This window comes from Paenibacillus xylanilyticus, from assembly GCF_047246825.1.
Taxonomy (GTDB): Bacteria; Bacillota; Bacilli; order Paenibacillales; family Paenibacillaceae; genus Paenibacillus; species Paenibacillus xylanilyticus_B.
The window spans coordinates 403,097-460,767 of sequence record NZ_JBFOLB010000002.1 but is presented as its reverse complement, the minus strand read 5'-3'; the positions used below and the strand labels follow the sequence as shown (position 1 = coordinate 460,767).

The following is a 57,671-nucleotide window of genomic DNA, read 5'->3' as shown; positions in this document are numbered from 1 at the left end:
AGGAACCAAGGGGGCAGTGGAGCAAATTACCCGTCAGCTTGCAAAAGAGTTTGGGTCCAAACAAATTACGATTAATGCCGTAGCGCCAGGTCCAGTGAATACGGAACTGTTTGCCGTCGGCAAGACCGAACAGCAGCTGGAAGGGTTGCGTAAAATGAATGCATTTGGTCGCTTGGGCGAGCCGGAGGATATCGCAAGCGTCATTTCTTTCCTCGTCAGCCCTGAATCCCAATGGGTCACTGGACAGACAATGCGTGTAAACGGCGGTTTTATCTAAACTTTTACATCGGAATAGTTCACGGCTTTGACACCAAACCGGGCGAATCCCCATATGATGCACTACATCAGTAAGCACTTGCGGAAATGGGGAATCCGGGATGGCAAAGGCAAAAGGCAAAAAGGCACCAGCGTTAAAAAGTGACAAACTCCGTGTATCCATGAAATTGGTCACCTCGGATGTATGTGAGCGATGTAAGACGCCCTGTGTACAAGGCATGGATTATGCCGCACGCATGCGGACGCCAGGGGCAGTGGGTAAAGGGGTTCCATGCATCCTGACTCGACACACCACATCCTAACCATGTAACGCTGAAATATCCCAGGATAAGTTCGTGTAAGCACGGATTTACAATAACCAAGTTATAGAGGCGATCTCGAATGAGAAATGCCTCTTTTTTGATCGTTCCAAGGGGTGGTAAATTTTCTGGATAAAAAATGAAAAATGATGAAAAACAGCGCAACTTTGTAGTGAAACCTGCAGTATAAATGTACAACAGCTTGCAGCAGGGGAGGGAATATTGACGGAATGAAATGGAAAAGAATATTGCTGTGTGTCACGGTATTCTCCTTGCTCGGCGGGTCTTTATTGTTTGCGGATTCCGTAAACGAGAAGATTCGGGTTCTCATTAACGGCAAGGAAGCAGCTGATGGAGGTTATCTAATTGATGGAACGACCTACGTACCTGTGAGAGAAGCAGGAGGGATCGCCAAATGGGATAACAGCAACAAGCGAGTAACGGTGATTAAGCCGAATGTACATATTTTTCTGTTTAAGGGAGACACGGTATTTGGCAATGTGAACGTTGGCAAATTGAAATTCAATGTGTTTTCTCAAGTGGACAGCTTAACAACGGATGTAGCTGCAGTGAAGGTGACGATTACCAATCCGAGTGGACAGGTGAAGGATATCCAGTCTCAGGAGCTCAAAACCCAGAAGGATAATTTCTGGTTCCGAACGTACGATTTTACGTATGATTTTAGCCGTGCGGGCAAATACCAGGTCGGCTTTTATATTAAAGAAAATGCAAACAGCAATTACGTGCTGGTGGCTGAGAAAATCATTACCGCGCTAAACGATTGAAGCGAAAAATAACGTTGCTGAGTAAATTGACCTAGCTCTGCGAACATGTTACGATATGCAAGGTTACACAATTTCTATTTACAAAGCGAGGTATATCAATGAGCGATCACACACATGAACACGGCGATGCCTGCGGCTGCGGTCACGACCATGACCACGACCACGAGCATGAAGAAGTTCTTCTGACTCTGACAGACGAGAACGGAAATGACGTGGAGATGGTTTTGGTGGAGACGTTTGACGTGGAAAACCATGTTTATGCGCTCCTACTGGAACGTAACAATCCTGAAGCTGACGGCATCATCCTGCGTATGGAAGAAGAAAACGAGGAAATGGTGCTCTACAATATTGAAGACGAAGCCGAGTGGAACCGTGTTGAAGCGGCATACAACGAGCTCGTTGCAGGACAAGAGTAATTTAACTTATGGAATAGAACAACGAGGCTCCTTGATTTCAAGGGGCCTTTTGTTTGTTTTATTACGTGTATTCGTATGTATTCCAGTGCATGTTGCTTGCACTCCAAAAACAAAAGAACCAAGCCAGAGCTTGGTCCTTCGATATCATCACGTGGCGTTAGAAAATCGCATCTGCTTCCACAATGACTTTGACATTTGTCACGCTGCGGTCTTCAGGACCTTTGACCGGCAATCCAACCTCGACATGATCGATGATGTAGTCGATGTTCTCTTGAGTAATAACCTCACCTGGCAGCAGGATCGGAATTCCCGGCGGATACACGTAAATAAATTCAGAGATAATGCGTCCTGCCGATTCTTTGAAAGGAATGACTTCCGTATCCCCATAGAACGCATCACGAGGTGTGAGCATCAATTGTGGCACGTCTGGAACCTTAACCACCAATTCATGTGCAGGGTTCACCTGATAATACGTACGGGACAGATCCTGTAGTGCGTTCAGCAGGATATCCACAGATTCATCCGTATCGCCAGGAGTGATGAGGCACAGAATATTGTACATATCACTAAGCTCGACCTCGATATTGTAATGTTCCCGCAACCAGTTCTCCGTTTCATACCCTGTGATACCCAGGTGGCGAACATGAATGGTTACTTTGGTTGGATCATAATTGAAGGTTGCCTCAGTACCGAGCAGCTCTTTGCCGAAGCAATATAGTCCGTCAATATCATTAATGGTGCGTCTGGCAAACTGGGCCAGATCAATTGCCTTTTGCGCCATTTCGTGACCATGCAGTGCCAGATTGCGTCTTGACGTGTCAAGTGAAGCAAGCAAGATATACGAAGTGGACGTTGAAGTCAGCATACTGAGAATAGTCTGTACACGCTGTGGATTCACGAATCCATTTTTGGTGTTCAGGTTCAGCACGGAACTCTGTGTCATGGAACCGCCCAGCTTGTGCACACTGGTTGCAGCCATGTCTGCTCCGGCAGCCATTGCAGACAGCGGCAGATCCTCATGGAAATGAATGAGCACGCCATGTGCTTCATCCACCAGTACAGGGACCTGGTAGCTGTGTGCCAGTTCGACAATCTCTTTCAGGTCTGTACATACACCGAAGTACGTTGGATTAATGACCAGCAATGCCTTGGCGTCAGGATGGCGCTCAAGCGCACGTCGTACAGCACCTGTAGTCACGCCATGGTCGATACCGAGATTGGCATCCTGTGCAGGAGAGACAAATACAGGCTTCGCACCTGAGAAAATAATGGCAGACATGACCGATTTATGCACGTTCCGGGGCACAATAATCTTGTCACCCGGTTCGCATACCGACAAAATCATGGTCATGATCGCACTGCTTGTGCCTTGCACACTAAAATAGGTATAATCGGCTCCGAAAGCATCGGCTGCCAGAATCTGCGCTTCCTCAATGACACCGGTAGGCTGATGAAGGTCATCCAGCGGAGCGATGTTGATCAAATCTATGGAGAGGGCATTATCGCCGATAAATTCACGAAATTCGGTATCCGTTCCCAACCCTTTTTTATGTCCCGGGATATGAAATTGCACCGGATTGAGTGCCGCGTGATTTTTTAAAGCGGTAAACAGCGGCGTACGGCGGTGATCCATCAGTGCTGTCACAACCTTTCCTGATAAAATGTCAAACAAAGATGAGTATAGCAAATTAAGAACCGAATGCAAGCGGTCGGCTTGACAAATTTTCAAATTGCTAAGATTTGGTCGTGTTCCTGACGGTTACAGTATGGATAGGAAATGGGCCAGTGAACACCGAAAGGGGAAAAAGAATGCATACAGATACAAAACCAGCCAAAATTTTGCGATCACCGTTTTTTATCGCGATGTGGCTGACACTTTTTTTGGTTGAAGTGATTAAAGGAGCTCTGCTGGTCGCCATTCTGCCAGTGTATATGGATAATATTTTGGGCTTGTCTGCAGGAGTAATTGGTGTGGCCTTTGCCCTGCAATACCTGGGTGATAATCTGTTCCGGGCTCCATCGGGCTGGGCAGCCGAACGTATCGGGTTTCGTGCAACGATGGTGACGGCCCTGATCTGTACATTGATCGCTGTAATCATGATTATATTTTTCAAAAGTGCTTTTGGACTTGCCATGGCCTGTCTGATTCTGGGTGTGGGGACTTCCCCACTCTGGCCTTGTGCCATGACCGGGGTGACTGCCCTATCAGGACCTCAGAACAAAAACGGAACAGCCATGGGGGCGCTGGAAATGGCCGCTCTGGGTGGAACAGGACTTGGACCGGTGGGCATGAACTGGCTGCTTGAGCGCACGGATCACGATTATCGTACTGTATTTCTGGTGCTTCTTGGCTGTGCAGTTCTCGTTATTTTGGTCGCCATGATTCTTCCGGGCCGCGTCGTGGTGGAAGGTCAGCATGCCGCAGCAGAAACGACGGGAACAGCGGTTAAGGTTCCGCCGAAGCCGACCCTGCTTACACCATTGATCAGGCTCAAAAAGAGCGTTCAGGGCACTCTGCAGCGGGTACGCAGCACGCTTAATGTGAATCCACTCGTATATCCAGCCCTGTTCATGCAATCTTTTGTGATTGGCCTGCTCAGTCCGGTCATTACGTTGTATACCCGAACAGACCTGCATATTTCACCCAACCTCTATAGCTTGCTGCTCATTGCAGGTGGCGGGATAACGGTCATTGCATTGCTTCCCGTGGGTAAATTGGTGGATCGGTTCGGAACATCCCTATTTCTGCATATGGGCTTTTTGCTGGCCTCTGCAAGTCTGTTCGCATTTGCATTAATAACATCCATCCCGGTTGTTTTCGGCATCGTCATGCTGGTTGGGGTGAGTTATGCGATGATTTTGCCGGCATGGAACACCTTCGTGGCCACTCTCATCCCGAAGGGAGAACGCGGAGCGATCTGGGGATTTTTCCTCACCCTCCAGGGATCCGGCATGGTCGTAGGGCCAATCGTTTCAGGATTGCTGTGGGATCATATCAGCCACCCCGCACCATTTATCGGAAGTGCCATAGTCATGGCAGGGCTTGCGATTGTGCATTTTGTGTTATCACGAAGACCGTATCGCACAGCACCGGCCAAATGAAATAAAAGGAGTTCCTGTACCGGTATAATCGGTATTGGAACTCCTTTTGTTATAAACGCTACAACATTTCGAGAGTCATTTCTATCTGAAATGTTGTTGATGGTCAGAATTTTTACCAATTAAGCAAAAGACATCTTGTACAGTGGGAGTAACGTTGTGAACGTCGAGCGCACCGTCTCCACAAACTTGTCCCCGTCAGCAACAAGCGGATCATCACGATCGATGCGCAGACCGCACATCACTTCGGCTTTTTTCACCGTCTTCAGCTTCGTAATGATTTTATCAAAATCCTCATTCTGCATGTCCTTCTGCAGTGTACCGTGGGGCGCCATATGATCCATGGACCAGTAATACGTACCAGGCAGGCTGCTGCGGACTTCGTTCAACTGGCGTTCGAGGCCTTCTGCGAACGTTGTCTTATTCGGACTTTCGTAGATGATGGCAAAAATGACAAACACATGTGTATCGAACATGCCCACTTCGAAGTGAGGCAGTGCTTTGTATCCCCGTTTGGAAGATGCCCAGGCTACCCACGTATCTTTTGGCGGATTGACGGTACGGCGCGCGTGTTTGGCCACATGAACAAACATCTCTTCTCCACTTAACTCAGTAAGAAAAGGTGTAAGCTCTGTACCGAGCTCTTCCAGCTTGGGCCGGACCCGTTCAATCAGCATTTCCATACGCGGTTCCAACCCGGGAACCTGAAATACATCAAAATCGTTACTGTTAAAACCCGAGAAAGTCATCTGTATTCCTCCATTTCGCGTCCATTATATCATGAAATTCGGGGGCTTGCCCCTGTGCATCCGCGGAAACATCAATTCCCCCGCTTCATTCGATGAAAAATAGTCAAATAACCAAGTACCCTTACATAAAATGAAGTATAAAATAGGGTAAGCCGATACGGAAGAAGCAATGGAAGAAGAGGACCGGAACACATCCGGTACAAATGGAGGGGAGTGCCGTGAATAAGAGTTATGAAGTTGAATATTGCAATCTGGAGCTGCGGTTCAACCGTCGGCATATCCAAAATTTGATCAAAGACCTTATTCGTGAAGGGTATTCACTATATTGGAGCGAGGATGAATCCTTTTTTATTCTGTCTGTCCGCACCGGGCGCAAACTGGTAAAGCTCCGTTTTCAACAGACACGCAGTGGGAACTACAAAATGACAGGCGATTACATTATTAAGGACGCCAAGCTGGCGGAATGGCTGGAGAAGCTGATTGGGGATACACGTGGGCATGCGGTTGTCAAACGTTTCAAGGATCAGCAGATGACGGTGGAGAACATATTGTTTGGTGAGGTTATACGTCTCGTGGAAGTATCCGGATTCAAACAGCGTGTCATTTTTCAAAAGGAACCCGCGCCGACGGCGGAGGAGATGGAAGAGATGTTTCTATCACGAGAAGGAGAAGAGCGGCTCATGCTTCTGCGGATGGAAATTGATGATGAACTGGAGCGTTTGCACGCTGCCATTCAGATGGAAAACGCGGAGAAAGCCGACATCTGCCGGGAAGCTTTAAAGCGTCTGTCCGGACATATGTTGATGCTCGAAGGTTGAGCACGAAGGCCGCATTTATGAAAATACGATGAACACCTCAGACATTTGAGGTGTTTTCTCGTTGCGTAACAGGGGTACGGGGTTCACTTCCATGCGTAAAACCGTTAAAATGGGGGTATTGTTGAGAGTCAATTTCAATAAAATTATTGGAGCAAAGGATGGAGGACCCAGATGGCAAAACAACAGATCGGTGTCATTGGACTTGCAGTAATGGGCAAAAATTTGGCCCTTAACATTGAAAGCAGAGGCTTCACGGTGTCGGTATTCAACCGTTCCCCGGAGAAAACCAATGATCTTCTGAAAGAAGCTGAAGGCAAAAACCTCACAGGCACGTTCTCCATTGAAGAGTTCGTGGCATCCCTGGAATCCCCACGCAAAATCCTGATCATGGTACAAGCCGGTAAAGCTACCGATGCGACCATTGAGCAATTGCTGCCTCATTTGGATGAGGGTGACATCATTATTGACGGAGGTAACGCATACTTCCCTGATACCCAACGCCGCAGCAAAGAGCTGGAAGACAAAGGCATTCGCTTCATTGGTACAGGTGTATCCGGCGGTGAAGAAGGCGCGCTGAAAGGCCCTTCCATTATGCCAGGCGGACAGGAAAGTGCGTATAAACTGGTTGAACCGATTCTGACAGCCATCTCTGCCAAAGTTGGTGACGACCCTTGTTGTACATATATCGGACCGGACGGTGCCGGACACTATGTGAAAATGGTCCACAACGGCATTGAATACGGAGATATGCAGTTGATTGGTGAAGCTTACCACCTGCTCAAATCCGTACTGAATGTGTCCGTTGAGGAATTGCACGAAATCTTTACCGAGTGGAACCAGGGCGAACTGGACAGCTATCTGATCGAAATTACGGCAGATATTTTCTCCAAATACGATCCGGAAACCGGCAAACCAATGGTTGACGTTATTCTGGATGCTGCCGGACAAAAAGGAACAGGCAAATGGACAAGCCAAAGCGCCCTGGATCTCGGCGTACCGTTGTCCATGATTACGGAATCCGTATTCTCCCGTTTCCTGTCTGCGATGAAAGACGAGCGCGTAGCTGCGAGCAAAATCCTGAATGGTCCGAAGGCAGAAGCGTTCTCCGGAGACAAAAAGGCATTTATCGAGAGCGTACGCAAAGCGTTGTTCGCAAGTAAAATCGTATCCTATGCACAAGGCTTTGCCCAAATGCGTGCAGCTTCCGATGAATATGGCTGGGATCTGAAATACGGCAACATCGCCATGATCTTCCGCGGCGGTTGCATTATCCGCTCACAGTTCCTGCAAAACATCAAAGAAGCATATGACAAAGATGCAGAACTCAAAAACCTGCTTCTCGATCCGTACTTCCAAAACATCGTTGAATCCTACCAGGATGCTTGGCGTGAAGTCGTAGCAGCTGCAGTACAACAAGGTATTCCGGTGCCTGGCTTCTCCAGCGCGTTGTCCTACTACGACAGCTACCGCACAGAACGCTTGCCTGCAAACCTGCTGCAAGCTCAACGCGACTACTTCGGCGCTCACACCTTCAAACGTGTGGACAAAGAAGGCAGCTTCCACCACAACTGGATGGAATAATGTACTTATTACAAGATTAATTAGGTTGGAGTGCTCCTGAAGCTGATTCGGGGCACTTTCTTGAAGAATGGCCTGGGGTTCCGGCATGCCGGATGACTCCAGGCCATTTTTTCATTTCAGGTCAGATCTGGCAGCAGACCCCAATCTCCCTCAGGCGCTATGGCCTTCCCCCGTCAGCAGGGCTGTGTTATGATAGGACAAAAGTGCTCATGAAATGCTTGAAATAAAGGAGTGTACACCCTTGAGCAAGTCTAACAATATTATCCTCATAGGGATGATGGGAACCGGCAAATCAACGGTCGCCGACATGCTTGCACGCGAGCTGGGTTACCGACTGATCGATGTGGATGCCGCGGTGGAGAAAGAGGAAGGCTGTACGATTCCGGAATTGTTCACAGATAAGGGAGAGTCGTATTTCCGCGATGCCGAGAGCCGCATGTTATGTTCAGTATTAGAAAAAAAGGCACAGGTCATCGCGACCGGAGGCGGCGTGGTACTTCGCTCTGATAATTGTGACGTGATGTCCAAGAACGGCTGGGTTGTCGCTCTGACCGCTGATCCCGCAGTGATCGTACAGCGCGTGAGCGGCTGCGATAATCGTCCCCTTCTGGCCGGCAATGCGGAGGAACGCATCCAGACCATTATGGAGGAACGGAAGGACGCATACCGGTTTGCACATTACACAGTGGATACAACCGAGTTATCCGCAACTGAAGTGACTCGTTTAATTTTAGCGCATTACCGCGTCTAAGCTTGTATCCACTGCATTTTGGTGTTTAAACATCATGGATGGAATCATCCCAGAGCAGCTTGGTGAAGTGAACAGCGAAGGGGTTTGACGTAGGGATATAACAAAACGGGCCAAATGGCCCGTTTGAGACTGAATGTGGAGGAGAGGGGTCCAGACAGACCTATCTAAACTGCTGGTTGCAGTCCAATGATGTCTCTGCGTTTTGGTTCCTTACTCCAGATGGATTTAGTCTTCCTGCTGCCATTGCAGCATGCCGCCAACCATGTTAGTGCAGCCATCATAACCGAGCTGCTGCAAATACTCAGCGGCACGCTCACTGCGGTAACCGCTGCGGCAGATCAGTATGATCTCACCGGACTTCTCGATTTCCGACAATCTGTCCGGTATCTGTCCGAGCGGGATGTGCTTGGCTCCTTCAATCATGCCTTGCGCGACTTCTTCGTCCTCACGGACGTCTATCATCTGAAGCTTCTCTCCCGCCTGTAAACGGCGGCGAAGCTCGGATGTTTCAATTTCTGCAATTTGAGTCATATTCAGGTCCTCTTTTCTGTATGGACTTAACGCCTATAATGATACCCAAGCAGTGTGGGGGATGTCAATTTGGTGAATGGGCTTCGTGCCATATTTAATCGTTTTACCTAGCAGCTTAATCTGACCAATGAAGGAGAATTTCACCCATGGACGTAATCGTTAAACCAACCCCTACCCTGAACGGGGAAATTGGAGCCCTTTCTTCCAAAAACTATACTACCCGTTACCTGCTCGCCGCAGCACTGGCAGAAGGTACAAGCACCATCCATTTCCCGGCTCACAGCGAAGACAGCGATGCGATGCGCAGATGTATCCGTGATCTTGGAGCTGTCCTCGAAGAAGATGATAGCAAAATCGTCATTCAAGGGTTTGGCAGCCATCCGCGTAATGTGCGCGAGTTGAATGTAGGCAATGCAGGTGCAGTGCTCCGGTTCCTGATGGGAGTAACTGCGTTATGTCCTGAAGTTACCTTTGTGAATACTTATCCGGATTCCTTGGGCAAACGTCCACATGACGACCTGATTGATGCTCTTGGACAGCTCGGTGTTGAAGTGCAGCATGAGCAAGGACGTCTGCCGATTACGATCAAGGGCGGAAATGCCAAGGGCGGACATATCCGTGTGTCCGGTTCGGTCAGTTCCCAGTATCTGAGCGCATTGCTTTTTGTCACTCCTCTTCTCGCGGAAGACAGCACGATTGAAGTGCTGAATGACCTCAAGTCCAAAGTGGTTATTGGTCAGACGCTCGAAGTGCTTGAACAGGCAGGGATCGTCATTCATGCGAGCGATGACTACATGTCTTTCCGCGTTCCTGGTGGGCAGGCTTATCGACCGCAAACGTATACCGTTCAGGGAGACTATCCTGGTTCGGCTGCGGTACTGGCTGCTGCAGCTGTTACACAATCGGATGTGAAGATTCTGCGTTTGATGGAGCAGAGCAAACAGGGAGAACGCGCCATTGTTGACGTTCTGCGCATGATGGAAGTTCCGCTGACACACGAAAACGATGTGGTACATGTACAGGGTAACGGTCGGTTGAAAGCCATCGAATTTGACGGAGATGCGGCAACGGACGCGGTTTTGGCGATGGTAGCCGCAGCTGTATTTGCGGAAGGCACCTCACGGTTCTATAATGTAGAGAACCTGCGTTACAAGGAATGTGACCGAATTACGGATTATTTGAACGAGCTGCGGAAGGCTGGAGCTAACGTAGAAGAGCGCCAGGCCGAGATTATCGTTCACGGTCGCCCGGAAGGCGTGGAAGGCGGCGTTGAGATTAATGCTCACTTCGATCATCGCGTCATCATGGCGTTGACGGTAGTTGGCCTTCGTTCCAAGGAGTCGCTTCGTATTCGGGATGCACACCATGTAGCCAAGTCGTATCCGCAATATTTCGATCACTTGCAGGCGCTTGGCGCCTCGGTTCAATGGGTAAAAGAGTAAAATAACACGTTAAGCAGAAAAGGATGGTGCTTGGACATGGAATTTAACAACCCTACTCGTGAAGAAATTGGGCAAATTTTACGCAAGGCAGGCAACATCGCAGTCGTCGGCTTATCGGACAAATCGGATCGTACTTCCTATATGGTAGCGGAAGCCATGCAGAGCCGAGGCTATCGGATCATTCCGGTTAACCCGCAAGCACAGGGAGAAATCCTTGGAGAGAAAGTATATGCAACTCTGGGGGATATCCCCGAGCCGGTAGATATTGTTAACGTATTCCGTCGGAGTGAATATACCCCGGAAGTTGCGCGTGAAGCGGCAGCTATCAAAGCAAATGTATTGTGGCTCCAGCTTGGTATTCACAATGATGAGGCGGTACAGATTGCGGCTGAGAATGGAATGACTGCGGTAACGAATCGCTGCATCAAGGTGGAGGATTCCATCGTTCTGCGCGGTGCTGGACGCGGTTAAGCAGTTATAAGATATAGACATGATCCCGTTAACTTCAGGTTAACGGGATTTTTTTGTTGTAGAGGTGGCAGGAATGGCAGACACTCTTTAAGTTTGGTTGCATCCTTGTCGTCAGGCAGCATGCTGCTGTGGTCTTTGGGTTGTACGGTTGATGAGTCAAAATCAAATTTTCTTCAGCTTACTGTTTTGCTTTGACAAAACGTTTCGTAAAGCTTACCATCTAGGATAGAAAGGAGAGGTCGCCATGAATTGGCTCGGATCCTTGCAGCAGCTCGGACGAGCGGTAATGCTGCCTACAATGGTCCTGCCCGCAGCCGCAATCTTGCTGAGTGTTGGCAGTTTGCCCTGGGACGCCTGGGGATTGAAAGTTGTTGGTGAAGTGTCTACCGTGGCCGGACACGGTATTTTTTATTTTTTGCCGTATTTGTTTGCTGTCGGTGTAGCATTGGGACTCTCCAACCAGGCCGGACAAGCGGGACTTGCCGCATTAGCCGGTATCGTTATATATGATCAGGTGACCCGTCAATTCGGGGATGGAACCATTCAGCCTGCTTCTTTAATTGGAATTATTCTCGGCGCTCTGGCCGGGGTGACACATAATCGGTTCAAGAGCATCAAGCTGCCTGAAATATTGCAATTTTTTGGCGGCTCCAGGTTTGTTTTGCTTATCGTCGGGCTTTGCTCGGCGCTGTTCTCCTGTTTCATGTTGTGGGTCGCTCCCATATTACAGCATGGATTGAACGCCATCGCCGCTTGGGAATACAGTCTCGGCGGTTTTGGTTTGTTCATTTATGGGGTTCTGTACAGAGTGCTGGTCGCCTTTGGTCTCCATCACTTGCTCAACAATGTGTTCTGGTTTCAACTGGGGACGTTTGAAACGCCGGACGGGAACATTGTGCAGGGGGATTTGCCGCGCTTTTTTGCAGGTGATCCAACAGCAGGTTATTTTATGGCAGGCTTATTTCCGATCATGATGTTTGCCATACCGGCGATTGCCTTCGCCATTATTCAGGAGGCAAGGGAAGATCTGAAACCGAAGATCAAAAAGACGTTCCTTACGTCCGCGCTGGTTTGTTTTCTGACGGGCGTTTCCGAGCAGATTGAGTTTGCCTTTTTGTTTGCGGCACCCTATCTGTTCATTGTACATGCCGTCATGTCGGGACTTGCAATGTGGATAGGTTACTGGCTCGATATCCGGCACGGCTTTTCGTACTCCGCGGGCATTATCGATTACATACTCAACTTCCATCTATCAGAGAATGCTTGGAAGCTCATTCCGATTGGCATACTATACGGGCTGGTCTATTATTTCCTGTTCCGCTGGGCCATCCGTACGTTTAAGATCCCAACGCCAGGACGTGAAGAAGGCTCCATGCTGGAGGACTGGGTAGGCAATATTCCATATCAGGCTCCGCTGATTCTGGAAGCATTGGGTGGTAAGGAAAACATCGTGCAGGTAGAGGCCTGCATTACACGGCTCCGTCTGACGGTGCACAATGACCGTCTCATCGATACGGGCGCTATGAAGAATATGGGGTCCGCCGGGCTGATCAAGCTTGGTGGAGGTAACGTCCAGGTTGTATTTGGCACGTATTCGGAACTGATCCGGGAAGAGATCGCCAAACTGCTTGAGAGAGATCTGCCGCAGGTGCTGTTCTGTGCACCGGTACAAGGCAAAATGCTGCCGATCGAAGAGGTGCCTGACCAGATTTTTGCTGCGAAGCTTGTCGGGGATGGGGTAGCCTTTGTTCCGGAAAAAGGAGAGCTGGTATCGCCTGTATACGGGACGATCATGCACCTGTATCCAACGATGCACGCTTTGGGCATTTCAACCCGGGAAGGACTTGAGGTGCTGCTGCATATCGGGATCGATACCTCGCAGCTGAAAGGCCATTTCGAAGCCTTCGTTCAGGAAGGGGACACCGTGGAGCCAGGACAGCTGTTAATCAAGTTTGATCTGGCCGTACTGCGGGCGGAGGCAGCATCGCTGACTACACCAATGGTGATTACGAACCCGGATCGTGTCAAATCATGGAGCTTTGCTCCATTTAAGCAAGTCAAGAAAGGTCAGGCATCCGTCATGTCCGTGGTGCTCTATGACAGGAACGTTGGAGGGGTAGAATGAAGATACAAGGCATCAACGGCGCTGCAGGCATAGCCATCGGCAAAGCATTTGTCCTGCCCAGTTGGGAATGGGATCTGCCGGATCAGAAGATGGATTCGGTGGATCTTGCCCAGGAGTTCGAACGGCTGTATGAGGGAATACGGACATCGAAGGATGAGATCGAATTTATCAAGAATGAGTTCAAGGAAGTCGTAGGACCGGAAGAGTCCAGCATCTTTGATGCGCATCTGGCGATTCTGGAAGATCCCGTGTTCATGAACGAAATTCGCGGCATTATTGAACGGCAATACAAAGCGGCAGAAGTGGCAGTAAAAGAAGCCATAGACCATTTTGTGACTATGTTTGATTTGCTGGATGATGAATATATGAAAGAACGGGCTATCGACATCAAGGATGTGGGTAACCGACTGTTGAAGCATCTGCTGGGAGCCCCGGAGATTACGCTCCCTTCGGATACGCAGCCTTATATCCTTGTAGCCAAGGAATTGTCCCCATCACAGCTGGCACATCTAAATCCCACTCATGTGCTGGGTATCGTGACCCTGATCGGTGGCAAAACGTCACACTCGGCGATCATGGCCCGTGCACTTGGCATCCCCCTCGTTTCCGGTCTGGAAGCGAGTGTTGGCATGCCAGTGGAGACGGGAGATATGCTGGTGGTGGATGGCGACAACGGATTGGTATTCACGGAACCGGATCGCAAGACGATTGAACGATACACGATGATTCGCAGCAAACAGCTGAAGAAAAAGGAACAGCTTCAGGTGCTCGCTACAGTGGATGCCATCACCAAGGATGGCGCTGTCTTGCAGTTGGCTTCCAATATTAGCTCTGTCAAGGAGCTGGATCTGGCTCTAAAACACGGGGCAAAAGGGGTAGGTCTGTTCCGTACAGAATTTTTGTACATGGATCGTGCCACCTTCCCTGGTGAGCAGGAGCAGTACGAGGTGTATCGCCTTGTGGCAGAGAAAACGGCAGGTCAATCCGTAGTTATTCGTACATTGGATATTGGCGGTGACAAACAGCTGGATTATTTTGAACTGCCTGAAGAGGATAATCCATTTTTGGGCTATCGGGCGATTCGCATTAGTCTGGACCGCAGGGATCTGTTCAAGACCCAGCTCACAGCGATTCTTCGGGCCAGTGCGGCGGGGAATGTCAAGATCATGTACCCAATGATCTCTTCCGTGGAAGAACTCAGACAGGCCAATGAGATTCTGCGTGAAGCCATGTCCGATCTGGATGAGCGCCAATTAGCTTATGATCCACATATTCAGGTAGGAATTATGATCGAAGTGCCGGCAGCCGTTATGATTGCCGACCTGCTTGCCGAGGAAGCGGACTTCTTCAGCATTGGTACCAATGATCTTGTGCAGTACGTGCTGGCTGTAGACCGGATGAATGAACAGATTGCTCATATGTATCATCCCTATCATCCGGCTGTCCTGCGTATGCTGCGTGCAACGGTGGACGCGGCTCATACGGCGGGAATTGAGGTCAGCGTGTGCGGGGAGATGGCAGGGGACGAACGTTCCGTTCCACTCTGGCTGGAGCTGGGCATTCGTAATCTGAGCATGTCGCCGCAATCTTTGCTGCGTGTGAAGCACAGAGTACTGAATACATCAGCGGCGGCGGCGAAAGAGGCGGCACGGGATTGCTTTGCCCTGAGAACAAGCGCGGATATTGAGCAGCGATTGCAGGTTTATAATGACTCCACAGGAAACCCGGATGAGCAGAGCGGGTCCAATGCTTCCTGAATCAAATGATTGTATGAAAATACCTCTACATTAATATATTTACTTTTACTCTATCTATTTCAATGGAGGTAAACAAATAAAGCCTTTCGCGATGAGCGAAGGGCTTTATTTGTTTTAAAGGTTTTATTTTTGTGCAAGAGCATCACAGAATGCTTTGCCATAGGGAGGAAGGTCCGGTGGACGACGAGCCGAAATAATATGTCCATCGACAACAACCGCTTCATCTTTCCAGATCGCTCCGGCATTCTCCATGTCATCTCGAATACCAGGTGTGGAAGTTACAGTGACACCATCCAGAATTTTGGCAGATATCAGTACCCAGCCCGCGTGACAGATCTGTCCGATCGGCTTGCGGTCCGCATGCATTTCCTTAACCAGTTCAAGGACTTTGGGATAACGGCGGAGCTTGTCAGGTGCCCACCCCCCTGGCACAAGAATACCATCATACTGTGAACTGTCCAGTTCATCGAAGCTGTATTCCGCCTCAGCGGGAACACCGTATTTTCCGATGTAGGTTTTACCTTTTTTCTCTCCGGCCAGATGTACCTCAGCGCCTTCTTCACGAACTCGATGTACCGGGTACCATAGCTCCAGATCTTCAAATTCTTCATCGACCAGGGCGATGACTTTTTTTCCTGTTAATCTCACAACCATCTCTCCTTTTGCGGTGATTAGGATGTCACAGCTTTTATTGTAACAGATTCTACGCAGCACTTCATGATTGTGCATGTTCTCCGTGCGGAAATCGGTTACATATGAATGTATGCCTATATTCGACAGCCTGCATTTGGGGAGAGTGGTAATTTGTACAACCTCTGGTTTGTGGCAGGATTTAAGCGGAAAAAGGTCGAATGGTAACGTATACGAGTATAGAACGAATGAGGTGATGACTGTGCGCAAATTGTGCAAATGCGGACATGTGATGGAATTGGAATTAAGAACTGTGGTTTATGCCAAGAAAGTGGAAATTCGTAATGTGCCTGTTTTCGCATGTGCGGATTGTGTTTCCTACGAAGTACTTCAGCCGGTCAAGCCGGATTTGAAAGCATGCATTAGTAAGCTGGGTGAACAACCAGTGAAACAGGATCTATCTTTTGGCAAGCAAAATGAACTTGCAGATCTCCTTCATGAACAATTGCTGGCTTGGCCAGATGCAACAGATCGTGAGATGGAACATCATATGCAGCAAGCTGTGAACGAACGCATTAATTTGCTGCTTGATATAATGGGATACGCTCAGAAGTCTGGCGACGAAGAATGGATGGAAACAACGGAACGCAGACTGAGCCAATTATCCGGTTTTGTCTGGCATGCACATTTCTCGAATGCTGTCTAATTTTGACGTGTAAAATGCTTGTTTTCATGAAAATTGGCTTTTTCGTGCGCTTTTTGTTAAGATATCGTAGAGTGAAAACGCTCAACATAGCGGTATTCCTGATAAAGGGGGATGTATATCAAATGGCTGACATGACTAAAATGACAAGTATTGAACAGCTAAACTCCGCAGTGGAGGCTACCGAAGACCAACCCTTGCTTCTGTTTAAGCATAGTACACGCTGCCCGATCAGCTCTAATGCTTATCAGGAGATGAATGATTATTTGCAAAATAATCCTAATGAAAATGTAAAGTATGGCATCATTTATGTTGTGGAAGATCGCCCTGTGTCCAATGAAGCAGCGGACAAGCTGGGAGTTAAGCACGAATCTCCGCAAGCGATTCTAGTCAAAAAAGGAATTCCTGTATGGCATACTTCCCATTCGGATATTACTTCGTCCACACTCACGAATGCTTTAAGTGAGTCCTAAAGCCTATTTTAATTGATTAATGCAAAAATTTGTCGTAATATAAATCTTAATGAAAATGGTATGAAAATTTACTGGTAATGGAGAGAAGTACTGTGACGGTAACCATTTATGATGTGGCACGTGAAGCTGGTGTGTCCATGGCAACGGTATCGCGGGTTGTTAATAATAACCCCAATGTCAAGCCACAAACGCGCAAAAAAGTATATGAAGCCATCGAGCGGTTGGGATATCGTCCGAATGCGGTAGCCAGAGGTTTGGCGAGCAAGAAGACGACAACGGTTGGGGTTGTTATTCCGGATATTTCAAACTCGACTTTCGCAGAGATTGCCCGCGGAATCGAGGATATTGCGAATATGTATCACTACAACATTATTTTGTGTAACGCGGACAAGAAGAAGGAAAAAGAGATTCGTGTCATTAATACCCTGTTGGAGAAACAGGTAGATGGCCTGCTCTTCATGGGTGGAACGGTGACGGATGAACATATTCAGGCATTCCAGTCAGCGGCTGTACCGATCGTACTCTGCGCAACAAGTGATGAGAAGGGAACATATCCTTCCGTTGACATCGATCATGAAGCAGCGGCATTTGATGCGGTGAATACCCTGATTCGTCATGGTCACAAGGAAATTGCCATGATCAGTGGTACACTGCAGGATCCTGCGAACGGTTATGCACGTTTCCAAGGTTACAAAAAAGCGCTTGAAGCCGCAGGAATGGAATACCAGGAGGATCTGGTGCGGATCGGTAACTATCGCTACGAGTCCGGTGTGGAAGCGATGAAATATTTCCTTGGACTGAAGAAAAGACCATCTGCAATCTTCGCGGCTACGGACGAAATGGCCATTGGTGCCATCCACTCCATTCAGGATGAAGGCTTGAAGGTTCCTGACGATTTCTCCATCATTAGTGTGGATAACATTCGTATGGCTTCCATGGTTCGTCCACAGCTGACAACGGTGGCACAGCCGATGTATGACCTTGGCGCAGTAGCCATGCGTTTGCTGACCAAGTTGATGAAGAAGGAAAATGTGGAGAACCCACGGGTTATTTTGCCGCATGAAACCATTCTTCGTCTGTCTGTAAGCCATGCAGGCTAAGTAAAACAATAGGAAAGGGAGAAGAGATTCTCTCTACATAGTGGATATACGGAAGCTCCGGAGACGGAGCTTTTGTGCTTCATGAGTGGATAAACCGGAGCGAGATGGAAGGTCCGGCAGTAAACAGGAGGTTTCGAAGATGAGCGAAACAATCGGTATCATTGGAGCAATGGATGAAGAAGTGGAGCTTTTGCTGGCCGGCATGAAGCAATTGGAGACGGTGAAGCAAACCGGGATTACTTATGTGGCAGGCGAATGGCTGGGTAAGCAAATTGTGGTCTGCAAATCGGGTGTCGGCAAAGTGAATGCAGCGGTAACAACGCAAATTTTGATCGATCGTTTTCAGGTGGATCGGATTATTTTCACTGGTGTGGCAGGTGCGGTGAACCCAGAACTGAACATCGGAGATATCGTGATCTCCTCCGTGTGTGTTCAGCATGACATGGATGTGACCCCGCTTGGATTCGAACGAGGAGTGATCCCGTATCAGGAAACCTCTGCATTCCCGGCAGAACCTGCACTGATTGCACTGGCGGAAGAGGCATGTAAAGCGCAGGGAGCCAACTACCTGATTGGCAAGGTTTTGTCCGGGGATCAGTTTATTGCAAACAAAGAGACCGTAAACATGCTGTATACCGAAATGAACGGAGCATGTGCCGAGATGGAGGGAGCAGCTGTCGCGCAGGTAAGTTTCATGAACCGTGTTCCTTTTGTTGTCCTGCGTGGCATGTCTGATAAAGCGGATGGTTCGGCTCATGTGAATTTTGCTGAATTTACCGTACAGTCTTCTCAGCGTTCCCACCGAATTGTGGAACACATGCTTGAGAACATGTAATCTGTATCCCATTCAATAGACTTAAAAATGAGAACGATACATGCCAAATAAACAAACCGCCTATCACGGGCAGATTCCAACTTGCAACATGGAACTGCCGCAGAGAAGCGGTTTTTTTCATGTATTTCAGCATTTTACATCATTCGAATTCATCATTCCCGGGTGATTCTCATGTATTAATACATAAAGCGATGACGAAACCGTACACGGTCGAATTGTTCTTCCGACGATAGGGGGACTTTACTGCCGATGCGCACCATAAGACAGTTTGCCGGATGGGAGCAGATTTCGGGGTCATCCGTAGCGTACCAGGTCATGTCCACGGTCTGCATCAATCGTTCCATCATTTTGCGATAATCCCACACTGTAAGGCCGCTGCCTTTCAAATCCCAATGCCAATAATATTCTGTGGTGAAAACAATATATTTCTCCATTTGACCATTCTCAAATGCAGTGAGCAGCATCTCGCGTCCGATTCCAAGTGAACGATATTCGTCTGCCACTTCAATAGCGCCGAGCTCAATGAGATCCATCATGTTACCTTCAGACCAACGCTCACATTCATCAGCGTAGTGGAAGGTGACATATCCAATTATAGTCTCATTTTCGCGTGCGATGATGATTCTTCCTTCAGGTAATGCCGCAATCTCAGCCAGGGCCTCCTGCTGCTCAGAAGGGCGACGAAAGGCATCCAGATCGGGATGAAAAGCAAGCTCGGTAAGTGCCCCTGGTGGCATGGGTCCCTCTACAGTAACTCGGTGGCCGGACTTGAAGATGGAACGCATATGATACTCCTTGATATGCTCCATGGTTCATGCTCCTCTCTCCCCCTACTTATAGCAAAAAACCAAAAAATTGAAAAGCCATAGACGATGATTGTGAAGATTTGCTATAATTGCTTAGACAAAAAACGTTCACAATTCAAGCAGGTTTGAGTTCATCGGTTTGGCCAGGCAGGCACATGATGAGAATTTCTATCTATTAATGTAAGCGCTAACTGGAAGTTCAGTCAACACCAAGGCAATGAGAAGCAACCCATAACGGGAATCGAAATGTCGAGTTGAAGGAGGCTGGCAAGCATGAGTCAAGCACATGGTGAGATGCTGCAAACGGTTGTGTCTGAATCTAACCTGGGCGATTACACAGAGGCCCGAAGCCGGTTTGATTGGGAATCGGTGGAGAGGCACTTTACGTGGCACGCCAGCGGAAAAGTCAACATGGCGCATGAAGCGATTGATCGTCATGTACTGGAGGGAAGAGGCGGGAGGACGGCTCTGTTATACAGTGATGCTTCGCGTGAAGAAGCGTATACCTTCGCTGATCTCAGTGAGCAATCGAGCCGTTTCGGGAATGTCCTGCGCAAATATGGCATTGCCAAGGGAGACCGCGTATTTATTTTTATGCCAAGAAGTCCGGAACTATATTTTAGTCTGCTGGGCGTATTGAAAGCCGGGGCTATTGTAGGGCCACTGTTTGAAGCTTTTATGGAGACGGCAGTGAAGGATCGACTGGAAGACAGCGGGGCTGTGGCGCTCGTCACTACGCCGGAACTCCTCGGACGTATTAAACGTGCGGAACTGCCGGAACTAAAGCATATTTTTGTGGTGGGTGGAGGTCCGCAAACAGAAGAGGGACTCATTGATTTTGATGCAGAGATGTCTGCAGCCTCGGATGAAATGGAAGTGGAATGGCTGAATCGTGAGGATGGTCTGATCATTCACTATACATCAGGCTCTACCGGCAAGCCCAAGGGTGTCTATCACGTCCAGAATGCAATGATTCAGCATTACTATACAGGCAAGGTTGTTCTTGATTTACGGGAGAATGACGTTTACTGGTGCACCGCTGACCCCGGATGGGTAACAGGTACATCATACGGAATCTTCGCCCCGTGGCTGAATGGCGCGACCAATGTCATCCGCGGTGGACGATTCAGCCCGCAAGACTGGTACAGTACGATTGAAAAAAACAAAGTCAGCGTCTGGTATAGCGCACCGACCGCTTTTCGTATGCTGATGGGCGCAGGGGATGAGACCATTGCTCAGCATGATCTGAGCAGCCTTCGGCATGTCATGTCGGTTGGGGAACCGCTCAATCCGGAAGTGGTTCGTTGGGGCTGGAAAGCCTACGGTCAGCGCATCCATGACACTTGGTGGATGACCGAGACCGGAGCGCAGCTGATCTGTAACTACCCAGAGATGCCTATTAAGCCAGGCTCGATGGGACGGCCGCTGCCGGGGATTGAAGCTGCGATTATTGATGATCGGGGGCAGGAACTTCCTCCATACAGCATGGGTAATTTGGCTATACGAACGCCATGGCCATCCATGATGGCGAAGATCTGGAACAACCCGGCCAAATATGAAGAATACTTCAGGCTTTCTGGGTGGTATGTATCCGGGGACTCGGCTTATATGGATGAAGAAGGATATTTCTGGTTCCAGGGCCGGATTGATGATGTGATCAACTCTTCGGGTGAACGTATTGGTCCATTTGAAGTGGAGAGCAAGCTCGTAGAGCACCCTGCTGTAGCCGAGGCGGGAGTTATTGGCAAGCCGGATGTAACACGCGGAGAGATCATCAAAGCCTTTGTAGCACTGCGTGAAGGCTATGAAGCCACACCTGAATTGAAGGAAGAGATTTATCGTTTTGTAAAAGAGGGCTTGTCAGCTCACGCTGCTCCTCGTGAGATCGAGTTTAAGGATAAACTGCCCAAGACCCGTTCCGGCAAGATTATGCGGCGTGTGCTGAAAGCCTGGGAGCTGGATTTGCCGACAGGTGATCTGTCCACGATCGAAGATTAACGAACGGATGAAGCGCAACTGGTGTTACAAAAATAAAAGCCTGATTTGCAGAGGATGCGAATCAGGCTTTTTACGATGCAAAGAAAACCCCCATCCTCTTAAAGTGAGGACAGGGGTTTTAAGGGTTAACCGTACAGCTTTACCATTACGGCTGATAATGAACGGCAACGGAAGGCTCGGATTCTCCTGCACTGTTGCTTGCAGATACTTTGAACCATCCGCTCGTAGAAGCCGGAACTCCATAGTCCATCGAAGTACCGGAGGTTGTTCCGATCTTAGTGTAAGGGGCAGAGCCCGTTTCACTATAATAGACGGCATAACTCTGCACACCTTCGGTCTCCGGGTTGGAGGCCCATTGAATGCGCAGTCCTTGAGAGAGAGCTTCAACGCTAACCTGGCCTGGTGTACCTGGAACCGTCGTTGCGGCACTATCATTTTGGTTTTCTTCCGGGTCAACCACGGTTCCGGGAACGGTGATTGGTTCCTTAATCTCCTCATCCGGGAGTGGATCTGCCATTCCTGCACTGCTTACCGCAGCACTAGGAGCAGATTCTTTGCCAGCCACATCAACAGCGGTGACATAGAAGGAGAAGTTTCCACCCTGGGCGTATGCTGTAAATGATCTGGATTCACCTGCCAGGACAACTTGCCCCTGATTCTGGAATCCGCCACCATTTACGGAGCGATACAAGCGATATCCTACGACATCATTTTCAGGTGTTGCGTTAAACGTAATTACAGCTTTGCCATTGGCCACGGATATTCTCACATTGCCTGGTGCATCTGGTGCCTTGCCATTGTCTGATCGTGGGTCGATCTGTGTTGGCATGTCTGAATCTGCATCCTCTGGCAGGTAATAGGATAGAGACTCGTGCCGGCTCATCCGTGCGAATGCGCTTTGCAATTCCTTGATGAGATCGGAGATCGGTTTCTTCCGTTTAATGACCGTCTTCTCCTTCAGCATGTCTGCAGGTGTTTCATCACGCGGGATGTAGTTTACACCATTGTAGGTAATGTATTTAGCTTTTGCGACACCATCATCGCTATCTTTCGGAACAAATTTGCTGTTGAAAATATCCGTGACAAATTTGTCAGTCAGTGATGTTGGCAATTTGCCGCTATAAGCCGATACCGTGCGTGTCTCAATCCCGGACGGCTTCTTGAATGAATCTGTCACGAACAGTTCCTTATCTGTTGCAACGACTTCATTCAAAATTTGAGACCATAGCTGCTGGGCACGTTTGCGCTGAGATTTGGTTTCCAGCGTGTTTACAGGCTGTTTATATCCGACCCACACACCAAGTGTGACATCTGGTGTAGAGCCTTCAAACCAGACATCCGCATAGTTCTGCGTTGAGCCGGTTTTTCCTACAACCGGTGCACTTTTGGTGTACTTGTACGTTTCACGAACCTTATCAGCAGTACCTTCGGTAATTACAGTTCTTAACATATCCGTCATCAGGTACGCCGTCTGTTCGGAAAATGCCTGAACAGGTTCAGCCTCGTGCTTGTAAACGATATTTCCTTTTGAATCAACAATCTTGCTAATCATATAAGAGTCATTGTAAACCCCGTTGTTTGCAATAGCCCCGTAAGCGTTCGTAAGTTCTTCCACGGTTACACCGTACTGAAGTCCTCCGAGAACACCAGTCTGGGCCTGATAGTCCTGCTGCTGAATGGTCGTTATGCCAAGCTTCTTGGAAAATGTCCAGGCTTTTTCGATCCCGACGTCTTCATTAAAGAGTTTCAGCGCAGGAACGTTCAGGGAGTAGTTGAGTGCTCTGCGGGCGGTTACAAGTCCCTGGTAACGATTGTTCGCATTCTTCGGAATATGGAACCCGTTTGGGCCATCCTTGAGAATAATCGGTGAATCATCAATGATGGACGCTGGTTGAACCAGTCCTTCTTCCAGAGCAGGCAGATATGCAGCAATAGGTTTCATGGTTGAACCAGGCTGACGGATCATCTGGGTCGCATAGTTCATCTGTTCATCCTGGAAACTGCGGCCTTCGATCATGCCTAGAATGGCTCCGGTTTTGTGATCGATCATTATGGCTGCGGTCTGTTCTTTACCTTTTTTGGGATCATCCGCAGCGAAATTGCTGTCATCTTCGGCAATGGTTCGCATCGTTTTGTACACACTCTTGTTAATTGTGGTGTATATGCGGTACCCGCCTGTACGCAATTGCTGCTGGGCTTCTTCCAACAAAGCGCCGCTTTCCTTTTGAGTTGCTTCCCCACTGGAATCTGCGCCTTCAGAAGATCCTTCGTCGGCAGCAGCATCCGAATTCAGCTGTTTCATCAAAATTTGCGCAGCCTGGCGTTCGGTTTCCATCATAAGATATGGATAAGTGTTGTAAGCCTTGACGGTTTTCGGTGCCAGTGAACTCTTGATGTCAAAAGCAAGTGCCTCGTCATATTCGGTTTGATTAATTTTTCCAAGTTCAAGCATGCGGCGTAATACCAGCTCCTGGCGATTAATTGCGCGCTCAAAATTCTCCTCTACAAAGTCACCTTTTCCGTTAAAGGCAGAGTAAGAAGAGGGGAGCTGAGGCAATCCGGCAAGATAGGCTGCCTGTGCCGTGTTAATTTTCTCCAGATCGTTAATATTAAACAATCCTTTGGCAGCTGCCTTGATTCCATATACATTGTATCCACTGGAACCATTACCAAATGGGACCTTGTTCAGATAGGCGGTCATGATCTCGTTTTTGGTCAGGAATCGCTCAAGCCGCAGAGACAGCAATATTTCCTTTACTTTGCGGTCTTCGGTACGATCCAGATTCAAGAACACGCGCCGTGCCAATTGTTGAGTCAGTGTGCTTCCCCCGGTTTGTACAGATTCTTTCAGCACTTTCTGTTTCACGGCTCGGAGCGTTCCGCTCATATCCACACCTTTATGTTCGTAAAAATGATTGTCTTCAATCGATATGACAGCATCAATAACTTTCTGCGGTATCTGGTCAAAAGTGACCGGACGCCTGTCTTCTTCCGTACGTAATTGACCGATCGGACTACCGTCGGCAAAGTAAGCAAAGCCTGTGATGGAGTTTTCGCTGACTTTTTGCTCAATCAGGGCCCTGGAGCGGACGGGCTCGTCTTTCACAATGGAACTGACGTATCCCATCAGAGCACCGCCAACAAATAGCGCCCCCATGAATCCCAGGACAACCATCCATTTGACGACACTGCCCAGTCTGCGGGCGAAGCTGCGCTTGCGGGCAGGCTGTTCATCGGGCTTTTTCTTATTAACATCAACCATTCAGTGTCTTCCTCCTTTTAACAGCACTTATTATAGCATAAAAAGGCGGGTTTGCATGCCTGAGAAATACAAGCAATGGTCGAAAATTGCCATTATTTTATGGAATATGAAATTTTTCATGCTTACTAAATCCTGTATGTAGAAAGTGAACACAAAAAAAGCTGCCGAGAAGATCTCGGACAGCTTTTTGGAGTGAAGCTTTAATGAAGTTCCAACGATTAACGGTTGTAGAACTCGACGATTTGTTTTTCGTCGATGTCTTGGGACAACTCCGAACGCTCAGGCAGACGGATGTATTTACCTTCTACAGCAGTGTCGTTGAATTCCAGGTATGCTGGAAGATGCGAACGGTTTTCCAAAGCTTCCTTAACGGAAGAAAGACCGCGGCTTCTTTCACGCAAGCTGATTACATCGCCAGTGCTTACTTGGTAAGAAGCAATGTCGACTTTTTTGCCGTTTACAGTCACGTGACCGTGGGATACCAACTGACGTGCTCCTGCACGGGAGTTAGCAAAACCAAGACGGTAAACGAGGTTATCAAGGCGGCACTCAAGCAAGAACATGAAGTTTTCACCCGCGATACCTTGCATTTTTTGCGCTCTAGCAAACAGAGTGCGGAATTGTTTTTCGCCCAAACCGTACATGTGGCGAAGTTTTTGTTTTTCTTGCAACTGCATACCGTAGTTGCTCATTTTTCTCCGTTGGTTAGCTCCATGCTGACCTGGAGGGAAAGGACGTTTCAATTCTTTGCCTGTTCCGCTCAGGGAAATGCCGAGACGACGGCTCAATTTAAATTTAGGACCAGTGTAACGTGCCATGTTTAAAGTAGCTCCTTTTTAGTTAAAGTTCATATAGGGCTCTGTTTGCGCTCCAATTTGTTGATGCGGGCAAGGCCTCGCATACGTCAATCAGGAAAGTTCAGCCGCTGTCCTGAAAGCAACAAAAAGAATGAGGGTGACACAACCGGTAATGCCCAAATTTAAAGACCCATTAGTAGTCTTCATCAACAATTTATATTACAGTTTAAAAGAGACAAAGTCAAGAGTAGGATAAATGCAAAAAAACGTCTAAATTTGTCGATAGGTCATTAGGCCCAAAATAATGGGACAATTTTCTGGAATATGGATGCAAAAAAGCTTTAAAGAGAGTAAAATAGAATGTATCTTAACTTTAAATGATCATGTACATTAAGGTTATCGTAAGGTTTTTGCAGGTTTGCGATAACGTCTGCAGATTAATGCATCCATTAAAAGATGCAAAAACGGTGCAAAGGAGCGCCTGACATGTTAGAACATCTAGGAAGTTTACCGGCCAGCTTGAATTCGCCAAGTTCGGGCGATTCCGCATCTTCTGCAGCTCGGCACAAAGAGCATGCGTTCTGGATGCAACAAATGGATATTACACCTTTTGATTTCTCATATTTGGGAAACTTGCTGCAGCAAGCCTACACCGATTGGCAAGCCCAGCATGATTCAGACTTGGACAGGTCATCTAGAATATACAGCGTTTGGAATACGGAAGGCATTTGTGTGGGGTCCGCTAATGAGTTCGAGAAAGGGCCTATATCAAGGGAAACGGTGATGTCGTGTCTTGAAACTGGAAAGGCACAATCTACGCGGGGTTCTGATCAACATGGGGAGTTCCATTGTATTGCCGAACCTTTGTTTTCCAGAATCAACAAGGATATGTTCGCCGTGTTTACAGCTTTGGTTTACGAGCCTAATCGATATGAAACGTCTGAAGAGATTGTTCGATCTGAGGCAGCGCATTATCGTACTTGCTTTTACCGAAGATTTGAATACATATTTATGGCGGATCTGTTAAAAGCTCATGAGCAAACCGCGCGTGATGAGCATCGGAGATCAATTCTTTTTCAGATCGTCCAGCGGATGCATGACAAAATGGATGTGGATGCCATATTGGACGAGGTGTTTGACAGCATTGATTATTTGTATCCGACCACCCGCATGAATCTGTACATGTCCCAGGATCGGAACAGTTCCAATCCAAGGATCAGACCTTTGATGTTTCATGAGCAGGGGGAAGATATCTGTGTTCGTTCGTTTAAAGATGGCCAAACGATCGTAATCCGATCAGATCAGGGAGAGAGTCGTATTGTCGAGGTTGGGCTTCCGCTGAAAGGGAAACAGGGCATTTATGGTGTATTCCACATTGAGATGAATGAAGAGCTCATGGAAGATCCCGACTTGCAACTGATTACAATGATGGCTGATACAGCAGGAACCGCTTTTGAGAATGCCAAACTGCACGAGCAATCGAACATGCTGATTCAGGAACTTCGTCTAATCAATGATTTGACACAGCGTTTGAATAAAAGTCTGCAGCTGAAAGAGATTTATCAAATCGCCGAGTTGGAGTTAAAGGACATCTTTCAGGCTGAATCCTGTTGTATTCTTCAATTGAATGACAGTACGAATCGTTTCGAGGTAATGTCATCAAATGTTGGAGAGATGCGTCATAAGTCTTTTGCACTGGACTACGGTATCACTGGTTTGCTGTATCAGACTGAAGAACCTCTCATTCTTTCTAATTATGCGCAGTGTACCAAAGTATCTTCCGTATTTATGGAGGTTACGGGCTCCATGTCACTAATGGCCTCGCCAATTCGGGTGAATGGTCAAATGAAGGGTACCATTTTGCTGGGGCACCCCAAAGAACATTATTTCTCATACGATAATTATCGCCTGTTGCAGATGCTTTCCATCCACGTAGGGTTGGCCCTATCCAATGCAACGCTGCATGCCGAGGTTCGCCGCTTGGCCAATCTGGATATGTTGACAGGGCTGTACGTCAGGCATTATCTGGATAGTGTCATACACGAACGACAGGCACATGAATTTTGCGGTTCATTAATTGTAGTTGATATCGATCAGTTCAAGCAGGTGAACGATACATTCGGTCATCAAACCGGGGATCAGGTGCTGAAGCAGGTAAGCGATATTGTTACAACTTCTGTTCGTTCCGAGGACGTCTGTGCCAGGTGGGGTGGCGAGGAACTGGCCATTTACATGCCGCAGCTGGGTATCCGCCAGGCAATGGAATATGCCGAGGTTATTCGCAGACGAGTGGCGGAAGAGACCAGGCCGCCCGTGACCGTGTCCAGTGGCATTGCCGAGTGGAATTGGATGGATGACAAGGTTAGTGTAGAGTCATTGTTTTACCGGGCTGATATGGCCCTCTACGAAGCCAAGCATGGTGGTCGCAACCGGATTGTGCTGGAAGAACAGGAAGTTACACGCTAAGAGAGAACTATTCCATGTTGGAGTCGTTCTCTCTTTTTTTTTGCAGCAAAGTTTGCGTTCCGGGGAAGTATAAGGGCATACAGGAGGGGCAGGCTATGGAGAACGTTGGACGGAAGGAAGGTATTGCACATGATTACACGGCAGGGTATGCGCACATTATTGTTGCTTCTGGGTGTGGTTATCATTTCTGCACCGGGCTGCGGGCTAATACAGCGTGAGCGAAGTGCTGAAGAAGTATTCTCAATGGCCTTATCGGGGATTGCTGGCAAAGAAAAGCTGGACTTTGTCGGTGAAGCCGGTTTGAGACGCGAGAGCAGCGGCCTATTTGAGAATCAGTTCAAATTCGAAGGGAAGCTGGAAAACCATGATCAGCTGACTTTACAGACACGACTTCCAGGAACGGTGACCACAGCGGGCACAGGTTCAGCAGGTGGCATGAGTGCTGCTTCTGCTAACCTTAATGGACGACCAAGCGGGTTCAGCGCTTCTTTTCAACGAAAACATGGACAATGGATGGCATTGACTGCTGAGCATGAACCTCTCCGGGGATCCCTGTCCCGCTATAATCCGATTGCACAACTGGAAAATATCGACCGGATGAACAAAACGATAAAATCCGAATACGGTTCCGGTCGAAGAACACGGATTCTGCGGATCGAGCTTGCTCCTGATGATGCCAAGGCCTGGGCAACAGCCCAGTTAAAAGACGAGATGAACGCAATTAAGGCAGAATATATGCACAAGGCAAGTACATTTAAAGGAACAAGTCAGGCAAAGCTTGAGAAGGATTTGAGCAAAGTATGGCAGCAAGGTGAAAACAGCATGGAACAAATGATGAAACAGGCGAAGGTGCAAACCGTGTATCATCTTACCGTGGATCGCAAAACCAGTTTGCCGCTGCGGCTATCTTCGGAAAGTCAGGTGACCTACAAGGATTCAAGCAACAAAAGCAATAAGGAAGCTCTGGTGATGGATGTTAATTTCAAAACATATGATTAAGAGGATGGGGTCTGCCTGCTGACGGGATTGCTGTGGCGTGCTACAATAGTATCGTAATTTACCGTTGTTCAATTATAGAATGACAGATGACAGGAGGATTTACGAGATGAAGGACCCACGAATTCAGAAGCTTGCAGCCAATCTGGTTGGCTACTCTGTAGATGTACAGCCTGGCGAGAACGTGCTGGTTGAGATGATTGGATCGGAGCGTGATCTGATCAATGCCATTATTGAAGAAGTAGGAAAAAAAGGCGGCAATGTATTTGTACAGCTGACCGATAAGACGGTACAGCGTGCCATGCTGAAAAATGCTACAGAAGATATGATGAAAACCTGGGCAGAGATTGACCTGAACCGAATGAAACAAATGGATTGTTACATTGGTATTCGTGCAGGCGAGAATGTAAACGACCTGTCCGACGTGCCGGAAGAAAAAATGAAAATGTACAATTCACTGTATTCCCATCCGGTACATAGCGAGCAGCGGGTTAAACATACGAAATGGGTTGTACTTCGTTACCCGAATGCCAGTATGGCGCAGCTGGCAAATACCAGCACGGAAGCATTCGAAGATTTCTATTTCGATGTGTGCAACCTGGATTATGCCAAAATGGATAAAGCGCAGGATTCCCTGGCAGACCTGATGAACCGTACGGACAAAGTTCGTATTACAGGACCAGGCACGGATCTGAGTTTCTCCATTAAAGATATCGGCGCAGTGAAATGTTCCGGTCAAAAAAATATCCCTGATGGTGAGGTATACAGTGCACCTGTGCGTGACTCTGTAAACGGAACAATCAGTTATAATGCAGCAACCCTCTATAACGGGGTAACGTTTGAAAATATCAAATTCACCTTCAAGGATGGCAAAATTGTTGAAGCGACAAGCAACGATACGGAGCGCTTGAACGAAATTCTGAATTCCGATGACGGTGCACGTCATATTGGTGAATTTGCGATTGGGTTCAATCCGCATATTCTTCATCCAATGAAAGATATCCTGTTTGATGAGAAAATTGCAGGCAGTCTGCACTTTACTCCCGGGCAGGCATATGAAGAAACGGATAATGGAAATCGCTCGTCCATTCACTGGGATCTCGTGCTGATTCAGCGCCCGGACTATGGCGGCGGCGAGATTTATTTCGACGATGTGCTGATTCGTAAAGACGGCATCTTTGTGATTCCGGAACTGGAATGCCTCAATCCGGACCAATTGAAGTAACAGCGGGATTTTGCTGTTGCTAGGAAAGCGGATTCACGGTATCATGTAGTGGTAATTAATAGATGATACCAAATGTGAAAAGACGGAGGGATTCCTATGTCGAGTAATAACGCGGCTGTAGTGGAAATTGCTCAAACAGCAGGCAAGTTTACTTCTTCAATCGTGCTTCATTCGGAGAACAAGTATATTGACGTCAAAAGTATTCTCGGGTTGTTTACCACGCTGATCAGCACACACAGCTATGAACTGCACGTTCATGGACCAGATGCTGACGAAGCAAAAACAGCCATGTCCGAAGTATTTGCCAAACACGGACTGAATGTGAGCATCGCGTCCGAGTAATCGTTTCAGGGAGCATCTCCGCCTGTCTTGGCGGGGATGCTTTTTTGCGTGTGAAGATGTACAGGTTCTGTTATCCCTTGCAGAGGACTTGAAATACACACTGACAGAGCCTCCAATTTGCGTGGTTATTTTGGTCAGGTTCTTGTATTAGCTCCTGATTTCGTCTAATATTAGAGGTAGAACGTCTTTACGCGATTTTTGGGACATAGGGGGGAAAAATGCATGACTTCATCTGATCTGCAGGACCAGCTGAACATGAAAGCGATCAGTCTTCTTCAAGAAGATGCAGATAAAATACAGAAGCTTATTGAAGTACAGATGGAGAATCTGGCTACCCGCTACTGCCCTCTCTATGAGGAAGTATTGGATACACAGATGTATGGGTTCTCCAAGGAAGTCGATTTTGCTGTTCGTGCAGGGCTTCTTCCGGAAGGTGCAGGTAAGCAGCTGGTAAGCGCGCTTGAGCGGAATCTGGCAATTCTATATGAAGCTTTGAACAAAAAGAATGAGCAATAGCCTGCTATAGCGTGGGTCAGAATAGAAGGCATGCAGGAGTTTTGCATGCTTTTTTTGTGTATTTGAACATGGGAAGGGATTGAGCCTTAAAATTTCAGACGAGAATGAAAAAAAGCAGTCCGGAATGAGATTCCGGGCTGCTTTTGGTTGATGAATTCTTTGGTTTGCATCTGCGAGGCTGCAGTGTTACACCAAGAAGAAGGAAACCCCCAAAATAATGTACACAACCAGCAGGAGCAATCCCTCATACCAGTTCGTTGAACCATCCTGGGTAATCGATTTGGCGATAAACACAGATACCCCAATGGCGACAAGCTCAATGGTTGTAAAGACGATATCCATGGTTCTGCCTGTAAAATAACTTACAAAAATCAGCACGGGTGCAACAAAGAGTGCGATTTGCAAGCTGCTGCCGACTGCAATCTCCACCGCAGCGCCGATTTTGTTTTTCATCGCAAGCATAATGGCTGCACTGTGTTCAGCGGCATTACCGATGATGGCAACCAAAAATGCACCAACGAACAGTTCGCTCAGACCAAACTCTTCGGTAAACACCTCAAGCGTACCCACGAGCCATTCACTGACAAAGGCCACCATGACCGTTGCCACGACCAGATATAGAATCGATTTTTTCTTGGACCATGCCGGTGCATGTTCGTGCGGCAGCTCTTCATCTTCATCCACAGTGACATCTGCGAGATAATTCTTATGGGTGACCATGGAGAACAGCAGCCAAGCGATATAGGCAAGAATCAGCAAGCCTGCGACAATCAGGCTGAGCGTGTCGGTATCCTTTTGTGTAATGGAATGGGTATTGAGAAAGACAGCCGGAATAAACAGGGCAATAATCGCCACAATCATCAGAGAGCCGTTTAAACCTGCAAGAGATACGTTGTAATTTTGAATTTTGAACTTGAGACCTCCGGCAAAGATGCTCAGTCCGAGCACCAGCAGCAGGTTCCCGATAATGGAGCCAGTCAAGCTGGCTTTCACCATGTCGAACAATCCTTCTTTTACGAGGAAAATGGCAATGATCAGTTCAGCTGCGTTACCGAACGTTGCATTCAGAAATCCGCCAAGCCGTTGTCCGGCATAGTGCGCAACATTTTCGGTGGCTTTCCCTAAAAAACCGGCCACGAAAATAACCGAAATGGCTGAAATCACAAACTGCAGGATCGGATTCCAATGCAGATAGTGGGCGATGGCGCTGAGAGCAAAGGTGACAATCAGCAAAATGGATGAAATCCGGTTTCTCACAACAAACACCTCAGTTTAATAATTATTTTGTTTTTGATGACCATAAATCCTTATGAGATTATTTTCATATTTCAATATAACCAAATGGTGGTAGGTTGTAAACGCATGTTTTTGAGTTTAATTTGCTTTTTGGGGTGGAAAGGATTTAAAATACGAGTAACGAAGTGAAGGAGGATGTGGCATGGCAGAACAACTTCAACTAGAAGGCGGTAACATCCGGATTGCCGATGACGTGGTGGCGAAAATTGCCGGAATGGCTGCGATGGAGACACCCGGAATTGCCGCAATGTCTGGAGGATTGTCAGAGGGCTGGGCCAAACGTCTCAGCGGTAAAAACGTACAGAAAGGCGTAGGCGTTGAGGTCGGCCAGCTGGAAGCAGCCATTGATCTGCGCATCATCGTCCTGTACGAGACACCGATTCATGAAGTATCCCGCATGCTTCAACAGAATGTGAGAGAAGCGGTAGAGACCATGACCGGATTACGCGTTGTCGAAGTGAACGTGAAGGTAGAAGGCGTATCCTTCAAAGGCGACGACTTGTAGGTTTATAACCCCCAATTGAACTGGAGAGCAGATGAACAGATAATGGTCCTGCTGAATCCAGTGAACCAAAAAAGACTTCGCATCCGAGGGATGCGAAGTCTTTTTTTATTCTCGTATAACTGTTAACGAATGCGACGAATGGATTCCCGTGAACGTACAGCCGGAGATGTACGTGTTTGCGTTTGTACCGTTACGGATTTCGTTCGCTCTTCCTTGATGACATCCTGATTGTTAGTACGCGAGATACTGAGCAGAATGCCCATGGCGACCATCATCACAAAGAGTGAGGTTCCTCCATAACTGATAAACGGAAGGGTGACCCCCGTCACCGGAATGGTCTGGGTCACGCCTCCGATGTTGATGAACGCCTGAATGGCGATCAGGCCCATGATTCCGATACCGACCAGCGTTCCGAACGGATCAGGACAGCGCAGGGAGACGATAATGCCCCGCCAGATAAAGTACAGGTAAACCAAAAGGAATAACGTACTACCAAGGAATCCGAGCTCTTCCCCAATCACGGAGAAAATAAAGTCATTATATGCATTCGGCAGATAATGAAGCTTCATCGTACCTTGTCCAATCCCGGAACCGGTCATACCGCCATCACCGATAGCCACAAGAGAGCGGAAAAGGTTAAGACTTCCACCGCTAGGGTCGGATAACGGATCGAGGAATGCCTGGATACGTCCAATCTTGTAGTTCTGCTCCGCACTGGCCGTTGTCGTATTGGCAGCACTGTCTGAAGGAGACACGGAGGAGAAGAGGGCATTCGCCCCGAGTGCGAGCGCCCCTCCTAACACAACGAGCATGATCGAACCCATAATATGCTTCATGCTGGCTCCGCCTGCATAGATGACGAGACCGCAGGTGGAAACCAGAATGAAGCATGTGCCAAAGTCCGGCTGCAGCATGATTAGTCCTGCAATGAAACCGACGATTACGAGGACCGGGATATAACCTGTTTTGAGATCCCTGAATCGTTCCCCTTTTTTGGTAATTAGTGCAGAAAGATACAGGATAATCGCAATTTTGGCGAACTCCGCAGGCTGAACACTGAAGCCGAAGATGTGAATCCAGCTTCGTGCACCATTTAACACCTTGCCTGTAACCAAAACAAGCAGGAGCAATACGGTGGTGAACAGGAAAAAGGGTGCATAAAGCTTCTTGTATTTGTTAAAACGAATGTTCATGGCAAAAAACATACCAACTACACCGATAACCGCCCACATCAGTTGTTTTTTCGTGAAGTATAGGGCATCATTGTTAAAACTTTTGCTTGCAATTGCAATGCTGGAACTGGAGCTAAACACCATCACCAGTCCAAAGCCCACCAACAATAAAGTGAGGATTAGCAGTTGGAAATCCGGCGTGCCTCTCTTCGTTTTCGTTTGGGCCGTTTGTTGTTTCATGATTTGGCCCAGCCTATGCTTCCAGCAGTTCTTTGAGCTGCTGCAATTTTTGGGCTGCCAGCTTCACGACTGGCTGCGGAACAGAAGAGTCATAATCCAGACCGTGAGGGAAGGTTGCTTTTCCGAGATAGACAGCCTCGACAGAGAGCACCGTATCCGGTTTTTCAAGTTTGCCATCCACTACACGGGTATTAATACGTACAAAGTATTCCGATTTTGTGTTGTCATCTTCGATTTTGTAGTCATATGTAGCACGGTAATACTCCCATTGCCACCGGACAAATCCGACTTTCTCGGCGCTCTCATCCAGGTATGCCAAGTCGCTTTTCAAGCCATCCAAGCCTGTATTCTCAAAAATCATAAGCGTCTGATCCTCCTCATAAGCTTCCGAGTATAATTCTCGTGCATTTCTCTAGTTCATGATAGTATGTTTCCCCTTCCCGTGCAAGCTTTCAAAAGGCGTTTCGTATCGGTTTTCTTCCAATTCTGCTACAATATACAGCAATAGGTTTGAAGAGGATGGTTCGGACTTGATGAAAGTTCCGTTCAAGATCGAAAGGATGGGGAGAAATGACAAATAATATATGGTGGGACGATCTGCAAATCCATATGGTGGAATGGCGGCGTCATCTTCATCGCAATCCTGAGGTTTCCTTTCATGAGGAGAAGACATCCTCTTTTGTAGCGGATATGCTGGAGAGCTTTGGAATTGAAGTGAAGCGTCATGTAGGCGGCCATGGTGTAATCGGTACGATTCGGGGGGACAAGCCTGGCCCTGTCGTAATGCTGCGGGCCGATATGGATGCACTGCCGATTCAGGACGAGAAGGATGTAGAATATGCTTCCCAAAAGGCAGGAGCAATGCATGCGTGTGGTCATGATGGGCATGTGTCCATTTTGCTGGGGACGGCATTGTACTTCAGTCGGCACCAAGCTGATATCAAAGGCGAGATTCGCTTTTTGTTCCAGCCTGCGGAAGAGCTGCTTCCTGGCGGGGCTGTAAAAGTCATTGCGGATGGTGCGCTTGATGGTGTCGATGTGATCTACGGCATTCATCTGTGGACGCCTCTTCCGGTGGGGGTGGCAGCCAGCAAGGAAGGGCCGCTCATGGCAGCTGCAGACGACTTTTACATCGAGATCAAAGGAAAAGGCGGTCACGGTGGCATGCCGCATTCGACCATAGACAGTCTGGTCGCAGGTTCTGCGCTTGTCATGCAGCTGCAGACGGTCGTCAGTCGTTCCGTGGATCCGCTGCGTCCTGCAGTATTGACCATCGGCACAATGCAGGCAGGATCTGCCCAGAATGTTATTGCAGAGTCCTGCAAAATGAGTGGAACAGTCCGAACGTTTGATGAAGAAACAAGAGCAGAAATGAAGGAACGTGTACACACCATCGTTTCCCAGACGGGTGGAGCGTATGGAGCACAGACAGAGGTGAACTACATTATGGGTTATCCGCCTGTCGTGAACGATGAGCGGGAAACGGCCCGGTTCTTCCGGAGTGCGGCCCAGGTGTTTGGGGAGGAACAAGTGCAGACATCACCCATGTTGATGCCGGCAGAAGATTTCGCTTACTATCTGCAGAAGGTTCCAGGCTGTTTCATGTTTGTCGGTGCGGGGAATCCGGACAAAGGCGCCATTTATCCGCATCATCATCCCAAATTTGATTTTGATGAAGATGCCATGCAGCATGCTGTAAAGCTCTTTATTGGCATGGCAACCGATTATATGGCGGATTAACAGAATGTTTTGGGTATAGTTGGGCATCCTACTCTGTAGAAGTAGGGTGCTCTTTTTTTCGTATGACCAGGATGGGAGTGTCGGCTGCGAAGGTTCATTTCTGGGGTTGCCGGAACTGGACTTTTTGTTATGCACGCTTATCCGTAGAGAACACGACGTAAACGACATCAGACAGGAGGAGCAGAGATGGAGACGACAGATGCATGTATTGTTCAGCGGGATTTCACAATACTGCTGGAAGTGGGTCATCCCGGATTCGAGCAGGCCCGCGCACGACTAGGAACATTCGCCGAACTTGTGAAGACGCCTGAGGGCTTCCATACCTATCGCATGACATCATTATCCCTTTGGAATGCTGCTGCACTCGGATGGAGTGCTGATCAAGTCATTAGCAGTCTGGAGTCCGTTTCTCGCTGGAATGTACCAGCGGCCCTCATACAAGATATTCGAAGGATTGTTGGTCAATACGGGAAGTTGAAGCTTGATTGGGAAAAGGATCATCAGCGTTTGCGCCTGGTCGGAGACAGTGAACAACTGCTTGACGAGTTGACTGGGCTAAAGACCATTGCAGCTTTTCGTATGGAACGTGTGGCTCCGGACGAGCTTGTGGTTCGCGGGGAACAGCGAGGATTACTTAAGCAAGAATTGACGCGTTTGGGTTACCCTGTACTCGATTATGCCGGATACCGCCCCGGAACACGTCTTTCTTTTGGCTGGAAAAGTGAAGCGAATGACCTTCATGAAACCGATTCGGATCAGGAAGCTTTTGGGCTGCGTTCATATCAGAAAGAAGCCGTTGACGCTTTTGAGGGAAGTGAAGGCATGGGTGGCAGCGGTTTGCTCGTATTGCCTTGTGGAGCTGGAAAAACCGTCATTGGCATGGCTGTTTTGGAACGGCTCCAATGTGAATGCCTTATATTGACCTCCAACACAACCTCGGTTCGGCAGTGGATTCAGGAGTTACAGGATAAGACGACGCTTACCTGTGATCAAATCGGTGAATACTCCGGTCAAAAAAAACAGGTGCGGCCTGTCACCGTGGCAACCTATCAGATTCTTACCCACAGAAAATCCAAAGAGTCCGATTTTACTCACATTAAATTGCTGAGTGAGCGGGAATGGGGGCTCATTATTTATGACGAGGTGCATTTGTTGCCGGCACCCGTATTTCGGGCTACGGCAGATATTCAAGCTACGCGAAGACTGGGATTAACCGCAACCCTGGTAAGGGAAGATGGGTGTGAACAGGATGTATTCTCCCTCATCGGTCCTAAACTGTATGATATGCCATGGAAAGACCTGGAGCGGCAAGGCTGGATTGCCAATGTGCAGTGTCAGGAAATCCGCATTCCTTTTTCGACGGATCTGAAAACAAGTTACCTGGAGGCTGAAGCAAAACATCAGTTTCGTCTTGCGGCTGAAAATCCGGCGAAGCTGCAAGTGATAAGGCGATTGCTGCGTCAACATCATGATCTGCCTGCACTTGTAATAGGTCAATATCTGGATCAGCTCGAAACCATTGCCCGGGAAATTGACGCGCCACTGATTTCTGGTATGATGTCCCAACATGAACGGGTGAAGTGGTTCGAATCCTTTCGCCGGGGCGAAATCAAAACGATTGTGGTTTCCAAGGTGGCGAATTTTGCCGTGGACCTTCCGGATGCAGCGGTAGCGCTTGAAATATCGGGAAGTTATGGCTCAAGGCAGGAAGAGGCACAGCGACTGGGCAGGATTTTGAGGCCTAAGCCGGGAGATAATAAAGCCTATTTTTATACGCTCGTATCGGAAGATAGCAGGGAACAGGAGTTTGCATTGCGGCGTCAGATGTTTTTGGTGGAGCAAGGTTATGAATACTCCATTATTCATGAACATATGTAACTGCCACCAGGTGTAAGTGTAGGCATAGAAAGGCAGGGCAAAGCCAATGCGGGAACATGAAGCATCGGAACCGAAAGAGCTAACGGAACTTTTACCTTCAGAGCAAGTAGTACTGGGTGCACTTTTTCACAAACATGCAGGTCAACCTTTTTCCACAATGATGACAACTGCCGAGTCAGCGGCAGAAGGATTGAGCGGGGTGGAAGCCAGGTCAGCGTTTATTCGCCTAAGGCAGAAGGGGTGGATTAGGGCTGTACGCAAGACATGGGGGGAGAGCTTATACTACATCCCGGTTCATCAAATCCCCGCATTAACGGCAGCATACGCACAAAGGATCATGGATAACGGTTTGCCGGAGCGGGGTATGGAGCGGGATGGACTTGAACTTAAGATGACCCAGAATAATCCAATTCAAGTGATTCAAGAAGCCAAACCGGATATCGCTGCCGAAATCATTCATATTTTGGCCTGGATCGCCAGAGAAGATCTCTCTTTAACCAATAAAGGTACGGTTCACAAAAGAATGCTGCAGCGCTTGAGTGCCATGACTCATTGGTGTGCCGAAGATTTTGTCGGGTTAAACCTACAGTACGAACATCTGGATGTGTATCCTGCCCATGTCGCCATCCTTTTGGATATGCTGCTCAGCCTGGGGCTTCTCCATAAGGATCAAGGAAAGATACAGGTAGATGCTGCCTCTCTAGGTTACTGGTTAAAGCAGTCTTGGTCCTTCATGCATCGCGAAATATTCAAGGTGTGCATGGACCGATATGGTATATCGAGCCCAGAGGCACAACATTTTCGCTACCGCTTGATATTGCTAGGTGCAAGCCATAATACTTGGTTCGATATTGCAGATGTGATTCCGCAGCGTAACAAAAATGAGGAAACCGGGGATGCCGGACAGCCAGAATATGTCCGGAGCTGGCTCAATGCTCTAGCCGGATGGGGATACGGAGAGATTGGTGAAGATGCTTTTGGAACCTTGTTTTATCGCTGGCTGATTGATCCTGAAGCGTTGTTACACTTGGAGGTACAGCAAGCCATGGATACTAGAAAGAATGTCTTCTTTGTGCAGCCTGACTTCGAAATTATGGTCCCACCAGAGGTGACTCCACAGGTTCGTTGGAAACTGGAGTACTGCGCCGAATTGATCAGCCTTGACCGAATGAGTATTTATCGAGTGACCAAAGAACAAATCATGAATGCGTCACGAAACGGGTTTACGTGTGACAAAGTGATGGAATTCCTTGACCGTTATGCTGCCACGAGAGTCCCAGAGCATGTACGCATGGCGATCCAACAATGGGGAAGCGAATGGGATCGCTTGAAGATGCAGAGTGATAAAGATGCAGCGAAAAATCAGATTATAAAGCCGATTGACTTCTTCTTCATGGAGAAATCAGAGAAGGACAAGAGCGACAAGGATGAGCACATGATTGAACCTGGTGATTCACAGGAAAGCTTTTATGTACAGGGTCGGGAGGGACTAGTTCATCTTGGAGCGGATTCGTTTATATCTGAGCCAGAGCAGTCCGTAGTGGAGGCATCGGATCTTTTGCCAGAGTACGGATCAATTCCGGACATGTGGCATAACGATTGGCGGCGATATCACATGTCCACAACTCGTCAGATTACGGCAACAGCGATAGAATGGCAGACCAAGCTGGGTCTGAAGAAAGAGCAGTCCGTGGTATACATTATTCCGGATCAAATTCAGGGTCATGACGATTGGACGCTGACAGGCTGGGTTGTCCCTGGGACAGGCGAGAGAGCAATAGAGCGGTGCACCATCTCGCCTATGGACTGGGACAAAATAAGACTGATCGTTCCAGAGCAGATATGACGCATGAAGAGCTCTTGTTCCCCTATTTTCTAATTGCAGGAAAAACTCTTCTTAACTATCGGGGGATATGCTATGATAAAGTAGTCTACCTTACGTAGAACTTTATATATAGATAGGATGAATTTCATGAGCGTAGCGGAATTGAACACGGTCGATATGGCCCAAGTGTTGACGGGCGCATATGAACTGGGCGACATGATTAACCAATCTGCCGAAGTATCGGATTATTTATATTGGAAGCAGCAAGTTGAAACCAATCCGGAGATCCAAGCTGGAATACGCAAGCTGAATGCCAAAAAGGAACTGTTTGAAGAAACACAGCGTTTTGGACACTTCCACCCGGATTATCATGCAGCAAAAGATCAGGTGAGAGCTCTGGAACAGGAATTGGAACAAATTGAGGCAGTAGCCCGTTTCAAGCAGGCGGAGAGAGCGCTGGATGAGATGCTGCATCAGATGTCGGAGACCATTGCTTACGCAGTGTCCACCACCATTAAGGTTCCAAGCAATGACCCGAATCCCAAAGGTGGCGGCTGTGGAAGCGGCGGCAAATGCAGCTGCGGTTAACTGAATTCCAATAAATTAAATTCCATATAGACCGGACCTTCTCCTCGAAGTGTCCGGTCTCCATTATAAGAGAGGCGGGGAAGATGATGTTTGCGGAAAGGACAGGATTTATTATTTGGGTTAGTGATTTAAAAGCGGCCCGCAACCTCGAAAAGTATGGTACCGTTCATTACATTTCCCGCCGAATGCATTATGTCGTCATGTACGTTAATGCAGAGCGGGCTGAAGATACGATGAAAAATGTGAAGCGGCTTTCCTATGTGCGCAAGATTGAACGTTCCTATCGGAACGAGATCAAAACAGAGTATGCCAGCAAAACGATGGACAAAACAAGTTTTTATGGGATATAACGTATACGTTCACCAATCGCAATGATTGTTGGGCTGACATAAGTGTGGAAATATACAAAAAACATATTTGCAATAGAAGTCGCCCCATTGGCGGCTTTTTTTGTTTGTAGGAATAAGGCTCAATCTCAGCTAAGCAATAACGTGATACACATACCGAATAGGTGGATGTTCCGTTACTTTAAAAAAAACAATATCCGCACTTAACCTATCTAATTACTTGTTAGTATTATGTTATTTAAAATGACGCAATAAAGTCACATTCACTAAAGAAAAAGTAAAAATGATGTAAAATAGATCGTATGTATGCCAATTTTTCAATTGGTAATTTTCCACTTTTGCAAATGGAATCGCTTTCTTTTTGGTGAAAATAACACATTTCACGATTGTAAAAATAGAGTTAAAATCTTACGAAACGTTGGTGTATCAATGTTTATGCGGTTTGACAAAATGACATATTTACGAAAAAATGCGTGATCCTCTATTGTTAAGCTAAAGCTGCGCCAACAAAACTAACATGTAAAATGAATTTTCCAACGTTTTCCTGCGGCGCACGACCCAAACATGTGAAACGACAGAAGGAGGCGATCCTGTGTGCAGGAAGTAAAAACGGTCAATCAGCAACAGACATTATACCAGCCGAAAATCAGCAGGAAGCGATGGCAAAAAATCTGGAGGAACTGGGAGCTGTATTTGTTTATCGCACCCGCATTTCTGTATTTTCTCATCTTTCACTACGGACCCATGTACGGTATCCAGATTGCGTTCAAAAATTACAATCCGGTACGGGGAGTATTCGGGAGTTCCTGGGTAGGTTTCGATCACTTTGTTCGATTCTTTGAATCTTATTATTTCTGGGATTTGATGTGGAACACGCTGAGCATCAGTTTGTATGAGCTCGCTGTCGGGTTTCCGATTCCGATTATTCTGGCACTGGCGTTTAATGAACTGAAACACAAACGATTCAAAAAGCTGGTCCAGACGGTTACTTATGCGCCTCATTTTATCTCTGTTGTCGTGATGGTTGGTATGGTGATTGCCTTCTTGTCTCCATCCACCGGAATCTTGATTCGTTTTGTGGAATGGATGGGCATCGATGCGCCTGCATTTCTGACAAGCCCGGCATGGTTCAAGACGGTATATGTGCTTTCCGGCGTGTGGCAAAGTGCGGGTTGGGGTACAATCATTTACCTTGCTGCGTTGTCGGCAGTGGATCCTGGCTTACATGAAGCAGCGATTATAGATGGGGCAAACAGACTGCAGCGAATTCGGCACATTAACATTCCCGTGCTGGTACCAACAATGACGATTCTGCTCATTTTGAATATGGGAAGTCTGCTTGGAGTTGGGTTTGAAAAAATCCTGCTCATGCAAAACCCGCTTAACATGGAATCGTCAGATGTCATTTCCACTTTTGTATATCGTTCGGGTCTTGAAAATGCACAATACAGCTTCTCTACTGCTGTGGGCCTGTTTAACTCTGTGATTAATGCGTTCCTGCTCGTTACGGTCAATCAGATCGTACGCAAGACGAGTGAGAATAGTCTCTGGTAAAGGAGGGGGAACCATGTTAACCGGTATACAAGAAACGAGACAAGACAAAATTTTTCTGACACTGAACTACATCTACGTTACGTTTGCGTTTCTCCTTGTAGCCTATCCACTGGTCTATATGATCAGTGCATCGATCAGCAATCCGAAAGAAGTGGCTTCGGGTGCGATGTGGCTTTTTCCCAAAGATATTACGTTTGAAGGGTATCAAAGAGTACTTCAGGATCAGCGGATCTGGTCAGGTTATGCCAACACCATTTTGTATACGGTTGTTGGTACTGTTGTGAACCTGATGGTCACCATTCCGGCGGCGTATGCGCTCAGCAGAAGAGACTTGGTTGGCAGAGGGTTCTTTATGGGCGTCTTTATGTTCACGATGTTCTTCGGCGGAGGGTTGGTACCGAGTTATCTGCTGATTAAGGAGCTTGGCATGATTAACAGCATGTGGGCACTGATTTTGCCTTCCGCAGCTTCGGTATGGAACATCATCGTCTCCCGTACCTTCTTCCAGGGAACAATCCCGAGCGAGCTTCAGGAAGCCGCACAGATTGATGGTTGTTCTAATTTTAAGCTGTTTTTCAAAATCGTACTGCCGCTGTCCATGCCGATTATAGCCGTTATGGCGCTCTTCTACGGTGTAGGGCACTGGAACAGTTATTTCTCAGCGATGATTTATTTGAATGATTCGGCAAAATATCCGCTTCAGCTTGTATTAAGACAGATCCTCGTGCTGCAGGAAATGTCGGCCCAGGGTTCTGGCATGATGGACAGTTCAGCTGCCTCAGCGCTGAATAACAAAGCCGAAGTAGCGGCACTCGTTCGCTATGCAGTGATCATTGTATCCACACTGCCGGTTATTATCGTATATCCGTTTTTGCAGCGTTACTTTGTTCAGGGTGTCATGATCGGTTCCGTTAAGGGCTGATCTATACCATATATATCATCAGAAAAGGGAGTTGTTGTCATGAAGAGAGCTCACAAGAAGTCAACGGTTCTTCTAAGTTTGATCCTTGCTGCAAGCATGCTTGCGGCATGCGGAACCTCTCCTGAGGGCGGTTCAACCGCTGAACCGGGGACGCCGGAAGAGACAGGGGTAAAACAAGAGGGCTTTCCTATTGTGGAGGAGCCGATCACATTGACCATGATGTCCCAGGATGTAGGCGTTGCGGATTGGAATACGATGCCGGTCATTCAGGAAGCGGAAAAGCTTACGAACATCAAGTTTGAATTCCAGCTCACTCCGATTGACAGCTTTGCAACCAAGAAAAACCTTGTTTTTGCAAGTGGTGATTTGCCTGATGTATTGTACGGAGCCGATCTTACACCGGCAGAGCAGGTAACCTATGGTACCCAAGGTTCACTTATTCCGCTTGAGCCGTACATTGAAGGGGGATATGCTCCGAACATTAAAAAGCTGTTTGATGAAAATCCGGATATTCGCAAATCGTTCACAACTCCCGAAGGACATATTTACGCCCTTCCTTTCATTGACAGTGCCGCAGTCTGGTATCGAAGCCCGATGTGGTATAACGGCAGTATGCTGGAAGCGCTTGGCGTGAAGGAACTGCCGAAGACGACAGAGGAATTGTATGCATTGCTGAAGCGGGTAAAGACAGAAGATCCGAATGGCAACGGCCAAGCTGATGAAATTCCGCTGACTTCCGTGAAACTTGACGATCTGAGAATGTATTTCCTAGGCTTCTGGGGGATGTATGACCCTGTCGTATACGTGGATAAACAAGACAAGGTGTTCTACAGTCCGATGCAGGAAGGCTACAAAGGTTATTTGGAATTCATGAATCGATTGTGGAAAGAGGATCTGCTGGATCACGAAACTTTCTCCCAGACGCCTGAGCAGAAAAAAGCCAAGGGAGAAAACAATCAAATTGCTCTCTTTAATGACTATTTCTCCTACTTTACACTTGGCGGCGACCCGGACGCGGCAATGAAAAATCCGCTCATGACCCCGGTGGCGAGTGATATTGCAGGAACTCCTGTTTATGGAATGCATCCGGGCCTCTCCGCGAATGGGACATTTGCCATCACAAGTGTGAATGAGCATCCGGAAGCAACCATGCGCTGGATCGACTATTTGTATTCCGTTGAGGGGCAAACGCTCTTTAATCAAGGTCCTGAAGGCACGCTGTGGAAGTATACCAACAAAGATACGCATGAAAAAGAATGGTTGCCTGTTCCGGGAGGCGGCGACCGTGAAGAGTACAGAGGCACCATTACTCCAAACTTTGGCATGTTGACTCCAGGTCATAATTCGCCGGAACTCACGAATGGCCTTACGACTGAATTTGACGAGTGGATTGCAAAGGAAAATCAGGAAAAGCTCATACCGATTGGTAAAGCACCGTTCCCGAATGCTTATTTGACCACCGAACAGCAGGATGAAGCTTCGGCACTGTTGTCTGATCTGAATACGTATGTCAAGCAGATGGAAGCGAAGTTTGTAACCGGGGAAGAGCCATTGTCCAATTGGGATAGCTATGTCGAACAAATGAAGAAGATGGGCGGAGACCGGATTCAAGAAATCTATCAGGAAGTTTACGATACCTGGAATGCTGCGGGTCAATAAACGTAAGCGAATTCCATTAACCGACCTATTGAAATGAAAAAAAAGCCAACATCGACCGGCAATCCTTCACGATCGCATGTTGGCTTTCCTGTTCCTTAGCTTGCAGAGTCAGCCCCTGCATCATTGGTTGTGGTGCGATGAAGCTTGCGGTATTGTCCCGGGGTAAGCCCGGTCTCTTTCTTGAATTTGCGGATAAAATTTGGTGTATCCAGATACCCGACTTCCTGAATGAGATCTTTCAAGGGGGTATCCGTAGTTTGCAGCTGATGAAACACTCTGTCGAGTCGTTTTTGCCAAATGTACTGGATGAAATTGATGCCAGTCTTTTCCTTGAAGGAACGGCTGACATGTGAAGGAGACACTTCAAATTCATAGGCAAGCGTATCCAAGCTGAGATTGTGATCCGTAAAATGTGTGTCGATATAGTCTACAATTCGGTCTATTAATGTCTGTTCTTCCTGCTGTGTATCCTGGTTCACCTCGGCGCATAGCTGGGAGGCAAGCGAGAGCAGGACCGATTCTAGCTCTTCCAGCGAGCTGCTAAATACCATGTTGGGAGCAATCTGTTGGAGCATATGATGCTCTCCGAGCTCCGAAGCTGTCTTCAATATCGTGTTCAGCAGATCAAAGCTGATGCAGCGTACAAGCAGTGCTGGCAGCATGGATGACTGCAGACTACTCACGGAAGAGCGAATCATCTGGGAAGCGACATCGGAATTACCCTGCTTCAGACTCTGGGCCAGCTTTAGTTGCATGTGGTTCGGAATCCAGAAGGAATGGCTTGGTGTCTTGGACATTTCTTCAAATAGCGCAGAGGACCCGTATTCCCCTGGCACGAGCAGATCAAAGGCAGAGCAGGCCTCGATGTACGATTGATTCAACTCGTGAAGGTGCCGATAACCGCTTCCGGCAGCAATCATCGGCGCGATGGACAATGTGTCCAGCAGCATGCCGCGAACGTGCTCCATGATTTGTTTGATCGAGGATATCTCGTCCAGTTCTTCTATGGCATCAAAACTCATGATCACACCGAATTGGTCCAGCTGTGGCAGTTCAACGCCATAACCTGTTGCTTGCAGGTCCGGCAGCTCGATATGGGCAAGACTGCTCGCAATACGGCGGCGCAGCTCCATATCGGAGTGTTTGGACCCATTCCAGCCGATGACCATGACAAACAGAGTATCCTTGTCCAGCTTCAGATCGAACAGCTGCATCAGTTCAGGGGACAACGGATCTGAATTTCCGAAATTGATCAGTGTGGACAAGTACTGATTGCGGGCAAACGGTTCCTGTAAATCAATGCGGGAACTGTAATTCTGCAAAGCGGAACGAATCCGTTCCAGTTCATTGGCATACCCGGGCTCTCCGGCATTCTTCTTTTCCGGAAAGCGGGAGGAGGCAAATTCGACCAGGGTTGAGATTGGCTGATACTGCATTCTGGCCAGAACGAGAGCTACCGCGACTCCGACTAGCACTACGATGCCAATGATCAGCATCATGAAACTGCGGACATCCAGTACACTGCTGAAGAATTGGGAGCTTGGCATCACAGTCATATAGGTCCAGCCGTTGGATTCCGATTGGACAGATACGATGGAATGATCTTTGCCGTCCAGCCTCCGTTCCTGAATGCCTGGTGTGATGGTATTGAACAAGGCAGCGGATGCATTAGTGCTAAGTGTATCCCCCTGATGGTTGGCGGCAAGAATCTGTCCTTCAACATCAAGAACAAAGGTCAGGCCTTGATAGTTTCCCAGGATGGAATCAATCAGATCTGTAATCTGTGACTCCTTGATAAAAACCATGACAGTCGCATGCGGATTCAGGCTGTTTGGAGTTATGGGGATAAGATAGGCGAGCTTGCGGTCCCGCACTCCTCCGGTTTTGGTCACCACGTCGGCAGGTCTTACGGTAGGGTACTTGGTTTCGTTTAGATCGTTATACAGAGATTGCTTGTCCCAGCTCTCAAAGCTGAGATTGTCGGCAAACACCTCAAAGTCGGTCAGGCCTTTGCTGGAGTATATGCGTTTGTCATCATGGAAATAAAGATAGATTTCATCAATCATGGAGCTGGTCGCCTTGTACTGATCCAGTGCGCGAATGGCTTCCGGGCTGGTCTGCGTATTGGTCACCCGATAGGAAGAGAGCCGGTTGTCGTACGAAATCCGGGAAGCGATCTCGCTGAGCTCTTTCATGCGACTGTCAATGGTGACTTTGGTTTGTGATAGCTGGGCCAGACGCGAGCTTTCAATTTCAGTGCGGAGGGTTTTGACGGCATTTTCATAGATGAACACGGTCATGAATGCGAGAGGAATTAGCAGAATGAACAGGTAGGACCAAATGTACTTCAGGAACAGCTTGGATTTGAAATAGTCCATTCGCACGTAAAATGCTGCCTCCTTCCATTGGAGAATCGCCATTTCTTATAAATGATAGCAATAAAAAAATGGTTTGCACATAGCTTTTTTGAAAGGGTTACGCATGGGTTTCAATATCGTAGAGGAAAAGGTGTGGATGATCATGCAAAAATGGTTTGAGGATGCGAAGCTGGGGATTTTTATTCACTATGGAATTTATGCGGTCGACGGAGTGGCGGAATCATGGTCATTCTACAATGGACGCATGACATATGACGATTACATGAAGCAGATGGAAGGATTTACTGCCTCCAAGTTTGATGCCTCCGCGTGGGCTGACCTGATAGAGAAATCGGGTGCCAAGTACGCTGTGCTGACAACCAAGCATCATGACGGGGTAGCTCTGTGGGATACACAGTACAGTGATTTGAACACCGTAAAGAAGACAGCAGCAGCACGGGATATCGTCAAAGAATATGCGGATGCGATCTCAGCAAAGGGACTTCGGCTCGGACTTTACTACTCGCTGATCGACTGGTCTCACCCGGATTACCCAAGTGTTTATGAAGGTGGCAAAGTTCCGGATGATCCTGGTTCTGCCAATCCGTTTTCTTCTCCCGTGGACGGTATTCAGGATGAAGCAAAGTGGCAGAAGTTCCTTGAGTTTAACAACCATCAACTGAAAGAACTGCTTACCGGGTTCGGCAAGGTAGATCTGCTGTGGTTTGACGGGGATTGGGAACGAAGCGAGGAGCAGTGGAACCTGCCTGAATTCAAACAGTATTTGAAATCGCTGCAGCCGGACCTCATCATCAATTCACGTCTGCAGGGGCATGGGGATTACAAGACACCGGAACAGGGGCTTCCGATTACGCGGCCGGACGGGCCATGGGAATTTTGCACAACGATCAACTCCTCTTGGGGGTACGTTCCAACAGATCAACATTATAAATCACTGCATCAGATCGTACGCATGTTTTGTGACTGCATCTCCATGGGCGGCAACATGCTGCTTGATATCGGGCCAAAGGAGGACGGTACGATTGATGAGAGACAGGAAGCGATCCTGCTTGGACTCGGCGACTGGATCAGAGCGCATGAAGAAGCAGTTTATGGGACAAGGGAAGGGATTATGAGCCGGTATTACGGAGACGGAAGTACTCTTTCGGCAGATGAAAAGACACTCTATCTTTTTGTACACGGGGATCCGAAGGAAACCATCTGTGTGAAGGGACTTTGTAATAAAATCAAAAAAGTATCCGTACTGCATTCTGGCAAAGAACTGACGTATGACATTCATGGCGGAGTACCATGGTTCCAAATTCCCGGGACAACCTGGATTCATCTGACCGGTGAAGATACTCATGAACTGACCACTGTAGTGAAGCTGGAGTTTGATGAGAAGGTTAACATGTACGGCGGATCCGGAGCGGTCGTTACTCATAACTAAATGGAGGGATCGTAATGATGCTAAGTGGCGTACCCATTCCTCATATGGATGCCTATCAGCCCAAACACTATATTTGCCGCCGCTCAGAAGGTGAGCTGGTGCTTGATGGCAGGCTGGACAAACCTTTCTGGAATCAGGCGGAATGGACGGACACGTTTGTCGATATTGAAGGAGACCTTCGTCCTGCTCCCGCGAAGGATACACGGGTTAAAATGCTGTGGGATGATGATCATTTTTATTTCGGGGCCGAGCTTTGGGAAGACCAGATCTGGGCGACGTTAACCGAACGCGATTCCGTCATTTTTTACGACAACGATTTTGAAATCTTCATTGATCCTGACGGGGACAGCCACGGTTATTATGAATTTGAAATTAACGCTCTCAATACGGTCTGGGATCTGCTCTTGATCAAGCCTTACAGGGACGGAGGTCCGCCGCTGGACAGCTGGGATCTGAAAGGGCTGAAGACAGCCGTATATATTGACGGTGAGCTGAATCGCCCGGAAGCGAATAACCGGAAATGGTCTGTTGAGGTTGCTATTCCATGGATCAGCCTGAAAGAGTGCGCCAAGGAACACCGTGCACCGCTGCCTGGTGAATTCTGGAGAGTCAATTTTTCACGGGTGGAGTGGCAGGTAGATGTGGTGGAGGGTACTTACCGCAAAGTGATTAATCCCGCTACTGGAAAGCCGTATCCCGAGGACAACTGGGTCTGGTCACCGATGGGACTCATTAATATGCATTATCCCGAACTGTGGGGGTATGTTGTGTTTGCGAATGAAGACGGTCCGCACGATTTTGTAATGCCGCAGGACGAACGCATTAAATGGGAGCTGAGAAAGCTGTATTACCTGCAGCGTAATTACAGGGAGATGAAAGGGACGTTTACACAAGATCTGTCACTGCTCGACTGGACTTCGGATGTGGAAGTTCATCCTGAGGTTTATGCTGTGGACCGCCTGTTTCAGATATCAGCTGCAACTGCGGACGGGACCGGAAAATGGGTCATTCGCGAGGACGGAAACCTGTGGAAGGAGAGGGATATGGTATGAGTGTGCAAACGTCGGTATTTTCACTTACTCCTGAAGAGATGAATCGTATTGAAGACAAGCTTCGCGTCAAAAAGGAGCTTGTCGGAACCCGGGCTGACGAAATTTTTTCCGTATTTCGGGAGCCGCTGTCTGAGGAAGAAGAGTGGGCACTCAAGTTTGTGTATGCTTACAGTCCGCTTCAGGACCTGGCAGATGTTCCGGGTGCACTTTTTTTGAGTCATGTGAGATCAACATTGCAGATCCGGCGAGAGGTTCCGTGGGGCCAGCGGGTACCGGATGAATTGTTCCTGCATTTTGTCCTGCCATGCAGGGTGAATACGGAAAATATAGAGGATTGCCGAGGGATCTTCTACGCAGAGCTGGGACAGCGCATCATGCCGCTTACGATGGCAGAAGCGATACTGGAGGCCAACTACTGGTGTCACGAAAAGGCAGTCTACACCGGCAGTGACCTTAGAACCGTTTCCCCGCTGACGATGATACGGAGTGCAAAGGGCCGCTGCGGAGAAGAATCAACGCTCGCGGTGACCGCACTGCGCAGTATTGGAATTCCTGCCCGTCAGGTATATACCCCTCGTTGGGCCCACTGTGATGACAATCATGCCTGGGTGGAAGCGTGGGCTGACGGAATCTGGTATTATATTGGCGCATGTGAACCGGAAGCGAGGCTGAACCAGGGATGGTTTACACCGCCTGCACGTCGCTCGATGCTGATGAATACGAGAGTGCTTGGCAACTATCATGGTCCGGAAGATGTTACGCTTGCGACAGAATGGTACACCGAGCTGAATCTCCTGGAGAATTATGCCCCGACAAGAGAGGTGACTGTATCGGTCAAGGATCAAACCGGAGCGGCAGTGAAGGGAGCTGCCGTGCGATTCGAGCTGTATAACATGGCCGAATTTTATCCGATTGCAGAGCTCGTGACAGATGAAGATGGACAAGTGGTCTTCAAAACGGGATATGGAGATCTGCTTATCCGTGCGGTATTTCAAGGGCAGTGGCAGGAGCGCAAGGTGACGATTGCTGAAACGGATCGGTTGGAACTTGTGCTGGATCTGCAAAGTCAGCCCAAGCAAGAGAGTGGAATCGTCGATTACGATATGGTTCCTCCGTCCGTGACAGAGGGCGAGAACTTGCCGGAACTGACAGAAGAAGCCGAGTCGCTGCATCAGCAGCGTTTGAAAGAGGGAGCGGATATTCGCACAGCGTTTGAAGCTACATTTATAACAAATGGGGAGAGTATAAATCTATCCAGGCAGCTGGGTCTTCCAGAAGCAAGAGTATGGGACGTTATGCAAAAAGCGCGCGGAAATGGACAGGAAATTGCCGAATTTCTCATAGAAAGTACCCCTGTGCACGGGGAGTGGCCGCTGCTCCTGCTGGAATCGCTGAACAGTAAGGATTTGATTGATACGTTCCGCCCGGTGCTGCATGATCACTTGAATTTTTCGCTTCCTCTGCGCGGCATGCTGCCGGATACCTTGTTTATTCCCTACGTGCTATGTCCACGCGTTTCATTTGAGATGCTTGGCGAATACAGAGAGCGGTTCCAGGCAGCCTTTGTTCAAGACGAGAAAGATGCAATGGTGAAAAATCCTTCACTTCTTGCTGCAAGACTCAAGGAGAAATACGTTCATTCGGAGGATCTGCCCAATCTGAAAGGCAAGGGTACAGCAGCAGGGACCTATTGGTTAATGGCTGGGGATGAAGAATCTCTGGCAATCCTGTTTGTTTCCATTTGCCGCAGTCTCGGCATTCCTTCCCGTCTGCATCCAAGTGAACGCAAGCCACAGTACTGGCAGGGAGGGAGCTGGATCTTTGCAGATCTTGGCGGCAAGGAAGAGGTGAAGCAGCTGACAGGGACCATTCGTCTCGAGCAACAAGAGGCAGAACGGAACACGCCGGTGGCTTCCTATTACCAGAATATTTCTATTGCCCGCCTTGTTCAGGGGAAATATGTGACTCTGCATTTTCCGCATGGAGAGACGAAGCTGTTTGCCGAGCCTTTGGCAGCAGAGGAAGGATTTTACCGCATGACAACAGGGATTCGCCTGAAAGATGGCACGGTGAGATCACGATTTACTTATTTTGAGTTAAAAGAAGGGGAGGAAGTCCGAGTGACCGTAACCTTCCGCAGCGCAGAAGAAGAGATTCCTGTCCTTGGGACAGTGGATCAGAATATGGAACTGCGATGGCAGGATGGAAGCGCAGCTACACTTGACCACAGTCTGAGTGGAACGGCTTCAGGCATGCTGCTGTCATGGATTGAACCAGAGCGAGAACCGACCATGCATTTGCTGAAGGAACTTGCTGATCTTAGGGAGGAACTGGCGGAGCAGAATGTGCCGATTGTATTAATTACAGGCTCTTCGGGTACAAGCAAAAAATTGAAAAGCGAACAGCAGGAGATGCTGCCACCACAAATCAGACTGGGAGAGGCCGCTGCTGGTTCATTGCCAGAACTGCTCCGAAGCTCTGGAGCGACAGAGTCCGGGTATCCCCACCTTGTCGTGCTGGATAAGGCCTATCGGATTCGTTATGTCTCATCCGGTTACCGGATTGGTGCTGTGAAGGAAGCCCTTCAGGTTAGCTCACAGCTGATTGGAGGAGAAGGCAAATGAGCAAAAGATGGATTATCGGATATGTCGGCCATCGTGATTTAAACGAAGTGTCGGAGGTTGACCTAAGTCGGATGACGCATATCAATATTGCTTTTGGCCACATTGAGGACGGTGTCATTCAGACCAGTCATCTGCAGAATATGGAACGGATTTCGACGATGAAGAAGGCCTTCCCGGATTTAAAAATGATACTGTCTGTCGGGGGCTGGAGTGCAGGCGGCTTCTCGGAAGCGGCAGCGACTGAGGAGGGCAGGCAGAAACTGGCGGCGTCTGCAGTCCTGGCAGTGACAACCTTTGGGCTGGACGGCATTGATTTGGATTGGGAATACCCGTGTTATGGGGAGGCAGGTATTGCTGCTTCCGCGGAGGATAAACCTAACTTCACGCTGCTGCTAAAGGTGATGAGGGCAGCCTTGACGAAACAGGGTGAGCAAGATGACAGGTATTACATGCTGACCATTGCGGCCGGTGCTGACCAATATTACATTGACGGTACGGAAATGGATCAGGTTCAGCAATACCTTGACTACGTGCAGCTGATGACCTATGACATGCGTGGGGGATTTCAGATCCTGACAGGACACCATACCAATCTCTATACTGCGACAGGTGATCTGTATCGGATCAGCACGGATGCCTCGGTACAAATGTTCCTTAATGCCGGAGTACCCCAAGACAAACTTGTCATCGGTGCCGCATTCTATTCACGGATGTGGAAGGGTGTACCTGACCGGAACAACGGGTTGCATCAGATGGCTGAGACGACCGGAGGCTACGGCCCGGAATATACGGAGCTAAGTGAAAAGTATATTGGCCTTAACGGATATATCAGACATTGGGATGATGAGGCGAAGGCACCATATTTGTTTGACGGGAGCACGTTCATCTCTTACGATGATCCGGAATCGATCAGAGCAAAATGCGAATATATCATTGAGCATGACCTTGCCGGGGTGATGTTCTGGGAATATAAATGTGACGCTTCACATCAGCTGCTGAAAACGATGGGAGACGAGCTCGGTACCGGGCAGCATGCACTATAGACCATGATAGGCCCGGCGAGCAAAAATCATAGCATTCTCAGAGGAGCATTGACGCTGACAAAAGAGGTGCAGAACCGAAAAAGGAAGTTCACCAGTGGAATCCGGCTTTTCGCGGGTTCCTTTTCTTTCGAAAAAGGATTAAGATAGAAAGAGATGGCAGCTGATTATCCCTGATTTTTGGCCGTACTTTGGATGAATAAGGCACAAAACGGATTTTGTGAAAAAATCTGCACTTATGCCTTGAGCTTACGGGACTTATGTTGTAATATATTTGGTAATAAATAGATAGAAAGTCCTATCTGGTGGAGAGTGATTCCCATGCGTGATAAGGTGATGCAACGTTGGAGCACCTATGAGCCGTTTTTCGTAGCTCTTGGAGACAAAAAAGTGGCCGACATCGTCATTACCCATCATGCCAAAATGCGGTACGCAGACCGTATTGAGCCCACACGTAATGATGATGACCATATTGCGGCTTGGTTATGGGAGTGTCTGAAGCAGGACCGTATTACGCCATACTACCGTAATGAGCAGGACGTCTACCTCATCGACGAAGATGTGGTAGTGGTTGCGGAATTTTCCGAGCTTGAGGGGGAATATGATATCGCCGGCAATCCTCTTCACAAGATGATTGTAGTAACCTTTTTGGGGCGAATGTCAGAGACGATTGAGCTCCGTGATCTGAAGTCATATTATTCCTGGCTGAGACATTCGAGACGAATGACTCTGGTTAAGAACAGCCGTAAGCACAAGTAGTGATTTACAGGAGCATTCACATTTTTGTACTGATATATTTAGGCTACATCGCATGCAGACAAGCTGCATGCTTTTTTTGTTGGAATTCGGAAAATCGGCTACAATGAGGGAAGCGTACAGAAGAGGGGCGAAGATATGAATTTTCATCAATTGCACATTTTTTACACTGTGGCAGAAAAGGGGAGTTTCTCAGCAGCTGCGCAAGCCTTACATATGACACAACCTGCGGTGACGATGCAGATTCAATCGCTGGAAGATTATTTCGGCACGAAGCTACTGCACCGTTCAACCAAAAAAATAGAATTATCCGAAGCCGGACGAACATTACTTCCACATGCCAAGCGAAGCGTGGAGCTGGTCAGGCAGACCGATGAAGCAATGTCGGCATTTACACAGATGCTTCAGGGAAGGTTACAGCTCGGGGCAAGTTTGACCATTGGCGAATATGTATTGCCACGGATGCTCGGTCCCTTCGCGCGTCAGTATCCGGATATCTCCATCGTAATGAAAGTGATGAACACTACACAAATTATGGACGATATTTTGAAACACCAGTTGAACTTTGGTCTGATCGAGGCACCGATCCATCATCCGGACATGATTGTGGAACCCGTGATGCAGGATGAACTGAAGCTGGTTGTTCCAGCAGGCCATGCACTTGCTGATCGCGGAGAAGTCGAGCTGGAAGAGGTTATGGCTTATCCGTTTGTATTGCGGGAGAAGGGATCTGGTACAAGACAGGTCATGGAAGATCAACTGCAAAAGAAAAACATCGATCCTCAGGACATGAACGTAGTGATGGAACTTGGAAGTACGGGGGCGGTGAAATCGGCAGTGGAAGCCGGTGTGGGCATTACCATGATATCTCCTTCATCCGTTCAACATGAACTTGCCCTTGGACTGGTCCATATTGTCGATATCCGGGGACTTGCGTTCAAGCGACAATTCTATGCAATTCATCTGAAGTCTTCTTTGCTTCCTCTATCGGCAGTCGCTTTTTTAAACTACTTGAGACAGCAGGAGCACGCGGGAGTGGAGGGAGCATAGAGAAAGGAACAAATAATCGCTATCCGATAACACATATACAAGGGAGATGTTGTTAATGGATCAACTTAACGGACGCTGTGACCTTCATACTCACAGTCAGGCTTCAGACGGCATGCAGTCACCTGCTGAGAACGTAAAGCTGGCAAAACAAAAAGGATTGTCAGCAGTAGCGATCACGGATCATGATACGGTAGCAGGTGTGGCAGAAGCCCGGCAGACCGGTCTGGAACAGGGCATCGATGTTGTTGCCGGAGTAGAGATCAGTACCCGTGCAGGAGGCAAAGACATCCATGTGCTGGGGTATTATGTGAATATAGAGGATGAACTCTTTTTGGAACGGCTGCATGGTCTCCGCGAAGCGCGTGAGGAACGGAATCATCGCATCATTGCCAAATTGCAGGAGCTCGGGCTTGCCATCAGCTGGGAAGAAGTCATTGAGGGGCTCGGGCGTCCTTTGGAGCCGGACGAAAGCATTGGCAGACCGCACATGGCTGATGTTTTGGTCAGCAAAGGATATGCTGTCGATATGCGGGATGCATTCGATCGTTATCTGGCCGAAGGAAAACCGGGTTTTGTATCGGTTCCACGTGTAGCTCCTGAAGATGCCTGCCGGTGGATCAGAGAGGCGGGAGGAGCTGCGGTGATCGCGCATCCAGGTCTGTACGGGAATGATGAACTGGTTCGTCAAATTATCGAGAAATCCCGGCCGGAGGGGATCGAAGTATTTCATTCGGATCATGGCCCGGAAGAGGAACGCAGGTATGCCGAATTGGCACGAGAATTTGGATTGATTGTGACAGGCGGCTCAGATTACCACGGTGTAAGACAGGGAGTTGTTTTTCACGGGGATCTGGGGAGCAAGACGGTTGCAGTTGGCGTGCTGGATCAGCTGCGTGCAGCGGCAGAACGTTAATATAATGGGAAAACGAAAAAGCCCCGGAACACGAGATTCTCTGTTCTGGGGCTTTGGTTTTTTTACAATAGGGTATGAAGCACTGCCTTATCCGTTTTTAATGGTGGATGGCAAGCTTTTGACCAGTTCTTCGTTAGGCGTTACAAACAGTGTCTTTTGGTGATCATAGATGACAAAGCCTGGTTTGGCACCGCTTGGTTTGCGTACGTGACGAATAAAGGTATAGTCCACGGGAACACTGCTCGATTCCTTGGCCTGACTGAAGTAGGCTGCGAGCTGTGCAGCTTCCTCCAACGTAGCTTCGCCAAAGTCCGTACTGCGAATGACAACGTGTGAGCCTGGAATGTCTTTGGTGTGCAGCCAGGTATCGTTGGCACTGGCCAGACGGTTAGTGACATACTCATTTTGCAAGTTGTTTTTACCCACCAGAATATCAATGCCTTCTGTAGAAGTAAACTGATGTACCGTTGGACGATCATTTTTCTTTTTCTTCTTGCCTTTTTTGTTCCGGTCGCGAAGGTATCCCTGCTGAACAAGCTCTTCACGGATTTCCTCAATATCGTTCATGGAGGCGATGGACAGCTGCTGCAGCAGGTTGTCCAGATAGACAATCTCGTCCTTGGTTTTGCCCAGTTGTTCGTGAATGACAGCCAGACTGTTCTTATATTTGTTGTACCGCTTGAAGTAACGCTGAGCATTGTCTGATGGGGTAAGCAGGGGATCAAGTGTAATGATAATGGTTGCCTGATCTTCGTCATAGAAGTTTACAAGCTCCACACTTTTATCCCCTTTACTGATCTGATGAAGAGAAGCAAATAACAGCTCGCCCCATAATCTGTATTTTTCCGCATCGTCGGCTTCCAGCAGATCCTTGTTCAGATTGTCGAGTTTTTTGACGTTTTTGCTTCGTTCATTTTGCAGAAACCGCAGCAGATCACTCACTTTCTGCTTCACCGTATCCCGTTCGGCCTTATCTCCGTAATAATCCTCCATGCATTTGCTCATCGTATCATAGGTTTTTTCCGCCTCTTGAATGCCCTGAAGATGAACAGCAGAGAAAATCATTTTTCCTTTGGCATTCAGCCCGGTTACAGGCGTGTAGCTGTTTTCTTTTACAGGTCCCATCACAGACTCAAATGCATTCCACAATGCGCTCGCCTCGGGCTGAGCATCTCCATGATTAGTAGCGGATGCACGAGCAGTAAGCTCTCCTGCAATCAGTGGGCTTAGTCCGCTAAATGAATTGACAAGCCAGCGGGAAGCTTCATCTTCCGTTTCGGTATAACCCTTGACAAAATCAGCATGGTTCACCTCAAGCGGGTTGGTTTTGTGCTGTTCCGGTGGGGCTGTGTAGGAAAAACCAGGCATGATGACCCGATAGCTGCTGATTGAAGGGGTTACATGATGTATGCCGTCCAGAATCGTTCCAGTGACTGGGTCCAGCAGCACGATAT

Annotated in this window: 50 protein-coding genes (2 of these 50 running past the window's edge); 38 read left to right on the top strand and 12 right to left on the bottom strand. The window is 48.1% G+C overall.

Annotation, left to right across the window (positions count from 1 at the left end; translation table 11 throughout):
* The 4 genes from AB3N00_RS16705 to AB3N00_RS16690 all read left to right on the top strand — a co-directional run.
* On the top strand, positions 1 to 277 hold the end of the coding sequence (locus tag AB3N00_RS16705; protein WP_413035593.1) for an SDR family oxidoreductase. It extends 464 nt beyond the left edge of the window; 277 of the gene's 741 nt are visible here — the last part of the coding sequence; its start codon lies off the left edge, out of view; it ends in the stop codon at positions 275 to 277.
* A gap of 100 nt (positions 278 to 377) precedes the next feature.
* On the top strand, positions 378 to 578 hold the full coding sequence (locus AB3N00_RS16700; protein WP_413035592.1) for a hypothetical protein: 201 nt from the start codon (positions 378 to 380) through the stop codon (positions 576 to 578).
* Between the two features lie 227 nt (positions 579 to 805).
* Positions 806 to 1,360 carry a copper amine oxidase gene (locus AB3N00_RS16695; RefSeq protein ID WP_175395725.1) on the top strand — a complete coding sequence of 185 codons (555 nt, stop codon included), beginning with the start codon at positions 806 to 808 and terminating at the stop codon, positions 1,358 to 1,360.
* A 98-nt stretch (positions 1,361 to 1,458) separates the two neighbouring features.
* Entirely contained in the window at positions 1,459 to 1,776 is a 318-nt protein-coding gene (locus tag AB3N00_RS16690) for a DUF1292 domain-containing protein (protein ID WP_413035591.1), read from the top strand.
* Between the two features lie 157 nt (positions 1,777 to 1,933).
* Here the strand turns inward: AB3N00_RS16690 and AB3N00_RS16685 are convergent, their stop codons facing one another.
* Positions 1,934 to 3,409, bottom strand: a complete 1,476-nt coding sequence (locus AB3N00_RS16685; protein ID WP_175395757.1) for an aminotransferase class I/II-fold pyridoxal phosphate-dependent enzyme — start codon at positions 3,407 to 3,409, stop codon at positions 1,934 to 1,936.
* 176 nt (positions 3,410 to 3,585) lie between these two features.
* Here AB3N00_RS16685 and AB3N00_RS16680 point away from each other — a divergent pair, with 176 nt between their 5' ends.
* A complete protein-coding gene (locus AB3N00_RS16680) occupies positions 3,586 to 4,878 on the top strand; it encodes an MFS transporter (protein ID WP_413035590.1) in 1,293 nt (430 codons plus the stop codon).
* Positions 4,879 to 4,997: 119 nt separating this feature from the next.
* Here the strand turns inward: AB3N00_RS16680 and AB3N00_RS16675 are convergent, their stop codons facing one another.
* Positions 4,998 to 5,624, bottom strand: coding sequence for a YktB family protein (locus AB3N00_RS16675; RefSeq protein ID WP_413035589.1), 627 nt, complete (start codon positions 5,622 to 5,624; stop codon positions 4,998 to 5,000).
* 218 nt (positions 5,625 to 5,842) lie between these two features.
* Here AB3N00_RS16675 and AB3N00_RS16670 point away from each other — a divergent pair, with 218 nt between their 5' ends.
* The 3 genes from AB3N00_RS16670 (at position 5,843) to AB3N00_RS16660 (ending at position 8,774) form a co-directional block, all read left to right on the top strand.
* Positions 5,843 to 6,442, top strand: a complete 600-nt coding sequence (locus tag AB3N00_RS16670) for a hypothetical protein (protein ID WP_413035588.1) — start codon at positions 5,843 to 5,845, stop codon at positions 6,440 to 6,442.
* A 171-nt stretch (positions 6,443 to 6,613) separates the two neighbouring features.
* Entirely contained in the window at positions 6,614 to 8,023 is a 1,410-nt protein-coding gene (gene gndA, locus AB3N00_RS16665; protein ID WP_413035587.1) for an NADP-dependent phosphogluconate dehydrogenase, read from the top strand.
* Between the two features lie 241 nt (positions 8,024 to 8,264).
* The gene (locus tag AB3N00_RS16660) at positions 8,265 to 8,774 is read left to right on the top strand and encodes a shikimate kinase (RefSeq protein WP_413035586.1); all 510 of its coding nucleotides are present in this window, start codon (positions 8,265 to 8,267) and stop codon (positions 8,772 to 8,774) included.
* Between the two features lie 225 nt (positions 8,775 to 8,999).
* Here the strand turns inward: AB3N00_RS16660 and AB3N00_RS16655 are convergent, their stop codons facing one another.
* Positions 9,000 to 9,305 carry a rhodanese-like domain-containing protein gene (locus AB3N00_RS16655; protein ID WP_175395719.1) on the bottom strand — a complete coding sequence of 102 codons (306 nt, stop codon included), beginning with the start codon at positions 9,303 to 9,305 and terminating at the stop codon, positions 9,000 to 9,002.
* A 146-nt stretch (positions 9,306 to 9,451) separates the two neighbouring features.
* Here AB3N00_RS16655 and aroA point away from each other — a divergent pair, with 146 nt between their 5' ends.
* The 4 genes from aroA to ptsP all read left to right on the top strand — a co-directional run bounded on the left by aroA (position 9,452) and on the right by ptsP (position 15,100).
* The gene (aroA, locus tag AB3N00_RS16650) at positions 9,452 to 10,747 is read left to right on the top strand and encodes a 3-phosphoshikimate 1-carboxyvinyltransferase (protein ID WP_413035585.1); all 1,296 of its coding nucleotides are present in this window, start codon (positions 9,452 to 9,454) and stop codon (positions 10,745 to 10,747) included.
* A 36-nt stretch (positions 10,748 to 10,783) separates the two neighbouring features.
* Positions 10,784 to 11,218 (top strand): CoA-binding protein, encoded by a 435-nt coding sequence (locus AB3N00_RS16645; protein ID WP_413035584.1) that lies wholly within the window; start codon positions 10,784 to 10,786, stop codon positions 11,216 to 11,218.
* A 244-nt stretch (positions 11,219 to 11,462) separates the two neighbouring features.
* Positions 11,463 to 13,343 (top strand): glucose PTS transporter subunit IIA, encoded by a 1,881-nt coding sequence (locus AB3N00_RS16640; RefSeq protein WP_413035583.1) that lies wholly within the window; start codon positions 11,463 to 11,465, stop codon positions 13,341 to 13,343.
* Complete coding sequence (gene ptsP, locus AB3N00_RS16635; RefSeq protein WP_175395715.1) at positions 13,340 to 15,100, top strand: phosphoenolpyruvate--protein phosphotransferase; 1,761 nt, start codon at positions 13,340 to 13,342, stop codon at positions 15,098 to 15,100. Before AB3N00_RS16640 ends, ptsP begins: the two co-directional genes overlap by 4 nt.
* Before the next feature lie 123 nt (positions 15,101 to 15,223).
* Here the strand turns inward: ptsP and AB3N00_RS16630 are convergent, their stop codons facing one another.
* Positions 15,224 to 15,754, bottom strand: coding sequence for a type 1 glutamine amidotransferase domain-containing protein (locus tag AB3N00_RS16630; protein ID WP_413035582.1), 531 nt, complete (start codon positions 15,752 to 15,754; stop codon positions 15,224 to 15,226).
* A 268-nt stretch (positions 15,755 to 16,022) separates the two neighbouring features.
* Here AB3N00_RS16630 and AB3N00_RS16625 point away from each other — a divergent pair, with 268 nt between their 5' ends.
* The 4 genes from AB3N00_RS16625 (at position 16,023) to AB3N00_RS16610 (ending at position 18,841) form a co-directional block, all read left to right on the top strand.
* On the top strand, positions 16,023 to 16,436 hold the full coding sequence (locus AB3N00_RS16625; protein WP_413035581.1) for a hypothetical protein: 414 nt from the start codon (positions 16,023 to 16,025) through the stop codon (positions 16,434 to 16,436).
* Positions 16,437 to 16,558: 122 nt separating this feature from the next.
* Positions 16,559 to 16,906, top strand: coding sequence for a bacillithiol system redox-active protein YtxJ (gene ytxJ, locus AB3N00_RS16620; RefSeq protein ID WP_413035580.1), 348 nt, complete (start codon positions 16,559 to 16,561; stop codon positions 16,904 to 16,906).
* 92 nt (positions 16,907 to 16,998) lie between these two features.
* On the top strand, positions 16,999 to 18,006 hold the full coding sequence (gene ccpA / locus AB3N00_RS16615; RefSeq protein ID WP_095290204.1) for a catabolite control protein A: 1,008 nt from the start codon (positions 16,999 to 17,001) through the stop codon (positions 18,004 to 18,006).
* A gap of 139 nt (positions 18,007 to 18,145) precedes the next feature.
* Entirely contained in the window at positions 18,146 to 18,841 is a 696-nt protein-coding gene (locus tag AB3N00_RS16610; protein ID WP_413035579.1) for a 5'-methylthioadenosine/adenosylhomocysteine nucleosidase, read from the top strand.
* 176 nt (positions 18,842 to 19,017) lie between these two features.
* Here the strand turns inward: AB3N00_RS16610 and AB3N00_RS16605 are convergent, their stop codons facing one another.
* Entirely contained in the window at positions 19,018 to 19,650 is a 633-nt protein-coding gene (locus AB3N00_RS16605; RefSeq protein ID WP_413035578.1) for a GNAT family N-acetyltransferase, read from the bottom strand.
* A gap of 270 nt (positions 19,651 to 19,920) precedes the next feature.
* Here AB3N00_RS16605 and acsA point away from each other — a divergent pair, with 270 nt between their 5' ends.
* Positions 19,921 to 21,645: an acetate--CoA ligase gene (gene acsA / locus AB3N00_RS16600; RefSeq protein WP_413035577.1), complete on the top strand. Its 1,725-nt coding sequence runs from the start codon at positions 19,921 to 19,923 to the stop codon at positions 21,643 to 21,645.
* 145 nt (positions 21,646 to 21,790) lie between these two features.
* On the opposite strand, the gene AB3N00_RS16595 is transcribed toward acsA, so the two are convergent.
* The gene (locus tag AB3N00_RS16595) at positions 21,791 to 24,907 is read right to left on the bottom strand and encodes a transglycosylase domain-containing protein (protein ID WP_413035576.1); all 3,117 of its coding nucleotides are present in this window, start codon (positions 24,905 to 24,907) and stop codon (positions 21,791 to 21,793) included.
* Positions 24,908 to 25,125: 218 nt separating this feature from the next.
* Positions 25,126 to 25,725 (bottom strand): 30S ribosomal protein S4, encoded by a 600-nt coding sequence (rpsD, locus tag AB3N00_RS16590; RefSeq protein ID WP_175395707.1) that lies wholly within the window; start codon positions 25,723 to 25,725, stop codon positions 25,126 to 25,128.
* A gap of 465 nt (positions 25,726 to 26,190) precedes the next feature.
* Between rpsD and AB3N00_RS16585 the strand changes: the two genes are divergently transcribed.
* The 5 genes from AB3N00_RS16585 (at position 26,191) to AB3N00_RS16565 (ending at position 31,249) form a co-directional block, all read left to right on the top strand.
* On the top strand, positions 26,191 to 28,170 hold the full coding sequence (locus tag AB3N00_RS16585) for a diguanylate cyclase (RefSeq protein WP_413035575.1): 1,980 nt from the start codon (positions 26,191 to 26,193) through the stop codon (positions 28,168 to 28,170).
* A 147-nt stretch (positions 28,171 to 28,317) separates the two neighbouring features.
* Positions 28,318 to 29,169, top strand: coding sequence for a hypothetical protein (locus AB3N00_RS16580; RefSeq protein ID WP_413035574.1), 852 nt, complete (start codon positions 28,318 to 28,320; stop codon positions 29,167 to 29,169).
* 106 nt (positions 29,170 to 29,275) lie between these two features.
* On the top strand, positions 29,276 to 30,391 hold the full coding sequence (locus AB3N00_RS16575; RefSeq protein WP_413035573.1) for an aminopeptidase: 1,116 nt from the start codon (positions 29,276 to 29,278) through the stop codon (positions 30,389 to 30,391).
* A gap of 96 nt (positions 30,392 to 30,487) precedes the next feature.
* A complete protein-coding gene (locus AB3N00_RS16570; RefSeq protein WP_175395703.1) occupies positions 30,488 to 30,733 on the top strand; it encodes an HPr family phosphocarrier protein in 246 nt (81 codons plus the stop codon).
* 222 nt (positions 30,734 to 30,955) lie between these two features.
* On the top strand, positions 30,956 to 31,249 hold the full coding sequence (locus tag AB3N00_RS16565; protein ID WP_095290224.1) for a YlaN family protein: 294 nt from the start codon (positions 30,956 to 30,958) through the stop codon (positions 31,247 to 31,249).
* 186 nt (positions 31,250 to 31,435) lie between these two features.
* Here the strand turns inward: AB3N00_RS16565 and cax are convergent, their stop codons facing one another.
* The gene (cax, locus tag AB3N00_RS16560) at positions 31,436 to 32,506 is read right to left on the bottom strand and encodes a calcium/proton exchanger (protein ID WP_175395702.1); all 1,071 of its coding nucleotides are present in this window, start codon (positions 32,504 to 32,506) and stop codon (positions 31,436 to 31,438) included.
* Between the two features lie 181 nt (positions 32,507 to 32,687).
* On the opposite strand from cax, the gene AB3N00_RS16555 reads away from it, so the two are divergent.
* Positions 32,688 to 33,050 carry an Asp23/Gls24 family envelope stress response protein gene (locus AB3N00_RS16555; protein WP_095290227.1) on the top strand — a complete coding sequence of 121 codons (363 nt, stop codon included), beginning with the start codon at positions 32,688 to 32,690 and terminating at the stop codon, positions 33,048 to 33,050.
* A gap of 122 nt (positions 33,051 to 33,172) precedes the next feature.
* Here the strand turns inward: AB3N00_RS16555 and ftsW are convergent, their stop codons facing one another.
* On the bottom strand, positions 33,173 to 34,462 hold the full coding sequence (gene ftsW, locus AB3N00_RS16550) for a putative lipid II flippase FtsW (protein ID WP_413035572.1): 1,290 nt from the start codon (positions 34,460 to 34,462) through the stop codon (positions 33,173 to 33,175).
* Between the two features lie 13 nt (positions 34,463 to 34,475).
* Positions 34,476 to 34,823 carry a YugN family protein gene (locus AB3N00_RS16545; RefSeq protein WP_175395700.1) on the bottom strand — a complete coding sequence of 116 codons (348 nt, stop codon included), beginning with the start codon at positions 34,821 to 34,823 and terminating at the stop codon, positions 34,476 to 34,478.
* Between the two features lie 209 nt (positions 34,824 to 35,032).
* Here AB3N00_RS16545 and AB3N00_RS16540 point away from each other — a divergent pair, with 209 nt between their 5' ends.
* The 8 genes from AB3N00_RS16540 to AB3N00_RS16505 all read left to right on the top strand — a co-directional run bounded on the left by AB3N00_RS16540 (position 35,033) and on the right by AB3N00_RS16505 (position 44,975).
* Positions 35,033 to 36,202, top strand: a complete 1,170-nt coding sequence (locus AB3N00_RS16540) for a M20 metallopeptidase family protein (protein ID WP_413035571.1) — start codon at positions 35,033 to 35,035, stop codon at positions 36,200 to 36,202.
* Positions 36,203 to 36,388: 186 nt separating this feature from the next.
* The gene (locus AB3N00_RS16535; RefSeq protein WP_413035570.1) at positions 36,389 to 38,080 is read left to right on the top strand and encodes a DNA repair helicase XPB; all 1,692 of its coding nucleotides are present in this window, start codon (positions 36,389 to 36,391) and stop codon (positions 38,078 to 38,080) included.
* 46 nt (positions 38,081 to 38,126) lie between these two features.
* The gene (locus tag AB3N00_RS16530) at positions 38,127 to 39,926 is read left to right on the top strand and encodes a helicase-associated domain-containing protein (RefSeq protein ID WP_413035569.1); all 1,800 of its coding nucleotides are present in this window, start codon (positions 38,127 to 38,129) and stop codon (positions 39,924 to 39,926) included.
* Positions 39,927 to 40,052: 126 nt separating this feature from the next.
* Positions 40,053 to 40,493, top strand: a complete 441-nt coding sequence (locus tag AB3N00_RS16525) for a YlbF family regulator (RefSeq protein WP_175395696.1) — start codon at positions 40,053 to 40,055, stop codon at positions 40,491 to 40,493.
* 86 nt (positions 40,494 to 40,579) lie between these two features.
* Entirely contained in the window at positions 40,580 to 40,843 is a 264-nt protein-coding gene (locus AB3N00_RS16520) for a YlbG family protein (RefSeq protein WP_095290540.1), read from the top strand.
* A 642-nt stretch (positions 40,844 to 41,485) separates the two neighbouring features.
* A complete protein-coding gene (locus AB3N00_RS16515; protein WP_312884286.1) occupies positions 41,486 to 42,394 on the top strand; it encodes an ABC transporter permease subunit in 909 nt (302 codons plus the stop codon).
* Positions 42,395 to 42,407: 13 nt separating this feature from the next.
* Positions 42,408 to 43,316, top strand: a complete 909-nt coding sequence (locus tag AB3N00_RS16510; RefSeq protein WP_413035568.1) for a carbohydrate ABC transporter permease — start codon at positions 42,408 to 42,410, stop codon at positions 43,314 to 43,316.
* 39 nt (positions 43,317 to 43,355) lie between these two features.
* Positions 43,356 to 44,975: an extracellular solute-binding protein gene (locus AB3N00_RS16505; protein WP_413035567.1), complete on the top strand. Its 1,620-nt coding sequence runs from the start codon at positions 43,356 to 43,358 to the stop codon at positions 44,973 to 44,975.
* A 95-nt stretch (positions 44,976 to 45,070) separates the two neighbouring features.
* On the opposite strand, the gene AB3N00_RS16500 is transcribed toward AB3N00_RS16505, so the two are convergent.
* A complete protein-coding gene (locus AB3N00_RS16500) occupies positions 45,071 to 47,353 on the bottom strand; it encodes a helix-turn-helix domain-containing protein (RefSeq protein WP_413036057.1) in 2,283 nt (760 codons plus the stop codon).
* A gap of 142 nt (positions 47,354 to 47,495) precedes the next feature.
* Here AB3N00_RS16500 and AB3N00_RS16495 point away from each other — a divergent pair, with 142 nt between their 5' ends.
* The 7 genes from AB3N00_RS16495 (at position 47,496) to AB3N00_RS16465 (ending at position 56,217) form a co-directional block, all read left to right on the top strand.
* Positions 47,496 to 48,782 carry an alpha-L-fucosidase gene (locus AB3N00_RS16495; protein WP_413035566.1) on the top strand — a complete coding sequence of 429 codons (1,287 nt, stop codon included), beginning with the start codon at positions 47,496 to 47,498 and terminating at the stop codon, positions 48,780 to 48,782.
* Positions 48,783 to 48,796: 14 nt separating this feature from the next.
* A complete protein-coding gene (locus AB3N00_RS16490; RefSeq protein WP_413035565.1) occupies positions 48,797 to 49,834 on the top strand; it encodes a carbohydrate-binding family 9-like protein in 1,038 nt (345 codons plus the stop codon).
* Positions 49,831 to 52,458, top strand: a complete 2,628-nt coding sequence (locus tag AB3N00_RS16485; RefSeq protein ID WP_413035564.1) for a transglutaminase domain-containing protein — start codon at positions 49,831 to 49,833, stop codon at positions 52,456 to 52,458. Before AB3N00_RS16490 ends, AB3N00_RS16485 begins: the two co-directional genes overlap by 4 nt.
* On the top strand, positions 52,455 to 53,501 hold the full coding sequence (locus AB3N00_RS16480; RefSeq protein WP_413035563.1) for a glycoside hydrolase family 18 protein: 1,047 nt from the start codon (positions 52,455 to 52,457) through the stop codon (positions 53,499 to 53,501). Before AB3N00_RS16485 ends, AB3N00_RS16480 begins: the two co-directional genes overlap by 4 nt.
* A gap of 318 nt (positions 53,502 to 53,819) precedes the next feature.
* Positions 53,820 to 54,257, top strand: coding sequence for a hypothetical protein (locus AB3N00_RS16475; RefSeq protein WP_175395687.1), 438 nt, complete (start codon positions 53,820 to 53,822; stop codon positions 54,255 to 54,257).
* A 135-nt stretch (positions 54,258 to 54,392) separates the two neighbouring features.
* Complete coding sequence (locus tag AB3N00_RS16470) at positions 54,393 to 55,304, top strand: selenium metabolism-associated LysR family transcriptional regulator (protein WP_413035562.1); 912 nt, start codon at positions 54,393 to 54,395, stop codon at positions 55,302 to 55,304.
* 55 nt (positions 55,305 to 55,359) lie between these two features.
* Positions 55,360 to 56,217 (top strand): PHP domain-containing protein, encoded by an 858-nt coding sequence (locus tag AB3N00_RS16465; RefSeq protein ID WP_413035561.1) that lies wholly within the window; start codon positions 55,360 to 55,362, stop codon positions 56,215 to 56,217.
* Between the two features lie 87 nt (positions 56,218 to 56,304).
* Here AB3N00_RS16465 and AB3N00_RS16460 read toward each other — a convergent pair whose 3' ends face one another.
* On the bottom strand, positions 56,305 to 57,671 hold the 3' portion of the coding sequence (locus AB3N00_RS16460) for an NFACT family protein (RefSeq protein ID WP_413035560.1). Its footprint extends 379 nt past the window's final position; the window shows 1,367 of its 1,746 coding nt (coding positions 380-1,746); its start codon lies off the right edge, out of view; it ends in the stop codon at positions 56,305 to 56,307.

Coding starts and splice junctions, on each gene's coding strand:
- AB3N00_RS16700 (WP_413035592.1), top strand. CDS start 378: ATGGCAAAGGCAAAAGGCAAAAAGGCACCAGCGTTAAAAAGTGACAAA.
- AB3N00_RS16695 (WP_175395725.1), top strand. CDS start 806: ATGAAATGGAAAAGAATATTGCTGTGTGTCACGGTATTCTCCTTGCTC.
- AB3N00_RS16690 (WP_413035591.1), top strand. CDS start 1,459: ATGAGCGATCACACACATGAACACGGCGATGCCTGCGGCTGCGGTCAC.
- AB3N00_RS16685 (WP_175395757.1), bottom strand. CDS start 3,409: ATGGATCACCGCCGTACGCCGCTGTTTACCGCTTTAAAAAATCACGCG.
- AB3N00_RS16680 (WP_413035590.1), top strand. CDS start 3,586: ATGCATACAGATACAAAACCAGCCAAAATTTTGCGATCACCGTTTTTT.
- AB3N00_RS16675 (WP_413035589.1), bottom strand. CDS start 5,624: ATGACTTTCTCGGGTTTTAACAGTAACGATTTTGATGTATTTCAGGTT.
- gndA (WP_413035587.1), top strand. CDS start 6,614: ATGGCAAAACAACAGATCGGTGTCATTGGACTTGCAGTAATGGGCAAA.
- AB3N00_RS16655 (WP_175395719.1), bottom strand. CDS start 9,305: ATGACTCAAATTGCAGAAATTGAAACATCCGAGCTTCGCCGCCGTTTA.
- aroA (WP_413035585.1), top strand. CDS start 9,452: ATGGACGTAATCGTTAAACCAACCCCTACCCTGAACGGGGAAATTGGA.
- AB3N00_RS16645 (WP_413035584.1), top strand. CDS start 10,784: ATGGAATTTAACAACCCTACTCGTGAAGAAATTGGGCAAATTTTACGC.
- AB3N00_RS16640 (WP_413035583.1), top strand. CDS start 11,463: ATGAATTGGCTCGGATCCTTGCAGCAGCTCGGACGAGCGGTAATGCTG.
- ptsP (WP_175395715.1), top strand. CDS start 13,340: ATGAAGATACAAGGCATCAACGGCGCTGCAGGCATAGCCATCGGCAAA.
- AB3N00_RS16630 (WP_413035582.1), bottom strand. CDS start 15,754: ATGGTTGTGAGATTAACAGGAAAAAAAGTCATCGCCCTGGTCGATGAA.
- AB3N00_RS16625 (WP_413035581.1), top strand. CDS start 16,023: ATGGAATTGGAATTAAGAACTGTGGTTTATGCCAAGAAAGTGGAAATT.
- ytxJ (WP_413035580.1), top strand. CDS start 16,559: ATGGCTGACATGACTAAAATGACAAGTATTGAACAGCTAAACTCCGCA.
- AB3N00_RS16610 (WP_413035579.1), top strand. CDS start 18,146: ATGAGCGAAACAATCGGTATCATTGGAGCAATGGATGAAGAAGTGGAG.
- AB3N00_RS16605 (WP_413035578.1), bottom strand. CDS start 19,650: ATGGAGCATATCAAGGAGTATCATATGCGTTCCATCTTCAAGTCCGGC.
- acsA (WP_413035577.1), top strand. CDS start 19,921: ATGAGTCAAGCACATGGTGAGATGCTGCAAACGGTTGTGTCTGAATCT.
- AB3N00_RS16595 (WP_413035576.1), bottom strand. CDS start 24,907: ATGGTTGATGTTAATAAGAAAAAGCCCGATGAACAGCCTGCCCGCAAG.
- rpsD (WP_175395707.1), bottom strand. CDS start 25,725: ATGGCACGTTACACTGGTCCTAAATTTAAATTGAGCCGTCGTCTCGGC.
- AB3N00_RS16585 (WP_413035575.1), top strand. CDS start 26,191: ATGTTAGAACATCTAGGAAGTTTACCGGCCAGCTTGAATTCGCCAAGT.
- AB3N00_RS16580 (WP_413035574.1), top strand. CDS start 28,318: ATGCGCACATTATTGTTGCTTCTGGGTGTGGTTATCATTTCTGCACCG.
- AB3N00_RS16575 (WP_413035573.1), top strand. CDS start 29,276: ATGAAGGACCCACGAATTCAGAAGCTTGCAGCCAATCTGGTTGGCTAC.
- AB3N00_RS16570 (WP_175395703.1), top strand. CDS start 30,488: ATGTCGAGTAATAACGCGGCTGTAGTGGAAATTGCTCAAACAGCAGGC.
- AB3N00_RS16565 (WP_095290224.1), top strand. CDS start 30,956: ATGACTTCATCTGATCTGCAGGACCAGCTGAACATGAAAGCGATCAGT.
- AB3N00_RS16555 (WP_095290227.1), top strand. CDS start 32,688: ATGGCAGAACAACTTCAACTAGAAGGCGGTAACATCCGGATTGCCGAT.
- ftsW (WP_413035572.1), bottom strand. CDS start 34,462: ATGAAACAACAAACGGCCCAAACGAAAACGAAGAGAGGCACGCCGGAT.
- AB3N00_RS16545 (WP_175395700.1), bottom strand. CDS start 34,823: ATGATTTTTGAGAATACAGGCTTGGATGGCTTGAAAAGCGACTTGGCA.
- AB3N00_RS16540 (WP_413035571.1), top strand. CDS start 35,033: ATGACAAATAATATATGGTGGGACGATCTGCAAATCCATATGGTGGAA.
- AB3N00_RS16535 (WP_413035570.1), top strand. CDS start 36,389: ATGGAGACGACAGATGCATGTATTGTTCAGCGGGATTTCACAATACTG.
- AB3N00_RS16530 (WP_413035569.1), top strand. CDS start 38,127: ATGCGGGAACATGAAGCATCGGAACCGAAAGAGCTAACGGAACTTTTA.
- AB3N00_RS16525 (WP_175395696.1), top strand. CDS start 40,053: ATGAGCGTAGCGGAATTGAACACGGTCGATATGGCCCAAGTGTTGACG.
- AB3N00_RS16520 (WP_095290540.1), top strand. CDS start 40,580: ATGTTTGCGGAAAGGACAGGATTTATTATTTGGGTTAGTGATTTAAAA.
- AB3N00_RS16510 (WP_413035568.1), top strand. CDS start 42,408: ATGTTAACCGGTATACAAGAAACGAGACAAGACAAAATTTTTCTGACA.
- AB3N00_RS16505 (WP_413035567.1), top strand. CDS start 43,356: ATGAAGAGAGCTCACAAGAAGTCAACGGTTCTTCTAAGTTTGATCCTT.
- AB3N00_RS16500 (WP_413036057.1), bottom strand. CDS start 47,353: ATGGACTATTTCAAATCCAAGCTGTTCCTGAAGTACATTTGGTCCTAC.
- AB3N00_RS16495 (WP_413035566.1), top strand. CDS start 47,496: ATGCAAAAATGGTTTGAGGATGCGAAGCTGGGGATTTTTATTCACTAT.
- AB3N00_RS16490 (WP_413035565.1), top strand. CDS start 48,797: ATGATGCTAAGTGGCGTACCCATTCCTCATATGGATGCCTATCAGCCC.
- AB3N00_RS16485 (WP_413035564.1), top strand. CDS start 49,831: ATGAGTGTGCAAACGTCGGTATTTTCACTTACTCCTGAAGAGATGAAT.
- AB3N00_RS16480 (WP_413035563.1), top strand. CDS start 52,455: ATGAGCAAAAGATGGATTATCGGATATGTCGGCCATCGTGATTTAAAC.
- AB3N00_RS16475 (WP_175395687.1), top strand. CDS start 53,820: ATGCGTGATAAGGTGATGCAACGTTGGAGCACCTATGAGCCGTTTTTC.
- AB3N00_RS16470 (WP_413035562.1), top strand. CDS start 54,393: ATGAATTTTCATCAATTGCACATTTTTTACACTGTGGCAGAAAAGGGG.
- AB3N00_RS16465 (WP_413035561.1), top strand. CDS start 55,360: ATGGATCAACTTAACGGACGCTGTGACCTTCATACTCACAGTCAGGCT.